51 protein-coding genes (1 of these 51 running past the window's edge) are annotated in these 56996 nt (G+C 70.1%); 25 read left to right on the forward strand and 26 right to left on the reverse strand.

Features of this window, described 5'->3' with window-relative positions:
• Positions 1 to 51: 51 nt before the first annotated feature.
• The 6 genes from ABZ463_RS33105 to ABZ463_RS33130 all read right to left on the reverse strand — a co-directional run bounded on the left by ABZ463_RS33105 (position 52) and on the right by ABZ463_RS33130 (position 4985).
• Complete coding sequence (locus tag ABZ463_RS33105; RefSeq protein ID WP_362782142.1) at positions 52 to 723, reverse strand: hypothetical protein; 672 nt, start codon at positions 721 to 723, stop codon at positions 52 to 54.
• Between the two features lie 4 nt (positions 724 to 727).
• Entirely contained in the window at positions 728 to 2659 is a 1932-nt protein-coding gene (locus ABZ463_RS33110; protein WP_362782145.1) for a M48 family metalloprotease, read from the reverse strand.
• Positions 2660 to 2662: 3 nt separating this feature from the next.
• On the reverse strand, positions 2663 to 3148 hold the full coding sequence (locus ABZ463_RS33115; RefSeq protein ID WP_362782147.1) for a hypothetical protein: 486 nt from the start codon (positions 3146 to 3148) through the stop codon (positions 2663 to 2665).
• Positions 3149 to 3328: 180 nt separating this feature from the next.
• Complete coding sequence (locus ABZ463_RS33120; protein WP_352012850.1) at positions 3329 to 4297, reverse strand: NAD(P)-dependent alcohol dehydrogenase; 969 nt, start codon at positions 4295 to 4297, stop codon at positions 3329 to 3331.
• Positions 4298 to 4338: 41 nt separating this feature from the next.
• Complete coding sequence (locus ABZ463_RS33125) at positions 4339 to 4563, reverse strand: helix-turn-helix transcriptional regulator (RefSeq protein WP_352012849.1); 225 nt, start codon at positions 4561 to 4563, stop codon at positions 4339 to 4341.
• Positions 4557 to 4985, reverse strand: a complete 429-nt coding sequence (locus ABZ463_RS33130) for a hypothetical protein (protein WP_362782151.1) — start codon at positions 4983 to 4985, stop codon at positions 4557 to 4559. Before ABZ463_RS33130 ends, ABZ463_RS33125 begins: the two co-directional genes overlap by 7 nt.
• Before the next feature lie 91 nt (positions 4986 to 5076).
• Between ABZ463_RS33130 and ABZ463_RS33135 the strand changes: the two genes are divergently transcribed.
• The 11 genes from ABZ463_RS33135 to helR all read left to right on the forward strand — a co-directional run bounded on the left by ABZ463_RS33135 (position 5077) and on the right by helR (position 15741).
• The gene (locus ABZ463_RS33135; protein WP_362782154.1) at positions 5077 to 5349 is read left to right on the forward strand and encodes a DUF2283 domain-containing protein; all 273 of its coding nucleotides are present in this window, start codon (positions 5077 to 5079) and stop codon (positions 5347 to 5349) included.
• A 98-nt stretch (positions 5350 to 5447) separates the two neighbouring features.
• A complete protein-coding gene (locus ABZ463_RS33140; RefSeq protein WP_352012847.1) occupies positions 5448 to 6038 on the forward strand; it encodes an RNA polymerase sigma factor in 591 nt (196 codons plus the stop codon).
• Positions 6031 to 7146 (forward strand): CU044_5270 family protein, encoded by a 1116-nt coding sequence (locus ABZ463_RS33145; RefSeq protein WP_362782158.1) that lies wholly within the window; start codon positions 6031 to 6033, stop codon positions 7144 to 7146. The genes ABZ463_RS33140 and ABZ463_RS33145 overlap by 8 nt, the downstream gene beginning before the upstream one ends.
• Before the next feature lie 191 nt (positions 7147 to 7337).
• Positions 7338 to 8597: a histidine kinase gene (locus tag ABZ463_RS33150; protein ID WP_362782161.1), complete on the forward strand. Its 1260-nt coding sequence runs from the start codon at positions 7338 to 7340 to the stop codon at positions 8595 to 8597.
• Positions 8582 to 9226 (forward strand): response regulator transcription factor, encoded by a 645-nt coding sequence (locus ABZ463_RS33155; protein WP_352012844.1) that lies wholly within the window; start codon positions 8582 to 8584, stop codon positions 9224 to 9226. Before ABZ463_RS33150 ends, ABZ463_RS33155 begins: the two co-directional genes overlap by 16 nt.
• Before the next feature lie 20 nt (positions 9227 to 9246).
• Positions 9247 to 9429 (forward strand): hypothetical protein, encoded by a 183-nt coding sequence (locus tag ABZ463_RS33160; protein WP_362782164.1) that lies wholly within the window; start codon positions 9247 to 9249, stop codon positions 9427 to 9429.
• Between the two features lie 34 nt (positions 9430 to 9463).
• A complete protein-coding gene (locus ABZ463_RS33165) occupies positions 9464 to 10420 on the forward strand; it encodes an inositol-3-phosphate synthase (RefSeq protein WP_362782167.1) in 957 nt (318 codons plus the stop codon).
• 58 nt (positions 10421 to 10478) lie between these two features.
• On the forward strand, positions 10479 to 10994 hold the full coding sequence (locus ABZ463_RS33170; RefSeq protein ID WP_362782169.1) for a SigE family RNA polymerase sigma factor: 516 nt from the start codon (positions 10479 to 10481) through the stop codon (positions 10992 to 10994).
• Positions 10991 to 12085: a hypothetical protein gene (locus ABZ463_RS33175; protein ID WP_362782172.1), complete on the forward strand. Its 1095-nt coding sequence runs from the start codon at positions 10991 to 10993 to the stop codon at positions 12083 to 12085. Before ABZ463_RS33170 ends, ABZ463_RS33175 begins: the two co-directional genes overlap by 4 nt.
• A gap of 255 nt (positions 12086 to 12340) precedes the next feature.
• Complete coding sequence (locus ABZ463_RS33180; RefSeq protein ID WP_362782175.1) at positions 12341 to 13561, forward strand: glycosyltransferase; 1221 nt, start codon at positions 12341 to 12343, stop codon at positions 13559 to 13561.
• Positions 13558 to 15741, forward strand: a complete 2184-nt coding sequence (gene helR / locus ABZ463_RS33185; RefSeq protein ID WP_362782178.1) for an RNA polymerase recycling motor ATPase HelR — start codon at positions 13558 to 13560, stop codon at positions 15739 to 15741. The genes ABZ463_RS33180 and helR overlap by 4 nt, the downstream gene beginning before the upstream one ends.
• Positions 15742 to 15744: 3 nt before the next feature.
• Here helR and ABZ463_RS33190 read toward each other — a convergent pair whose 3' ends face one another.
• The gene (locus tag ABZ463_RS33190; RefSeq protein WP_362782181.1) at positions 15745 to 17370 is read right to left on the reverse strand and encodes a DUF2079 domain-containing protein; all 1626 of its coding nucleotides are present in this window, start codon (positions 17368 to 17370) and stop codon (positions 15745 to 15747) included.
• Between the two features lie 363 nt (positions 17371 to 17733).
• On the opposite strand from ABZ463_RS33190, the gene ABZ463_RS33195 reads away from it, so the two are divergent.
• From ABZ463_RS33195 to ABZ463_RS33205, 3 genes are all read left to right on the forward strand, one after another.
• Complete coding sequence (locus ABZ463_RS33195; RefSeq protein WP_362782183.1) at positions 17734 to 18141, forward strand: hypothetical protein; 408 nt, start codon at positions 17734 to 17736, stop codon at positions 18139 to 18141.
• Between the two features lie 62 nt (positions 18142 to 18203).
• On the forward strand, positions 18204 to 18374 hold the full coding sequence (locus ABZ463_RS33200) for a hypothetical protein (RefSeq protein ID WP_362782186.1): 171 nt from the start codon (positions 18204 to 18206) through the stop codon (positions 18372 to 18374).
• A gap of 123 nt (positions 18375 to 18497) precedes the next feature.
• Entirely contained in the window at positions 18498 to 18941 is a 444-nt protein-coding gene (locus tag ABZ463_RS33205; protein WP_352012836.1) for a GNAT family N-acetyltransferase, read from the forward strand.
• Between the two features lie 49 nt (positions 18942 to 18990).
• Here the strand turns inward: ABZ463_RS33205 and ABZ463_RS33210 are convergent, their stop codons facing one another.
• The 4 genes from ABZ463_RS33210 to ABZ463_RS33225 form a co-directional block, all read right to left on the reverse strand.
• A complete protein-coding gene (locus ABZ463_RS33210; RefSeq protein WP_352012835.1) occupies positions 18991 to 19410 on the reverse strand; it encodes a DUF4267 domain-containing protein in 420 nt (139 codons plus the stop codon).
• Positions 19410 to 19919, reverse strand: coding sequence for a cupin domain-containing protein (locus ABZ463_RS33215; RefSeq protein WP_362782190.1), 510 nt, complete (start codon positions 19917 to 19919; stop codon positions 19410 to 19412). The genes ABZ463_RS33210 and ABZ463_RS33215 overlap by 1 nt, the downstream gene beginning before the upstream one ends.
• Entirely contained in the window at positions 19910 to 20509 is a 600-nt protein-coding gene (locus tag ABZ463_RS33220; RefSeq protein WP_362782194.1) for a TetR/AcrR family transcriptional regulator, read from the reverse strand. The genes ABZ463_RS33215 and ABZ463_RS33220 overlap by 10 nt, the downstream gene beginning before the upstream one ends.
• Positions 20510 to 20608: 99 nt before the next feature.
• Positions 20609 to 21433 (reverse strand): NAD(P)H-binding protein, encoded by an 825-nt coding sequence (locus tag ABZ463_RS33225; protein ID WP_362782197.1) that lies wholly within the window; start codon positions 21431 to 21433, stop codon positions 20609 to 20611.
• A gap of 754 nt (positions 21434 to 22187) precedes the next feature.
• Here ABZ463_RS33225 and ABZ463_RS33230 point away from each other — a divergent pair.
• Entirely contained in the window at positions 22188 to 22583 is a 396-nt protein-coding gene (locus ABZ463_RS33230) for a helix-turn-helix domain-containing protein (protein ID WP_362782199.1), read from the forward strand.
• Here the strand turns inward: ABZ463_RS33230 and ABZ463_RS33235 are convergent.
• The 3 genes from ABZ463_RS33235 to ABZ463_RS33245 form a co-directional block, all read right to left on the reverse strand.
• Entirely contained in the window at positions 22568 to 23548 is a 981-nt protein-coding gene (locus ABZ463_RS33235) for a hypothetical protein (protein ID WP_352012829.1), read from the reverse strand. The two genes, ABZ463_RS33230 and ABZ463_RS33235, sit on opposite strands and share 16 nt — an antisense overlap.
• A gap of 112 nt (positions 23549 to 23660) precedes the next feature.
• Entirely contained in the window at positions 23661 to 23978 is a 318-nt protein-coding gene (locus ABZ463_RS33240) for a hypothetical protein (protein ID WP_362782201.1), read from the reverse strand.
• A 397-nt stretch (positions 23979 to 24375) separates the two neighbouring features.
• Positions 24376 to 25125: an HXXEE domain-containing protein gene (locus ABZ463_RS33245; RefSeq protein WP_362782204.1), complete on the reverse strand. Its 750-nt coding sequence runs from the start codon at positions 25123 to 25125 to the stop codon at positions 24376 to 24378.
• A gap of 136 nt (positions 25126 to 25261) precedes the next feature.
• Between ABZ463_RS33245 and ABZ463_RS33250 the strand changes: the two genes are divergently transcribed.
• The 3 genes from ABZ463_RS33250 (at position 25262) to ABZ463_RS33260 (ending at position 29012) form a co-directional block, all read left to right on the forward strand.
• Complete coding sequence (locus tag ABZ463_RS33250; RefSeq protein ID WP_352012825.1) at positions 25262 to 25888, forward strand: TetR family transcriptional regulator; 627 nt, start codon at positions 25262 to 25264, stop codon at positions 25886 to 25888.
• Between the two features lie 402 nt (positions 25889 to 26290).
• Positions 26291 to 27727 carry an MFS transporter gene (locus ABZ463_RS33255; protein ID WP_362782207.1) on the forward strand — a complete coding sequence of 479 codons (1437 nt, stop codon included), beginning with the start codon at positions 26291 to 26293 and terminating at the stop codon, positions 27725 to 27727.
• Positions 27728 to 28076: 349 nt separating this feature from the next.
• The gene (locus ABZ463_RS33260; protein WP_362782210.1) at positions 28077 to 29012 is read left to right on the forward strand and encodes an aminoglycoside phosphotransferase family protein; all 936 of its coding nucleotides are present in this window, start codon (positions 28077 to 28079) and stop codon (positions 29010 to 29012) included.
• 245 nt (positions 29013 to 29257) lie between these two features.
• Here the strand turns inward: ABZ463_RS33260 and ABZ463_RS33265 are convergent, their stop codons facing one another.
• The 3 genes from ABZ463_RS33265 to ABZ463_RS33275 all read right to left on the reverse strand — a co-directional run bounded on the left by ABZ463_RS33265 (position 29258) and on the right by ABZ463_RS33275 (position 31900).
• The gene (locus ABZ463_RS33265) at positions 29258 to 30769 is read right to left on the reverse strand and encodes a DUF2079 domain-containing protein (protein WP_362782213.1); all 1512 of its coding nucleotides are present in this window, start codon (positions 30767 to 30769) and stop codon (positions 29258 to 29260) included.
• Between the two features lie 65 nt (positions 30770 to 30834).
• Positions 30835 to 31086: a hypothetical protein gene (locus ABZ463_RS33270; RefSeq protein WP_362782215.1), complete on the reverse strand. Its 252-nt coding sequence runs from the start codon at positions 31084 to 31086 to the stop codon at positions 30835 to 30837.
• A gap of 652 nt (positions 31087 to 31738) precedes the next feature.
• Positions 31739 to 31900: a hypothetical protein gene (locus ABZ463_RS33275; protein ID WP_362782217.1), complete on the reverse strand. Its 162-nt coding sequence runs from the start codon at positions 31898 to 31900 to the stop codon at positions 31739 to 31741.
• A 208-nt stretch (positions 31901 to 32108) separates the two neighbouring features.
• Between ABZ463_RS33275 and ABZ463_RS33280 the strand changes: the two genes are divergently transcribed.
• The 3 genes from ABZ463_RS33280 (at position 32109) to ABZ463_RS33290 (ending at position 34988) form a co-directional block, all read left to right on the forward strand.
• Positions 32109 to 32432, forward strand: a complete 324-nt coding sequence (locus ABZ463_RS33280) for a helix-turn-helix transcriptional regulator (protein WP_352012820.1) — start codon at positions 32109 to 32111, stop codon at positions 32430 to 32432.
• Complete coding sequence (locus ABZ463_RS33285; protein WP_362782220.1) at positions 32429 to 33061, forward strand: hypothetical protein; 633 nt, start codon at positions 32429 to 32431, stop codon at positions 33059 to 33061. Before ABZ463_RS33280 ends, ABZ463_RS33285 begins: the two co-directional genes overlap by 4 nt.
• Positions 33062 to 33134: 73 nt before the next feature.
• Positions 33135 to 34988: an asparagine synthase-related protein gene (locus ABZ463_RS33290; protein ID WP_362782223.1), complete on the forward strand. Its 1854-nt coding sequence runs from the start codon at positions 33135 to 33137 to the stop codon at positions 34986 to 34988.
• A 58-nt stretch (positions 34989 to 35046) separates the two neighbouring features.
• Here ABZ463_RS33290 and ABZ463_RS33295 read toward each other — a convergent pair whose 3' ends face one another.
• Complete coding sequence (locus tag ABZ463_RS33295) at positions 35047 to 38169, reverse strand: BTAD domain-containing putative transcriptional regulator (RefSeq protein ID WP_362782225.1); 3123 nt, start codon at positions 38167 to 38169, stop codon at positions 35047 to 35049.
• Between the two features lie 256 nt (positions 38170 to 38425).
• On the opposite strand from ABZ463_RS33295, the gene ABZ463_RS33300 reads away from it, so the two are divergent.
• On the forward strand, positions 38426 to 38776 hold the full coding sequence (locus ABZ463_RS33300; protein WP_362782227.1) for a hypothetical protein: 351 nt from the start codon (positions 38426 to 38428) through the stop codon (positions 38774 to 38776).
• Positions 38777 to 38989: 213 nt separating this feature from the next.
• On the opposite strand, the gene ABZ463_RS33305 is transcribed toward ABZ463_RS33300, so the two are convergent.
• The gene (locus tag ABZ463_RS33305) at positions 38990 to 41524 is read right to left on the reverse strand and encodes a GDSL-type esterase/lipase family protein (RefSeq protein WP_362782230.1); all 2535 of its coding nucleotides are present in this window, start codon (positions 41522 to 41524) and stop codon (positions 38990 to 38992) included.
• 683 nt (positions 41525 to 42207) lie between these two features.
• Here ABZ463_RS33305 and ABZ463_RS33310 point away from each other — a divergent pair.
• Together ABZ463_RS33310 and ABZ463_RS33315 are read left to right on the forward strand one after the other, a co-directional pair.
• Entirely contained in the window at positions 42208 to 43224 is a 1017-nt protein-coding gene (locus tag ABZ463_RS33310) for an ATP-binding cassette domain-containing protein (protein WP_362782232.1), read from the forward strand.
• The gene (locus tag ABZ463_RS33315) at positions 43221 to 44060 is read left to right on the forward strand and encodes an ABC transporter permease (protein ID WP_362782235.1); all 840 of its coding nucleotides are present in this window, start codon (positions 43221 to 43223) and stop codon (positions 44058 to 44060) included. The genes ABZ463_RS33310 and ABZ463_RS33315 overlap by 4 nt, the downstream gene beginning before the upstream one ends.
• On the opposite strand, the gene ABZ463_RS33320 is transcribed toward ABZ463_RS33315, so the two are convergent.
• From ABZ463_RS33320 to ABZ463_RS33345, 6 genes are all read right to left on the reverse strand, one after another.
• Complete coding sequence (locus tag ABZ463_RS33320; RefSeq protein WP_362782238.1) at positions 43989 to 47195, reverse strand: BTAD domain-containing putative transcriptional regulator; 3207 nt, start codon at positions 47193 to 47195, stop codon at positions 43989 to 43991. The two genes, ABZ463_RS33315 and ABZ463_RS33320, sit on opposite strands and share 72 nt — an antisense overlap.
• A gap of 149 nt (positions 47196 to 47344) precedes the next feature.
• On the reverse strand, positions 47345 to 48076 hold the full coding sequence (gene narI / locus ABZ463_RS33325; RefSeq protein WP_362782241.1) for a respiratory nitrate reductase subunit gamma: 732 nt from the start codon (positions 48074 to 48076) through the stop codon (positions 47345 to 47347).
• Positions 48073 to 49107, reverse strand: a complete 1035-nt coding sequence (narJ, locus tag ABZ463_RS33330; RefSeq protein ID WP_362782245.1) for a nitrate reductase molybdenum cofactor assembly chaperone — start codon at positions 49105 to 49107, stop codon at positions 48073 to 48075. Before narJ ends, narI begins: the two co-directional genes overlap by 4 nt.
• Positions 49104 to 50846 carry a nitrate reductase subunit beta gene (gene narH / locus ABZ463_RS33335; RefSeq protein WP_362782248.1) on the reverse strand — a complete coding sequence of 581 codons (1743 nt, stop codon included), beginning with the start codon at positions 50844 to 50846 and terminating at the stop codon, positions 49104 to 49106. The genes narJ and narH overlap by 4 nt, the downstream gene beginning before the upstream one ends.
• Positions 50846 to 54538 carry a nitrate reductase subunit alpha gene (locus tag ABZ463_RS33340; RefSeq protein WP_362782251.1) on the reverse strand — a complete coding sequence of 1231 codons (3693 nt, stop codon included), beginning with the start codon at positions 54536 to 54538 and terminating at the stop codon, positions 50846 to 50848. The genes narH and ABZ463_RS33340 overlap by 1 nt, the downstream gene beginning before the upstream one ends.
• A gap of 92 nt (positions 54539 to 54630) precedes the next feature.
• The gene (locus tag ABZ463_RS33345) at positions 54631 to 55866 is read right to left on the reverse strand and encodes an MFS transporter (protein ID WP_362782254.1); all 1236 of its coding nucleotides are present in this window, start codon (positions 55864 to 55866) and stop codon (positions 54631 to 54633) included.
• Positions 55867 to 56334: 468 nt separating this feature from the next.
• On the opposite strand from ABZ463_RS33345, the gene ABZ463_RS33350 reads away from it, so the two are divergent.
• Positions 56335 to 56613, forward strand: a complete 279-nt coding sequence (locus tag ABZ463_RS33350; RefSeq protein WP_352012802.1) for a WGxxGxxG family protein — start codon at positions 56335 to 56337, stop codon at positions 56611 to 56613.
• A 176-nt stretch (positions 56614 to 56789) separates the two neighbouring features.
• Here ABZ463_RS33350 and ABZ463_RS33355 read toward each other — a convergent pair whose 3' ends face one another.
• Positions 56790 to 56996, reverse strand: the final stretch of a protein-coding gene (locus tag ABZ463_RS33355) for a TetR/AcrR family transcriptional regulator C-terminal domain-containing protein (protein WP_362782257.1). Its footprint extends 339 nt past the window's final position; 207 of the gene's 546 nt are visible here — the last part of the coding sequence; its start codon lies beyond the right edge, outside the window; the stop codon is at positions 56790 to 56792.

Consider the following 56996-nt stretch of genomic DNA (forward strand, 5'->3'; position numbering starts at 1 on the left):
CTGCCCGCCGCCGCCGCCCCCCCCCCCGGGCCGCCCCCCGCGGAACACGTCTCAGACCTTGGCCGCGCGGAGTCTCGCGACCGCTCTGGCGGCGACCGCCTGGGCGGCCGCGGCCTTCGGCGGCCGGAAGGCGAGCTGGCTGAGGACCATGAGGGTGGCGCGCACCCTGGCCAGAACCAGCACCTCCCCGTAGGCCCACTCGCCGTTGACGTTCACGGTGATCCACATGGCCCGGCTCCGGTCGCCGAGGGCGGCCATCCTGATCGGGGTGACCCGCACGACGGAGACGGCCGGGCGCTCACCCCGGTAGGCGAGGCTGAACGACGAGCAGCGGGGCAGTACCCTCAGGACGCGGTCGAGGTCGTGGTCGGCGACGACGGCCGTCGGGTAGCGCCGCAGGTTCTCCACGATCCACGGGCCGAAGGCCCCCTTGGCGGCGAACCCGGCGAAGGCGTAGTCGACGCCACGGTATCGGGGCCTGCCGAACTCCAGTTCGTCGAGTACGGCGGCGCACTCCGGACTGGTGCTGGTGCTGTAGGGCCTGTACTCGGGCTTCCAGGGGGCGTAACCGGCGGGCAGGTCGGCGAGGGTGAGCAGCCCGCGGCCGAGCGCGGGCACGGCCCTGCCCGTGGTGCCGTCGGCCCGTCCGGCCGACGGCACGAGCAGGACGAGCAGCAGAGGAACGGCCAGGAGAGTACGGCCAAGCGTCCCGGCACGGGACATGGCGTCACCACCCTTCGGTGGGAAACGGGGAGACGGGTTCCGGCACTGGTGCGTCGCGGTAGCGCCTGAGGTGGTCGCAGCGTCTGACGAACGCGGTCCACGCCAGTCCCTCCAGGTCCTGGGACCGGGTGCGGGCGCCGCGCAGGAACAGTTCGCCGACCTGGCGCAGAAGGCCGTCGTCCGAGTCACGCAGCGTCTCCCCCAGCCGCGCCCTGGCGGCGTGGTCGGCGGGAGCGCCGAATCCGGACACACCGACGGTGAACAGCCCCAGGCAGATCACGCCCGCCTGGGGTGAGTCGGGGAGCGCCGCCGCGCGCGTCGTCACGGGCGGAGGGGGCGCGGGAGAGAGGATCAGCAGGCTTGGCGGGAGCACGAGGACGAGGACGAGGAGGGGCGCAGCCGTACGGAGGGGCAGACGCGGGGCGAGCAGCGCGACCAGCGCGACCAGCGCGAGGACCAGCGGGAACAGCGCCGCCTGGGGGGTGATCATCAGGCGGGCGAGGTCGGCGGCGCCCCACTGCTCGGAGGCGGCCAGGCGGGCGGCGAGGGACCAGGTGCCCAGCACGACGGCGAGCATCAGGGCCGCCAGGGGCGCCGTGTACCGCCAGGCACGCGTCCCCGCCCTGGGCGCCCACGCGCGGGCGGCCAGGGCGAGCCAGCCGGTCACCGCCGTGGTCAGCGCCAGGAGCGTCACCGTCATCCAGATCGCGGTGCCCGGCTGAATCTCGGTCGGCTCGGCGACGGCCGTGAAGTCGGGCGCCGTGGGGATCCAGCGGCTCCACCGCACACCCGACCTGGGCGCCAGGACCAGCCCGGCCACCAGCCCCACGCCCAGCCCAAGGCCGCAGGCCAGCACCTGGAGCCGGGTGAGGACCCGGGCCGCCCCCGCCCGCCAGACGGCCAGGCCGACGATCCCGGAGACGGGCACCGCGGCGACGAGACCGGCCACCCAGTAGGCGACGAGCGGCGGCACGGGCAGCAGCGTCCGCAGGCTCACACCGAGTTCGGTGACGACGACGCCCGCCGCGATCCCGGTGGCGACGGCCTCGACGGCGGAGGGCCGCAGCAGCAGGTCCGGGTCGAGCAGCACCCTCAGCCGCCGTTCGTGGGGCGGGTGCAGGCGCAGCAGGCCGCGGCGTTCCTGCTTCCCGCCGGTCAGCAGGGCGAGCATGCCGCCGGGCCGCAGGTCGCCGCCCCACAGGTCGGCGTCGTGCTCGCGTGCCCTGACCACGGCGGCCCAGGTGCCCGTGACCAGCAGCGCGAGCACGAGGTCGCGCCAGGTGACGGCGAGCGCCGGGGTGGGGCCGGTGACCAGCAGCGCCGAGAGCCCGACCGGCGCGATCGTCACCAGCGCCAGGCTCGCGACGGCGAAGACGGCCAGGTAGGTACGGTCGACGTCCCGGTTGCGCAGGTGGCCGAGCTCGTGGGCGAGCGTCGCGGTGACCCGCTCGGTGTCCGTCACGGCGCACAGGGGGGTGTCGGAGGAGAGCATGACGCGGTGCCGGTTCCTGCGGCCGTAGACGAACATCCACAGCGGCCCGCTCTGTTCGCTGAGCATCAGCGTCGGCGCCCGGTCGAGTCCCGCCCGCTCGACGGTCTCCCGTATGGCCTGGGGCCAGGGGTCGAGCGGACGGGCGCCGTGCCGGTGGGTGATCACGACGGGCGCCGCCAGGTAGGCCGACACGGTCAGGACCGCGACCAGCACGGGACCGGCCAGCGGGACCAGCGCCTGGAACACCAGGATCCGGGTCGAGCAGTCGAGGAACTCCTCGATCCCGGGCAGTGCGCCGCAGGCCCGGTTACGTTCGCTCCAGCCGTCCTGGAGGAGCACCAGGAACCAGTAACCGCCGAAGAGCGCTCCCGCCGCGACAGTGAGGAACAGCAGCCGCAGGCGTTCGGCGCTCGTCGAGGGCAGGGTGGGGCCGTTCCCCCGCACGGGTCACCCCCCGGACGCGTCGGGTGGGGCGTCGAGCCCGAGTTCGCGGTGGAGCGCGCCGACGACCGCGTCGGCCAGGAGCCGTGCCCGGGGCTCGGCCAGGCCCGCCGCGAGGGCGTTGGACAGGACGGCCTCCCCGATCCTGCGGCGTTGCCGATCGTCGAAGGGCGGTAGCGGCTCCTCGATGAGCCGTTTCCTGCCGCGCCGGGTCACCCGGCCGAAGAGGCCGCGTATCCCGGTGCGGGTCTGGTCGGAGATCTCGTCCTTGGCGGCGTCCAGGAGGGCACCGCCGACGAAGGAGAGGACCACGGGTGTCCAGGCGGTGATCTCCACCAGGATTCCGGAGCCCATGAGCCGCTCCCGGGACCGGCCGTCCGCGGGGTTCCTGACGTGGACCGCCCAGAGCCGGGGCAGGAAGGGGAGTTCCTCGGGGCCGAGGTCGGCGATGACCGCCTCGACGATTTCGTAGGGTGTGCGCCGTCGCGACACTGACGCTCCCGATGCCAAGGGAGAATGAGGCGTATCAGAAGGTACTCCTCCCGCCGGAGAGTCGCCCCACCCGCCATGGCCTTTCTGCCGGATAAGCCATACCAAAACTGAATATTAACCTTTAAGGAAGATATATCCCTTAAGGGCGATATTTCGTTGTATAGCGGGTTGAACGCCTGGTCAGGGGACGGTGACCACCACCTTGCCCCGCGCGTTCCCCTCCTGGACATAACGGATGGCCTCGGCCACCCGCTCCAGCGGATACGTACGGTCGACGACGGGGGTGACCTTTCCCGCCTCGATGAGTTCTTTCATGAGAAGAAGGTCGGCGCGGTCGTCGGTGTGCACCCGCACCCGCAGGCTCTGCCCGACGAACGGCGACAGCGCGAAGGCCCTGAACCAGCGGTCGGTCCCCCAGAACCAGGGGCCGCCGGTCCCTCCGACGATCACGAGGGTCCCGCGCGGCTTCAGCGCGCGACGGCACTCGGCCAGGGACGGGCTCCCCTGCACGTCGAGGATGAGGTCGTAGCGCTCCCCCCGGTCGGCGAACCTCTCCCTGGTGTGGTCGACGACGTCCTCGGCCCCCAGGGAACGCACGAGGTCGGCCTTGGCCGGGCCGCAGACGCCGGTGACGGTGGCGCCGTACGAGCGGGCGATCTGCACGGCGAACGTGCCGACGCCGCCGGAGGCGCCGTTGACCAGGACCCGCTGCCCCGGGCCGATCCGCCCGTCGCGCAGCCCCTGCAGGGCGGTGAACGACGAGATGGGTACGGCGGCGGCCTGTTCCAGGGAGAGATTGACCGGTTTCGGCAGGAGTTGCCCCTCGGGGACGGCGACGTACTCGGCGAAGGAGCCGGCACACCAGCCGAAGACCTCGTCACCCGGCTCGAACTCCGTGACGTTCGCGCCGACCTCCTCGACCCGTCCGGCGACCTCAAGCCCGGCGACGGGGTTCCTCGGCCTGCGCAGCCCGGTCACGAACCGGGCGACGTACGGCATGCCCCGCATGAGGTGCCAGTCGTCTCCCCCGATGGGGGCCGCGTGGACCCTGACCAGCACCTCCCCGTCCCGGGGAACCGGCCTGGGGATCTCCTTGAGCCGTAACACCTCGTCGGGCGGGCCGTACCGCTCGTGGGTGATCGCACGCATGACCGTCTCTCCTCACTGACTGGGGGTCGCGAGGAGCGGGGTCACTCCTCGGTTTCGGGGTACTGGAAGACGTCGTCGAGCGGGACGCCGAAGACCCGGGCGATGCGGAAGGCCATCTCCAGGGACGGCGAGTAGCGGCCCTGCTCGATGGCGATGACGGTCTGACGGGTCACACCGACGCGTTCGGCGAGCTCCGCCTGTGTCATCTCACCCTGGGCGAATCTGAGGGACCGGATCGTGTTCGTGATCCTGGTCGGCTTCACCACGTCTGGAAACCCCTGCGGTAGGCGATGATCTTGGCCGCCGATCCGAGGACCGACGACAGGACGAACGCCAGATAGATCACGTTGGCGATCCAGAAGTGGTCCAGCCTGGCCATGGCCATGCCGAGCGCCGCCACGCCACCCGCGACGACGAACGACCGGCCGACGTACTCGCCGAACCGGTAGATCTCCCGGTCGCGCTGGTCCTTCCTGTCGGCGTCCCCGGGTGAGGCTATCGCGAGCGCCACATCGAGCACGATCGTCGCCACGATCGCCGAGCCGACGGTCCACAGCAGCACCGGAACGTACGGCACGGCGGCCAGGGCGCCCGCTCCCACCCGTCCGAGGACGACCAACACGTAGGTCACGTAGGACACGACCGTGACCACCAGCATGACCCAGGCGCGCTTCTCTTCCGCCGACATGCCTTCAATGTAAAGCAAACAAAACATCATGTCTACTTTTCTTTACATCGCCGATCGTGGCCAGGATGTACGGAGGCGGGGCACTCTGTCAGTGACAGCACGATCGAACATCCGGGGGCCGACCTTGCGCGTGGAACACGACGGGGAGAACGACGTCGCCTACGTCCACCTGGCCGAGGAGATCGCCCCGGGCGCGGCGAGAACCCGGATCGTGGTCGAGGACCCGGCGCTGCGGGGTGAGGTGATCCTCGACCTCGACGAACACGGCCGCCTGCTGGGCGTCGAGGTCGCCGGCGCCTCCGCCGCGCTGTTCCCCGAGACCCTGGCCGAGTCCGAGCAGGAGGGCACGCCGTACGAGGGGTGACGCGGCGGTCGCCGTGAAGAAGATGTGCCCGTTTCAGTAAGTAGGGGTGTGAACCCACGAAGAACACCTCTGACGGCCATCGACGCCACCGGTAGAAGATGATCACAACCCCATCGCGAGAGGCCGAGGACGCCCATGCGATCGAGGAGTCCCTCCACGTCCCCGAACGGTTCGCCGTCCTCTACGACCGTTATTTTCCGGACATCCACCGCTACGTCGCGGGCAGGCTGGGCACCCAGACCGCCGACGACCTGACGGCGGAGGTCTTCCTCGCGGCCTTCCGCGGCCGCGAGGGCTTCGACCCCGCCCGGGGAACGGTCCGCGGCTGGCTGTACGGCATCGCCACCAACCTCCTCGCCCGCCACCGTGGCCAGGAGGCACACCACCTGAGCGTCCTGCGCCGGATGTCGGCCGACGACGGGATCGACGCCGGACACGAGGAACTGGTGGCCGGACGGCTCACCGCCGCGGGCGTGCGGGGGCCGCTCGCGGAGGCCCTGGAGGCGATGCCGGAGGCCGACCGTGACGCGCTGTTGCTCCTCGCGCTGGCCGAGCTCAGCTACGAGGAGATCGCGCACGCCCTCGGCGTCCCCACGGGAACCGTCGGATCGCGGCTCAACCGCGTCCGCAGAAAACTGCGAGCCGCCCTCGGCGGCGTCAACCCCTTGATCGGAGCATCGGATGGATGACCTCGCCCAGATCCGCGCGCTGATGTCGGTGCGACCGCCCACGCCGGAGGTGGTCGCCGAAGGCAGGGCACGACTCACCGCCGCCTTCCAGGAGCCCCTCCGGGAAACCGTTTCCCGGGAACCCGTTCTCCCCGAGCCCACCGTCGGCCGGATCCGCAGGGCCATCCGGGCGGCCAGGTGGACCGCCCTCGGCGCGGGCCTGCTCGGCGTCGCGGCCACCACGGCCGTCGTGCTCTCGCAGGGGGCCCCGGATCCCGCGCCCACGCGCTCCGTGGCGGTGCTGTCCGCCAAGGACGTCTTCCTGGCCGCCGCGAACTCGACCGTCAGGATGCCCACGACCGGGAAGTACTGGGTGCGCAAGGCCGTCAACGGCCGCCGGCTCGACTCTCCCGACAAGCGCTACCGCCTTGCGAAGACCACCGCGGTCGAGTCCTGGGTCCCGCGGGCACCGGGTGGACGCGCGTGGACGATCACGCAGGAGCAGGGAACCGCCCCGGCGACGCCCGAGGACGAGAAGGCCTGGCGGGCCGCGGGCTCCCCGCGGAGCTGGACCTACCCCGATCGGAAGGTCACGCTCCACGCCGAACCTGGTGAACGCCAGGCCGTGTGGAACGACGCCGGTAAGTCGATGACCCTGTTCGACACCCCCATGACCCCGCAGGCGTTGAAGGCGCTGCCGACGACCCCCGAGGGGATACGGACCTACCTGGAGAAGGTCGTCGCCGACGGGTACGGCGCCGAGCCGGTCAACATGAACGCCAACGTCTTCCAGTACGGCACCCAGCTCGTCATGGACTTCCCCGTCTCCGCCGAGGTGCGGGCCGCGGTCTACCGTATGTGCGCCGTGTTGCCCGGTGTGAAGTCCCTCGGCACGGTCACCGATCCGCTCGGCCGTACCGGTCAGGCGGTCGGTTTCCAGGAGGGGGCCGCCGCGCGGACCCGGTTCGTGCTGGACACCACCACGGGACAACCACTCGCGTCCGAGTCGGCCAACTCCTACCGTGGCGAGCTGATCGAGTCCTACGCGGCGGTCAGCTCCCTCACCTGGACCGACGAGGAGCCCGACCTCCCCGCCAAGCAGAGCCCTCAGGACCGCCCGGCCGACTGACCCGCGTACGGCCCGCTCCGCCCGGCCGCGCCCCATCCGGCGTGGCCGGGCGGAGCTTTCCCATCTACCTTGCAAAGCGGACAGGGGGCCTAATATCGGTCTGGACGCACGGACGAGTGGGGCTGGACCCACTGTGATCGCTCGCCCCGCACGGTGCACAGTTGAGGCACCGAACAAAAGCGAGGAAAGACATGAAACGCCTGGCATCGTGGCTGACACGCGCGGGGACGGGCTTCGTACGGTCATGTGTCGTGGTGGCCGTCAGCCTGCTGGTCCCGGCCGTGTGGGCGGTCGCCGTGGCACTGTGGATCCGGGTGTGGCACGGAGACCCTTGGTCGGGGATCGTCCCGCTCCTGTGGGCCTGCGTCGGCACCCTCGCCCTGGTCCGCCCGGTCTGCCGGATGGTCCGCTCCCTCGTCGCGAGGTGGACGGGAACCGTCATCCCCGCCGGGTACCGGCAGCCGGGACCGGTGACGCAGCTGTCCACCGGATACTGGTGGAACGGCCACTCCTACGAGCGCAGCGATCGCGACGCCCTCATGGACCAGAAGTGGCGGCTCCGCTGGAAGGACCCGGCGAACTGGCGTGACCTGCGGTTCGTGGCCATCATGCCGTTCACCGCGGGAGTGTCCGCGGTCATCCCACCGGCCGGGATCGCGGGAGCGATCGTCGGACTCTCCCAGCCGTCACCCGTCATGCGCCTCCTCGGCGTGTTCAGCGGCGCCGTGGCCGTCTTCCGCTCCCCGGACGCCTGGCGGGTCGTCGAGCCGGTGGCCGTCCGCTTCCTGCGCCCGTCGTCCGCGATGGCGCTGGCGGAACGGGTCGACGAACTGACCGCCCAGCGCGCGGACACCACGGTCGCGCAGGCCGCCGAGATCCGCCGGATCGAGCGGGACCTGCACGACGGGGCGCAGGCACGCCTGGTCGCGCTCGGGATGTCGCTGGCGACCGTGGAGAAACTGATGAGGACCGACCCCGACCAGGCCGCCGAACTGCTGCGGGGAGCACGGGCGGGCGCCGCCACCTCCCTGGCCGAGCTGCGCGACCTGGTCAGGGGCATCAACCCGCCGGTGCTGAGCGAGCGGGGCCTCGTCGACGCCGTCCGCGCCCTCGCCCTGGACAGCCCCCTCGAAACGACCGTCAGCGCCGACGCCCGGCTGAGCCTGGACCTGCCGATCGAGTCCGCCCTCTACTTCGGGATCGCCGAACTGCTGACCAACGCGGCCAAGCACGCCCACGCGAGCCTGGCGCGCGTCTCCATCGTCCGGGACGAGACCGGCGTCGTCGTCGACGTCGAGGACGACGGCCGGGGCGGGGCCGACATGCGGACCGGCAGCGGACTCGACGGGCTGCGCCGCCGCCTCGCCGTCTTCGACGGCACCCTGGCGGTCACCAGCCCGGCAGGCGGTCCGACCCACGTGAGGATGATGGTGCCATGCGCGTCGTTGTAGCCGAAGACCTCTATCTCCTGCGTGACGGGATGATCCGCCTCCTCCAGGCGTACGGGCACGAGGTCGTGGCGACGGCCACCACCGGCCCCGAGACGCTCGACGCGCTGCTGAAGTGGCGGCCGGACGTCTCCGTGGTCGACGTCCGGATGCCGCCGACCCAGTCGGACGAGGGCCTGAAGGCCGCGCTCGCCGCCCGCCGCGAGGTGCCCGGCCTGCCGGTCCTCATCCTCTCCCAGCACGTCGAACAGCTCTACGCCCGGGAACTCCTGGCCGACGGCGCCGGAGGGGTCGGCTACCTCCTCAAGGAGAGCGTGTTCGACGCCGACCAGTTCGTCGACGCCATGGAACGCGTCGCCGGAGGCGGGACCGCCATGGACCCGGCCGTCATCGCCAGGCTGCTCTCCAGCGGCTCCACGAACAGGCGGCTCGAAGGCCTCACCGAACGCGAGCACTCCGTACTCGCCCTGATGGCCGAAGGACTGTCCAACCAGGCCATCCGCCGGCGGCTCTTCCTCAGCGAGAGCGCCATCAGCAAGTACACGACCTCGATGTTCGACAAACTCGGCATCACCGACGACCACCACAACCGCCGGGTCCTGGCCGTCCTCACCTATCTCAACAAAGCCTGATATTTCCGTCGCCGGGCGCCGTGGGCGCGCCACCGCAGGGCCTGGTCTTCGAGGACCCGTTCCTGGCCGCCCGGCAGCCCGACCGCCCCGCGCTCGTCGGCGGCAAGGAGTCCCTCGACGCCGCGGGCCGTACGCCATGGCTGGAACCGAGGAACATGGCCGAACTGATCGACCGCCTGAAGGACAAGGGCTTCTCCGGATAGCCCTTCGGAGGGCGCGCCGCCGTACCTTGAAAGCATGATCGAACGGGCTAGGGTCGCGGTTGTCGGTGTCGGTAACAACGTGTCCGCGTTTCTGCAGGGGATGGCGCTGTACCGGGCCACGGGGGAGTTGGTCGGGGTCCGGCGGCCGGTGCTCGGGGGGATGGGCGTCGGTGACATCGACTTCGTGGCGGCGTTCGCCATGTCCCCGGGGAAGGTCGGGAAGGACCTCGCCGAGGCGATCTTCGCACCGCCCAACAACTTCCCCCGGATCGTCGACGACCTGCCGCCGTCGGGTGTCACGGTACGGCGTGGCCTCACGGCCGACGACGCAGGTGCCGACGCCGCCGAGGTGGAGCGGGTGGCCGGGGAGCTCGCCGGGGCCGAGGTGGTGCTCTACGCGGCCCCCAGCGGAAGGCAGCGAACGGCGGAGGCCTACGCCGAAGCCGCGCTGCGGGCGGGTGCGGCGTTCGTCAACATCACCTCGGACACGGTGGCCCGTGATCCGCGGTGGCTTGACCGGTTCACCGAGGCCGGGCTTCCCCTGCTGGGGGACGACCTGACCAGCCAGTTCGGCACGTCCATCGTGCACCACGCCCTGTTGCGGCTGCTGGAGGAGCGCGGGCTCACCCTGGTCAGCTCCTACCAGGTCAACCTGGGCGGCACCGAGGACTTCCGCAACCTGGCGGAGAACGACAACACCAAGATGGAGTCCAAGCTCAACGCCCTGGGCACGGCCGGGCGGGTTGAGCTGGCCCCGCTCGGATACCTGCCGCACCTGGAGTCGCACAAGGTGGCGCACATCAACATCGAGGCGCAGGCGTGGGGCGGGGCCCCGGTCAGCCTGGACCTGAAGCTGAAGGTGCACGACCCCAGCGGCGGCGCCGGGGTGATCGTCGACCTGGTCCGCATCGCGGCACACGCGCTCCGGCGGCGGCGCGGCGGCTGTCCGCCCGAGACGGCGTCACTGCTCAAGTCCCCGCCCTCCCTCTAGGCCGTGCTTTCCGCCTTCCGCTTCCAACCTCGCGATCCTCGCCGGAGTTGTTAGGTGTATGGACCGCTATGAGGGGTTCCGGGAGTTCCTGCAGGCCCGCCAGCAGTCGTTGACGCGGACCGCGTACCTTCTCACCGGAGACGCCCACCTCGCCGAGGACCTGCTGCAGACGGTCCTCATCAGAGTCGCCTCACGCTGGACCCGGCTCGCCAGGGACGCCAACGTCGAGGCGTACACCCGCAAGGCGCTGGTCAACCAGCACCTGTCGTGGCGAAGACGCAAACACGTCGAACTGCCGAGTGTCACGATGCCCGAGCGGGGCCGCTCACACGACGAGGCCACCGTACGGCGTCTGGCCCTGCGGCAGGCGCTGGGCAGGCTGACCCCACGTCAGCGGACCGTGCTCGTCCTGCGTTTCTTCGAGGACCGCACCGAACACGAGACCGCCCAGCTCATGGGGTGTTCACTCGGCACGGTCAAGAGCCAGACCCATCACGCCCTGTCGCGTCTGCGCACGCTGGCGCCCGAACTGGCCGATCTGCTCACCGACGTACCGACGGAGACGCACCGATGAACCTGCTCCGTGACGAACTCCACGCGATGGCCGACGAGGCCCCCCACATCGACCTGACAGAACGGGCCATAAGAGGCGCCAGGCGCAGACGCGTCGCCGGCGCGGCGCTGGCCGTCGCCGCCGCCGTGGCCGTGATGACCGGTGGTACGGCCGTCCTGCTCGGCGGCGGCACGGGCACCGGAAGGTCCGTCACGATGGCCCCCGCCACCAGGGACGTCACCGCGCTGCCGGAGAGGGGGGTGGGGCCGCTGACCCACGCCTACCTCAGCCGGTGCCCGATGCCGAGGAAGCCGGACGACGAGTGCGTCTCCGGTCAGTGGCGGGTCGCCACCGAATCCGGGACGACCTACGCGCTCGCCGACACCATGGGCCCCGACCGCACGGGCAGAGCGCTGAGAAGCCCGGTGGCGATCACGAAGGACGGGCGCCGGATCGCCTACTACAGCGAGAGGAAGCAGACCTTCGAGGTGCGCGACCTCGCGAGCGGCCGGACCTGGAAGGCCCCCCTCAAGGTCAGAGAGGGCGACTTCGACGGTGAGAGCTTCCTGCGGCTGTCCCCCGACGGCATGCAGCTGATCTACACGAACTGGAGTGGCATGCCCAAGCCCTACAGCGTCCTGGTCGACATGGAGAAGGGCAGGACGACCACGCTGAACGCCACGTGGTACCCAGTGAGCGTCGGTGACGGCGGCAGCCCGATCACGCTGGTGAAGCCGTCCCGAGTCTGGATCGTGGGCAACAGGCCGGTCGCCGTCAAGAACTTCCCCTACGAAGTCAGCGCCCTCGGCCCGGACGGGCGCACTCTCGTCAGGCTGGGCCGGTACGTGGATGGACGCCCCACGGCGATCAGCACATTCGACGCCCTCGGTGGCGCCGAGGGACCGGCGCTACGTGTCACGGGCCTCTCGGACGGGATGAGCCTGGCCCGTCTGGGTGGCTGGGTGAGCGACACGGAGGTGGCCCTGCTCGCCGTCCCCGACCGCTCGGAGATGGAATCGGTGCTCTACGCGGTGAACGTCCACACCGGCAGGGCCAGAGAACTCCGGAGGTTCGCCGATTTCCCCGCCGTCCTGCCGGGAGCGGCCAGGTAGCCCGTCCGGCGCCCGGCGACGAGAGCGGCGCCGGAACAGGGGAACATCGAAGAGCGAGGCAGGACCGAGAGCCGGCGCGGGGCGGAGCAGGAGAAGAGGCGACGCCGGGACCGGAGAGGGGGCGAGAACGAAAAAAGGGGCCTTCGCCCCTTTCCACTCTCAACGTATAGCGCATGGGGGGACTTGCCACAAGGCCCCGGGTATGCCGCAGAATCGTCGGCCGAGGCCAGGATCTGCGAAAACGGGGGACGCGGAATGCGTGTGGTGTTGTCGACGTACGGCTCGCGAGGGGACGTCGAACCACTGGTGGCGCTGGCGGTGCGGCTGCGGGAACACGGCGTGGAGGTGCGGGTGTGCGCGCCGCCGGACGAGGACTTCGCCCGGCGGCTGGCCGGGGTCGGTGTCCCGCTGGTTCCGGTCGGGCCGTCGGCCCGTGCGCTGACGACGGCGGCTCCGCCGTCCGCGGGAGACCTGCCCCGGCGTGCGGCCGAGGTGATCGCCGGCCAGTTCGAGGCGCTCGTCCCGGCGGCCGAGGGGTGCGACGCGCTGGTGGCGACCGGCATGATGCCCGCCGCCGCGGGCGCGCTCTCGGTGGCCGAGCGGCTGGGCGTCCCCTCGGTCTCCGTGACCTTCCAGCAGCTCACCCTGCCGTCGCCGTACCACGCGCCGCTGGCCTATCCTGGCAGGCCGTTCCCGCCCGAGGTGACCGACAGGCGGACGCTGTGGGACCTGGACGCCCGCAATATCAACGAACTGTTCGGTGAGGCGCTCAACGTCAACCGGACGGCGGCCGGGCTGCCGCCGGTCGACGACGTCCGTGGCTACGTCGTCGGCGAGCGGCCGTGGCTGGCGACGGACCCGGTCCTGGACCCGTGGCGGGAGACGCCGGAACTCGACGTCGTGCAGACCGGCGCGTGGACGCTGCCCGACGAACGGCCGCTCCCGGCCGAGCTGACGGCCTTCCTCGACGCCGGGGAGCCCCCGGTCTACGTGGGCTTCGGCAGCATGCCCATGCGGTCCGTGAAAGCCGAGGCGGTCGTCGAGGCGGTCCGGGCACGGGGCCGTCGTGTGGTCCTCGCCCGTGGCTGGGCCGACCTGGCCCCGATCGGCGGCCGGGACGACTGTTTCGTCGTCGGCGAGGTCAACCACCAGGCGCTGTTCGCCCGGGTGGCCGCCGTCGTGCACCACGGCGGCGCGGGCACCACGACGACGGCCACCCGGGCGGGCGCGCCCCAGGTGGTCGTGCCCCAGGCCGCCGACCAGCCGTACTGGGCGGGCAGGGTGGCCGAACTGGGCGTCGGCGTGGCGCACGACGGCCCGGCCCCGACGGCCGAGTCCCTGTCGGCCGCGCTCGGGGCCATACTGAGCCCCGAGACCCGGGCGCGGGCGACCGCCGTGGCCGACACGGTCCGCGCCGACGGTACGGCGGTGGCCGCGCGGCTGCTGCTCGACATGATCGGCGGGAAGAGGCCGTGAACCGCTCAGAACCGCCGAACAAGATCGGAACCGATGTGAAGACCGTCAGCGCGTTCGACCTTCCCGAGGGCCTCGCCGCCAAGGCCGTACCGGCGCTGATCGCCCGTGACGAGCGGCACTTCGCGGCCATCGCGGAGAGCCTCGAACAGTCGATCGCCGAACTGTCCGACCGGCTCGACGCCGAACTCAAGGCTCCCGGCGGCGCGGGACGGCAGGCGATGGACCGGGACATGCAGGTCCACCGGCTGACCGCCCGCCTGCGCACCCTGCGCCGCTTCGGCCTGGACCTGTGCCTCGGGCACATGGTCGGTACGGACGACCCCGAACCCGTCTACATCGGGCGGCTCGGTCTCACCGACAGTGAGGGCCGCAGACTGCTGCTCGACTGGCGTTCCCCGGCGGCGGAGCCGTTCTTCGGCGCCACCCACGCCAACCCGATGGGGCTGGCCAGCCGCAGGAGATACCGCTGGACCCGGGGCCGGATCAACGACTACTGGGACGAGGTGTTCACCCAGGACGGGTTCGAGGGGCACGCCGCGCTCGACGACCAGTCCGCCTTCATCGCCAGCCTGGGGACCAACCGGTCGGCCAGGATGCGGGACGTGCTGGGCACCATCCAGGCCGACCAGGACGCCATCATCCGCGCCGGGTCCCGTGGTGCCCTCGTCGTGGACGGCGGCCCCGGCACCGGCAAGACCGTCGTCGCCCTGCACCGTTCGGCCTACCTCCTCTACTCCGACCCGCGTCTCGGGCACAACCGGGGCGGCGTGCTGTTCGTCGGCCCCCACCAGCCGTACCTCGCCTACGTCGCCGACGTCCTGCCCAGCCTCGGCGAGGAGGGCGTACGGCTGTGCACCCTGCGTGACCTCGTCCCCGAGGGGGGCTCCGCGGCGGTAGAGGCCGATCCCGAGGTGGCCCGGCTGAAGTCGTCCGCCGACCTGGTGGGGGCGATCGACAAGGCCGTCAGGTTCTACGAGAACCCGCCGACCGAGGGGATGACGGTCACGACGCACTGGTCGGACATCTGGCTGGGCGCCGACGACTGGGCCGAGGCGTTCGCCGTACCGGACCCCGGCACCCCGCACAACGAGGCGCGCGGCCAGATCTGGGAGGGGCTGCTCACGATCCTGGTGGACAAGCACGGCGACGAGGAGGCCCCCGCCCATCTGCTGCGCAGGTCGTTGACGGGCAACCGGGAGCTGGTCACGGCCTTCAACCGCGCGTGGCCGCTGCTTGAGGCGACCGACCTCGTCGGAGACCTCTGGACGGTGCCGGCCTACCTGCGGCTGTGCGCCCCCTGGCTCGACCGCGACGAGATCCGCAGGCTCCAGCGGGAGAACGCCCAGGCCTGGACGGTCTCCGACCTGCCGCTGCTCGACGCGGCACGTCAGCGGCTCGGCGACCCCGAGGCGGCCCGGCGCAGGCGTCGGCAGAACGCCGCCCTCGCCGCCCAGCGTGAGCGCATGTCACGGGTCGTGGACAACCTGATCGAGGCCGACCCCGACGGTGAGGGGCTGGTGACGATGCTGCGCGGGGAGGACATGCGCAACTCCCTGGACGACGAGACCGTACTGCCCGGCGCCGAGAAGGACCCGCTGGCCGGGCCGTTCGCGCACATCGTCGTGGACGAGGCCCAGGAGCTGACCGACGCCGAATGGCAGATGCTGCTCTCCCGCTGCCCGTCCCGCAGTTTCACCGTCGTCGGAGACCGCGCCCAGGCCAGGCACGGGTTCACCGAGTCGTGGCAGGAACGCCTCGAACGCGTCGGTCTCGACCAGATCGCCCTGGCCTCCCTCAGCGTCAACTACCGGACACCTGAGGAGGTCATGGCCGAGGCCGAACCGGTCATCCGGGCCGCGCTTCCCGACGCCAACGTGCCGGTCTCCATCCGCAGTGTCGGCGTCCCCGTCCTGCACGGCCCCGTCTCCGACCTGGACACGATCCTCGGCACCTGGCTCGCCGAGCACGCCGAGGGGGTCGCCTGCGTCATCGGCCACCCCGCCTTCCGGGAAACCCCCCGCGTCCGCTCCCTCACCCCGGAACTGGCCAAGGGCCTGGAGTTCGACCTGGTCGTCCTCGTCGATCCCGACAGGTACGGCGAAGGCATAGCGGGAGCCGTGGACCGCTACGTCGCCATGACCCGGGCCACCCAACGCCTGGTCATCCTCACGACCCCCTGAGCATCAGCTCCGGACCCGGGAGAGCACCACATAGCCGTCCGACGAGAAGACGACCCGGTAGTCGTTCCTGAGCAGGAGGTCGACCCGTGCGGTCTGCTCGTCGAGTGACGGGAACGGGAAGGCGTGCTTTCCGACGTCCGCGACCACCCAGGGGGCCCAGCGTACGGTTCTGTCCCACAACAACGTCCTGGTCCGGCTTGAGAGGGCGGGGGCGACATTGTTCGCGGCTTCGACCAGGGCGTTATCGGGAACGACGGCAACGGCTGCGGCAGCCGCCTCCGTCCGGGTCGTCGAGGCGTGGAAACCCACGCTGAAGAACCTTCCGAACGCGAAGAAGGGAATCATCACGACACTGACCAGAAGGACCAGTGAAGGCCATCCTCGAACGACGCGGAGAAGCCGTCCTGGGTTCTTCGCGTCCGGCTCCGGTGACGTCCGGGATCGTATGCGGGCCGCCATTCTTCGATATCCGTCGACTCCCCCGATGAACACCACCATCACGATGAAGGCGTTGTAGTGGTATTTCGGCTCCCACCAGTTCGGGAAAGAGCTTGAGAGCATTCGCTCCATCAGCAACGGAACGGCGGCGACGGTGACGGGCGACATGACCGAGGCGAAAAGGAGCGGGGCGAGGAGCAGAACCACGGTCTGGATCTTGACGGGAGGCGTGGCGAGCAGGGAGACGGCGTCGAACGGATGCGTCAAAGCACGCAGCGCGGCCTCTCTGAAATCACGGCCCAGCCCCGAGTAGGCCCAGTAGTAGTCCGCCCGGCCGCCGAAGTGCGGGATGAGGACCTGGGTGCACAGACAGGCCGCCACCGCGCCGACCAGCACGAAGAGCGCTCCGAGGACGCGGTCCCCCTTCCTGGTGATGAAGAACAGTCCCACACCGGCCACGAGAAGCCCCATGTCCTCCTTGACCTGCAGGATCAGGAAGGCGGCCAGCAGGACGTGCCATCTCCTGCCCGCCTGGTGGCGCTCAAGGAGAACGGCCGTCAGCAGCGGGACGAAGGCGACCTCGTGGAAGTCGAAGGCGACGGCCTCCGCGACGGGCCAGGAGATCGCATAGGCGACGGCGACGCAGTACGCCATGCGCTCGGCACCGTACTTGGAGACCACAGGACCGGCGCCGAACGCCCTGAAGGCGTATCTCCAGAGAAACGGTATCGCCGACGCCAGAAGTATCGCCTGCAGGACGAGCAGGGTCTCCGGACCGTCGTGCACCCAGTAGAACGGGGAAAGCAGGGCCAGGATGGGCGACCAGTGGTCCCCCAATATCGAGAACTGGTCGCCGAAGCCGTTGTGGACACCTTTCACCATGGCCACCGGCGGCCCCAGGTGCGAATACGAACGCACCGCCTGATCGAAGATCACCAAATCGTAGGCGCTCGCCCGGAACCTGGCGAACGATATGAGGGAGTACGCGGAGTAGAACACGGCGGAAAGAACGGTGAGGACAAGAAGAGGTGCCCTGCTCAGCCTCTTCTCCGGGGCCCGGAACGCCGCCGGCGACTTCCTTCTGCTCAGAGTTCCGGCCATGCGTCCTCTCCGTACGGAGACCTCGGGAAAACAAGAAAGCTGCCGATCTCCCCCTGTGACGGGATTCGACCGGCAGCTTCTTCGGTACATGATCAGCTTACCTACCTTTTGGCAGGATTGCCGACTTTTTGATGATTTATCGGCCGAAGTCCGGCAGGATCAACGCCCTCGGCGACCTCGGACCTGGTGCGTGTTTTCTCCCTGAAACCGAGATGTCTTGAATCTTTCCGGCATTCGGTACAACTGATCCGACCGATCGGCACTCACCGAGAAGGACCGGTGACCCAAGGCGTCGGCTGTGGAAACCCTCGGCACGGACACCGACACGGGCGGCCGAACGACGGCCCGCTCGGGAGTGGGTCTAGCCCCACCCTTCCGTACGGCCACCCTCATACTGGGCCGGTCGGGATCTCCGTAGCGTCGTCACCACAGCGACACGGAGGAGAAGGACCCATGAACGAGATGACGAGCACCGGCGACGCCCGCGCCCAGGAGGCCTTCGCGGCGGCGAGGAAGTACGTCCTGCTCTTCGGTGCCATCAGCGCCGTCGTCCTGGGAACGGTCGCCGTGATGGCCCTCATCGGCGGCGAGGCGACCTCGTTCATGTGGGTCCGGGCGGTCGTCATGCTCGCGATCGCCCCGATGCTCCACCGGATGGTCGTCCGGGCCGAGGAGGGGTCCGCCAAGGCCTTCGACCGGGTGCGCACCCTGTCCGTCGTCATGCCGATCGCGATCATCGGCGTCGACCTGATCCCCGGCCTCTGCCCCGCGTGGTACGCCGTGCTCCAGGGCCTGTCGGGGCTCGCCCTCGTCGCCGTCGCCGTCATCACCCGCGGCCCCGCCTTCCCCAGGAAGAAGTGACCGCTCCGCCTGGGGAGCCTCCCGGCCACCCAACTGTCGGCAATAGACGGATATGGCCGGATATGGACAGCGGGTCTCGATGCCGATTCGGCGCCGGTGACGGAGGCGGCGGAACGCTCACCACCGGCCCGGGGCCCGGCCTGAGCGCGAACCTCTCCAAGGACGTCTGGAAGATCCAGGTCTGCGAGCTGAAGCCCGGATGGGGCTATGCCTGCTCGGACTGGAAGACCTGATCCGGCCAGGAGGTTCCGGGCCGGGGCGCCCGTCCTACACGTGCGCACGAGGGGCGGCCGGTACAGACCGCTCGCCCCTTCCCCTATGCCGACAAGCGAGTACGGAAGCGTTAGTCTGCGGCCGTGATCGTCTTCCGTGAGGCCGTGCCCGATGACTTCGCCGGTGTCATGCGTCTCTATCGGCAGTTGCAGCCGAAGGACCCGGTCCTGAGTGACGGGTCCGACGTAGTGACCTTCACGCGGATCCTGGACTCGCCCGGCCTGCATCTGTTCGTACTCGAAGCCGAGGGGGCCGTGGTCGCCACGGCGTATCTGAACGTGATCCCGAATCTCACCCGCTCCGCGTCGCCGTACGCCGTCATCGAGAACGTCGTGGTCGAGGAGAGCCTGCGGGGCACGGGGCTGGGCAAACAGGTCATGGCCGGTACGCTTCGGGCCGCCTGGGACGCGGGCTGTTACAAGGTGATGCTGCTGACGGGGTCGAGCAGGCCCGCCACCCACGCGTTCTACCGGGCGTGCGGTTTCTCCTCCGACGCCAAGACGGCCTACCTCGCCCGCCCCTCGTGAGGCCGTGGCCTCACGAGGGGCGTTCACCCGGCCCGGCCGGTAGCGAGGATCACGAGACCAGCGGGGTCGTGAAGGACGTGGCGGGCTTGGGGCGGGGGCCGCTCAGCAGGAGACCTCCGGTGAGGGCGACCATGGCCGCGGTCGCGCCGTGCACGCCGAAGGCGATCGCGGGCGTTCCACCGGAGAGCAGCACGAGGAGCATGTCACCGACCGGAGTGAGCGCGATGGCCAGCATGGCCCACCCCAGGACTCGGCGGTTGCCGGTCAGGGTGATCGCGAGGATCACCAGGCCGGAGACCACGTCCCGGATCCCCTTGACCGCGAGGAAGCCGGCTCCTTCGCCCTGCGGCCAGCTCGGCAGGCCGAAGTCGGGCGCCATGGACTGGGGTGCGACAAGGTAGCTCACCCCGATGTAGCCGATGAACAGGGCGCCGACGACGGCGAGGACGGTACCGATCTTCGTGAGCATCAGAGCCCTCCTCCACCGTTGGTGGACGCCTGGCGGTCACGGGTCCAGACCGGGCTGTCGAGGAAGTGGTTGTCGTACAGCTCCTGGGAGGCCAGCAGTTCCTCAAGCGTGGCCTCTCCCCTGCGCAGCCGGTCGAGCAGCCGGAAGTACTCGAAGCGCTGGATGCCCGGGGCGACGACGATGAGGAGGTCGGCGGTGTGGCCGGGAGCGGCGGCGAAGGCGTGCGGCGTCATCGGGGGCACGGCCGCCACGTCACCCGCCCCCAGCGTCACGATCTCCTCGCCCGCCAGGATGCGGGCCTTGCCGTCCAGGATGTAGAACAGCTCGGTCGAGGTGGTGTGGTGGTGGGGCACGGCGCCGTCCGCGCCCTCGGTGAGAGTCATCCTGAGGGTGCTCAGCGCGCCGCCGGTGTCGCTGGAGTCGAGCAGCAGCCGTCCGGTGGCGGTGGCCGAGACGATGGTCTCGGCGTCGACCTCTCGGACGACGGCGGTTTCCGCGATCAGCGACATGTCATGTTCCCTTCGAGCGCGCAGGAGACGAGCCGTTCCGCGTAGGACCGGTCGATCGGTGCGCCGGTGATCATTACTCGGTAGTAGAGGGCTCCCGCGAGCTGGTCGAACAGCGCCTCGGCGTCGAGGTCGGCGCGCAGTTCGCCGCGTAGCCGGGCGCGCTCGATCAGGGCGAGCGCGATGGCGTTGCGTCTGGCGTACTGCTCGCGGCCCAACCGGCCGATGTCCTCGTGCCTGGCCGTGGCGCCCACGAGTTCGCCGACGGCTCCCGCGGACGGGCCCCTGTTGCCACCCGCGGCACGCATCCGGTTGAGCCCGGCGGCGATCTTCTCCAGGTAGTCGACGAGGTCGGTCCGGATGTCCCCGGTGTCGGTGATCTCGTCGTCGGCCTGCAGCCGGGCCACCACCGCGACGGCCAGGTGGTCCTTGGTCGGCCAGCGGCGGTACAGCGTGGTCTTGGCCACGCCCGCCTGCTCGGCCACCTCGTCGACGGACAGCCCGGCGTAACCGCGCTCGAAGATCAGCGCGGCGGCGATCCGGAGCACCCGTTCGTCCACCTGCGTGTCACGCGGTCGTCCGCGCGGCGCCATCGCGACCCCCTCATTTACGAAACCCTTGTTGCGAAATAAAAGCTACTCCTCCACCCCCCAATTACGCAACTCCGGTTTCGTAAACGACGCGGGGGCCGGTCAGCGGAACACGGCGGCGTTGCGCGTCGCCCAGTCGGCGAACGGCGTGGCCGGACGGCCGAGGACGCGCTCCACGTCGGGGCTGACCGCCTGCTCGGCCTCGGTTGGCTCGCCGAGGATGGACAGCGTGCCCTCCACCACCGGGGCGGGCATGAACGCCGACATCTGCGCGTGCGCCTGCTCGCGGGTCTGCTCGGCGAACGTCACCGGCTCGCCGATCGCCCGCCCGATCGCCTCGGCCCGCTGCCTCGGCGTGGTCGGCGCCGGGCCGGTGAGCACATAGGTCGCGCCGTCGTGCCCGTCACCGGTCAGTACGGCGGCGGCCACCGCCGCGACGTCGTCGGGGTCGACGAACGGCAGCCCGACCTCGGCGAACGGGGCGGCGGCGGTCCGGTGCGCGCGGATCGGCTCGGCCCAGGCGAACGCGTTGGAGGCCATTCCGCCCGAACGCAGCACCGTGAACTCCAGCCCGGAGGCGGCCGCGGCCTGCTCGAAACCGGCGGCGTGCGCGTAGGCGCCGCCGGGCCGGGTGCCCACCCCCTGGGAGGACAGCAGCACCACCCTGGCCACCCCTGCGGCCTTCGCCCTCGCCAGCACCCCGGCCGGGTCCTCCCCGGCGACCAGCAGGAACAGCGCCTTGGCACCGGCAAGCGCGCCGGAAAGACTGTCGGCATCTCCCAGGTCCGCGGCCACGGCGCGAACCCCGGCCGGGACGTCGGCCGCCTCGATCCGGCGGGCCACCGCCGTCACCTGCTGCCCGGCCTCAATGAGCTCCCGCACCAGCGCACGGCCGACGTTCCCGGTGGCACCCGTAACAACGATCATGACTCTCCCCGTTCCAGGATGACGAATCGCTTCGCCGCTTTGTTAGTTAGTTGACCAACTGAAAACAAAGCTAGCGGACCGCCTCTTGCTTGTCCAATCTGAGTTGGGCAACTGACTCACAACGGATCGCGTGGGACCGCCGGGCTCGGAGGCGTGACCGTTCCCAGGGCCGCCGACCGGCGACGGGCGGCTCCGCCAGGAGGGCGAGACCGGATCGGCGAACAATCGAGGGAAACGCCAGGTGCCTCAGGAAGGACGCTGATGGTCGAGATCCCCGTGGAGAAGCTCAAAGGCGTCTTCGACCTGCTCATGGAACGGATCAACGCCGGCGGGCAGGTGGTGGAGATCGACGCGGAGGAGTTCTGTCTGTATCCCGGGACCAGGCCTACGACGAGCCGCGAGACCTCGCAATCGGCGCGCTGTCCGATTCGTGGGGCTACCTGGACGACATGCTCTCCGATCCCGACCGCGTCGTGGGATACGGGTTCGTCTGGCTCTCCGAGGTCCTCCGCGCCATCGGCGACGAGGCATCCTCCTGAAGGCCGTCCAGCGGCCGATGCCGTCCGGTTCGGCCAGGTCACCCGGGTCCAGGAGCCACCGGGTGTACTCATCGTGACGCCTCTCGTCGTGCGCCCAAGGCGGCGCCCGCATCGGCATCGGCATCGGCATCGGCATCGGCATCGGAGAGAAACTTCCCATGGGGAAGTAGGTACTTTGGAGCGTGTAACCCGTCCGCCGGTGAGAGGTGCGACCAGTGACGACGAAGGCGACCCAGGCCAAGGTGGAGTACGACGCGTTCCTGGCGGAGTGCCCCAGCCGGCAACTGCTCGCCCGGATCTCGGACAAGTGGGTCGTCCTGATCCTGTGCGCGCTGGGCGGTGACGACGGCCCCGGTAGGGTGATGCGTTACTCCGAGATCGCCCGGCTTCTGGCCGGGGTCAGCCAGAAGATGCTGACCCAGACGCTGCGGTCACTGGAGCGCGACGGCCTGCTCACCCGCACCGTGACGCCGACCGTCCCCGTCACCGTCTCCTACGAGCTGACCGACCTCGGTTGCTCGCTCCACCACATGACGCGCGGGCTCAGAAGCTGGGCGCAGACACACATGGCCGAGGTTCTCGCGAACCGCGACGACTACGACGCCCGCTGAGCTCCGGCCCGGGACCGGTACACCTGGAGCACGGCGCCCACCATGACGACCCCGGCGGCGACCGCCAGGACGTTCCCGGCGAACGCGACGGGAAGGTGTTCCCGGGGCGCGAAGCCGTCGGGACCGAAGGCGGAGATGCCCAGCTTCCAGCCGCTCCACGCGGTCAGGAAGCCCGATCCGGCGAAGGCCACCGCCATCGGGAACCACACGGGCAGCCGCCTGGCCACCCGGGCGGTCAGCACACAGACGCCTCCCGCCGCGGCGAACGCCCACACACCGGAGGTGGCGGCGAGCAACCGGCCGTTCAGACCGAGGTCGGCGCGGAGCCCCACGGTGCCGCCGACCGCCCAGAACGACCACATCACCCCCAAGCCCGCCGCGACGGCAAGTGCCGCCCGTACGGCGTTCGCCCGCCAGGTGGGACGGACCCGGGGGAGGTCGCCGACCCGGCCCAGGAACGCCCAGGGCCACCGTTCCCGCAGATAGATCGGCAGTCCGACGGCCAGGCCCAGCCCCATCCCGGCGAAACCGACGGCCAGGAACGCCATCTCCCATCCGGCCGCCGCAGGCTCGGCGACGCTCACGGCACGTGCTCCCTCCTCGGTGTTCCCGTCACCGAGCAGAGCGCTCACCACCATGTAGGGCAGCATCGGCACCAGGAAACCCGCGGCCGTCCAGGCGGGGAGCAGCAGCAACGGCGCCGGGATCCGCATTCCCCAGGGCCGGGCCAGTGACAGCCCGAGCGCCACCCCGGCCGCCGCCATCACCACGGTCAACGCGTTGAGCAGCGCCCAGTCGGCCACCTGCGTCTCGGCCTCCCACGAACCGCCGCCGAGCAGCAGCCTCGCCACCCAGATCACCTTGACCAGCAGATACAACGACATCGTCCCGGCCGCGCAGTATCCGGCGCCCTGCCGTACGGCACGCCACCTCGGCCCCACGGACGCCGCCTCTGGAATCGACATGTACTGGAGTATGACGAGACGGGACACTGACCTTTAGGTCGCTCTCAGCCTCCTCTCAGAGGGTCTCAGCCCCCTCTCAGAAACGGCCCGGGACCCTTGGTTCCCGGAAATGTCAGAAACGACGCCAGTCGTAACCGACGGCGGCGTATCCGGTCGGACAGTCGGCGGTCAGGCCGGTGGTGTCGCCGAAGTCCTTCGCGAAAAGGCTCCAGTACCAGAGACCGTTCGCGCACTTGACGCCGATCTGGTATTTCTCCGGTCCGGTGCCGCCGCACCAGCCGGTGGCATGGCCGGTTCCGGACTGCTGGTAGTAGGAAATGGCACAGGTACCGTTCCAGTCGGCATTGGCGGCGGGGGCGGTGAGCAGGGCGGCACCGAAGGCCGCCGAGACGATCCCGCCCAGGAGAGCTGCGCGTATGCGTGTCCGCATAGTAACCTCCCTAATACGTCTACGGATGTTTCCGTGGGCGGGTGTGTTTTCCAGGCCTCCCGCCCGCGGCAGTCCTGCCATGCGCCAGAATTCCGGCCAAGGCCTTTGTTTCCGCCTTATCCAGTTTCAGGCCCGACTCTGCGCCTGATTGCATCCGGCCACTTGAAGAACCGAAACCATGAATATATTCGGCATTATGGCCGGAGAGCTCCTGGTCGCTTATCAACCAAAGAAGTATCACGCGCGATTATCGCCACACCAGACGGCAAAACTGCCATTCTCGATGGCAGAGGAGACCGCTCAGGCCGAAGACGTCGGCGACGACCCCGGTGACCTCGACGTACGGCTCGACCTCGCGGACGGTCAGGGCGAGGATTGCGGAAAGGTCTCGCGTCGTTCAGCGGGCGGCTTGGGTGCCGGTCTTCGCCGTCGCGGCGTGTGCCGGGGGCAGGGACCTTTGGAGGAGGGCGCCGACCAGCAGGACGAGGCCTGCGTTGAGGAGCTGCAGCAGGTCGAGGACGGGTCCGGAGATGACGTCGTTCAGGAACAGGTTGATCGTGAGCAGCAGGGCGCCGTGGGCGGCCACACCGATGCCGACGATGCCGAGCAGGCGCCACTTGCCGAGCGGCGGGTCCTGGTGCTTGAGGAAGACGCCGATCATCCAGGCCGAGGCGGGCAGGAACATCACGACCGCGGTGAGCAGCCCCGGGTTGTACGTACCGGTGGCGAGGGCGGGGACGATGTGGACGAAGCAGTTGACGATGACGATGCTGTAGAACGCGAACCCCATCATCACGTACTTGCCGGCGAGCAGGGCGCAGATCACCGCCACGACCCAGACCAATCCGATGTTGACGAACAGATAGAACTCTGTCGGGATCGGGCATTCCGGATAGGCGCCCCGGTTGAGCGTGGTGCACAGGAAGTCGGGGAAGGCGTGGTGGGCGCCGTCGGCGGCGATGCCGTACTCCTCGATGTTGTGGAACAGGTACACGACGACGGCGACCCAGCCCAGCCAGGTCGGGTCCTTCCACCGGGGCAGGGCGCGGCCGCCGCGCAGCGCATCGGTCGTCAGGAGGGCGGCCGTCAGGACGATCGCGGCTCCGAGGCCGATCCAGGCGAATTCAAGATCGAATGTGGAGAACATGCGCGGGGTGCCTTCCAGGGGTTCTCGGTGCGGATCCGCTGCCGGACGCGGGTCGCCCATCGGGATCCGGACCACCACACTGTATTTCAACACTTGTTGATGTCAACAGCTGTTGATATCGGATAGAGTGCCTGACATGGGCGAGAAGGACTCCGAGCGTCCCGGGCGGCCGCCCGGCGGCGACGGCCGTAACCGGGACCGCATCCTGGCCGCGGCCAGGCACGAGTTCGCGGCCAAGGGGTTCCGGGGGGCGACCATGCGGTCGATCGCCGCGGCGGCGGGGGTCGACGTCGCGCTGCTGGCCCACTACTTCGGCAACAAGGACGGCCTGTTCGCCGCCACCCTCCAGCTGCCCGGCCAGGCGGTCCAGCAGGTCCGGGGGGCCTTCGACGGGCCCGTCGGAGAGCTCGGCGAGCGCCTGACCCTCGCCTACCTGTCGCTGTGGGAGGACCCCGGCCTGGCCGGGTCCCTGAGCGCCACGGTGACGTCGGCCTTCGCCCACGAAGGCGCCCGCGAGCAGCTGCGCGCGCAGCTCACCGCCGCCCTGCCCGAAGACGTCCTCTCCCTGCTGCCCGGCGACGACCCGGACCTGCGCCTGGCCCTGGCGCTCAACCACCTGTTCGGCATCGCGCTGGGCCGCCACCTGCTCCGGCTCCCGGCCCTGGCCGACCGCGACCTGCCCGTCCTCCTCGCCGCCGTCGCCCCCACCGTCCAGCACTACCTCGCCGGCCCCCTGGGCCGCCCCGAGCCCGCCACCACCTGAGCCGAGCAGCCACCGCCCAAGGCCCCGTCCCGCCGTGAACACCCCAGAACATCAAAGGAACATCACACGCGACCGTCGCCGCACCGGACGGCAGACGGGATCACCCAGGCAAGCCCTCCAGGGCTCGGGTCGTTCGGAGCGGAAGGTCCACAAAACAGGTCCTAGGTCCAAGGTCCCGGATCGCGCCGACCGGGCGTCCGATGCCGTGGAACACGGCGAGCGGCATAGTCGTGCCAGACAGCGCAGCGCACGTGAAGAGGGGAGGGGCGATGACCGGACCGGACGGGCCAAGTCCGGGCGCCGCCCACCCCAGCGCCCTCAGAGGGTGTGCCAACAAGTGTCCGCCGGTCCCGGTGCAGCCATGACAGGCCACCGAACCGCACACGGACGAAAGGCACACCCATGTCCACGACCCAGTCCCCGCCCCGCAGCCGACGGCCGGGGCGGAGCCTCGCGCTGCTCGCGCTCGGGCATCTGATCATCAGTCTCGACTTCACCATCATCTATGTGGCTCTGCCCGACATCGCGACCGACGTCGGCTTCACACCGCACACCCTGCAATGGGTGATCACCGCGTACGCCGTCCTCTACGGAGGCTTCCTGCTGTTCGGCGGCCGGCTGTCCGACCTGATCGGGCGTCGGCGGATGTTCGTGCTCGGCATGGCGCTGTACGGCGTGGCCTCCGTACTGGGCGGCCTGGCCACGACCCCGGCGGTACTGCTCACCGCGCGCGCCTTGCAGGGCCTCGCCGGCGCGGTGCTGTTCCCCGCGGTGCTGGCCCTGGTCAACACCACCTTCGCCGAGGGCAGGGAACGCAACCGCGCCCTGACGGTCTGGGCCATGGCGGGCGCAGGCGGGCTCACCGTGGGCGCGCTGGTCGGCGGGGTGCTCACCCAGGCGCTGGGCTGGCAGGCCGTGTTCTACGTCAACGTCCCGCTGGCCACCGTGGGGGCCGTCGCCGCCTTCGCCCTGCTGCCCTCCGACGGCCGTGTCACCAGAGGAGGCGTCGACGTTCCGGGAACCCTGACCGGTACCGCGGGCGTCACGCTGTTGATCTTCGCGGTGGCACACGGCTCCGAGGTCGGCTGGGGACGGACCGAGGTGATCGCCGCGGCCGCTCTCGCGGTGGTCCTGCTGGTCGTGTTCCTGCGCGTCCAGGCCCGCGGCCGGACACCGCTGATGCCGCTGCGGCTGTTCCACAACCGCGCGTTCAGCGGAGGGGTCGTGGTCATCCTCGTCTTCGGGTTGACGATGCAGGCCGTGCCGTACTTCCTGACGCTGTACTTCCAGAACGTCCTTGGCTTCAGCGCCCTGGAGACCGGGCTGGCATTCCTCGGCCCGACGCTGTCGATCACCGCGGGCAACTTCCTCAGCGAGCGGCTGATCCACCGGTTCGGCACCCGGAACACGCTGGTCGTCGGCATCGTCCTCAACGCCGTGGGCGCCGTGCTCCTGGCCCCCGGCATGCACGTGGGCGGATCCTTCCTCACCGTCCTGGCCGGGGTCGTCGTCATCGGCCTGGGCATGGGCGTCACCTACGAGGCCATGTGGATCGCCGCGGGCACCGGCGTCCCGGCGGACGAACAGGGCCTGGCCTCCGGGGTCGCCTCAACCGCGCTGCAGGTGGGAACCGCCGTGGGCCTGGCGGTGCTTGTGGCCGTCGCCAACCGTGACATCGAAGGGCAGGCCCTGGCCGCCACCTCCGCCGAGGGAATGCGCGTCGCCGTCCACGTCCTGGGCGCCGTCATGCTGACAGCCGTCCTGGCCGCCCTCAGACTCCCCGGCTCGCGTGCCGGGGGCACCGTTGTCTTGAGTGACTCTCGGCGGTCAGACATGTAGGGCATGTGAGGGTCCGGGGAACACGCCTGACCGGTATCCAAGGGTTGTCAGGCATGTTGATCACGTCAGGAGCGAGGTCGATCGTCATCTAGGGTCGTCGAGCGAACCTGCTGGCCGGCCGCCTGAAAGCCTGTCGGGCAGCAGGTTCGTCCTGGTCCGCCGCTGTCGCGTCGCCTTGGGACCGGGTGACCTCAGCGGGCGCAACGGGCGCATCGCAGGGCATCGATCAGACCAGGAGGTCCAGGGTTCCGGGCGTTTCGATCACCCCGGCCTTGTGTGAGCCCCCGCCGCCGTCAGCGGTCGAAAGGGGGGAAACGGCGCCCAGCCGTCTGTGCCAGCATGCTTCGTCATGGTGGAACACGAGACGAGCAACGAGACCTTGGCCGCCATCGCCGGCCTGCACGGGATCAGCGCCGAGCAGGTGCGGCCCCTCCCGCAGGGGGTGGCCAACCATGTCTTCCTTCTCGGAGACGACCTGGTCCTGCGCGTCCCACGGGCCGAGCGGTTCCTCCCGGACCTGGTCAAGGAGTCCGCGGTCATTCCCCTCGCCCTGCACGTCGGCGTGCGCACTCCGGAAGTCGTCGCCTTCGATGACACCTGTTCGGTGGTGGACGTGCCCTACATGGTGCTCACCCGAACGCGGGGAGTAGACCTCGCACGCCTCGAACCACCCGCCGCCGACACCGAACATCTCTTCCGGAACGTGGGGCGAGAGCTGGGCAAACTGCACCGGCTCTCCCCGGCCACCGCGCCGGCCCTTACCGGCGTCCCCGTGGACAACGACGTCACAGACCCCTGGGCGCTCACCGACCGCCTCCTCAAGGACGGCTGGATCGACGCCGGGACCGCCCGCTGGCTCACCGGATGGTTCGACCGGCTCTCTCCCCATCTCCCCACCAGCCCGCCCATGGTCCTGGTTCACGGCGACATCGCTCCGCAGAACCTGCTCGTCTCCCCGAAGACGACCCAGCTCAACGGCATCGTGGACTGGGGTGATGCCGCATGGGCCGACCCCGCTGTCGACTTCGCCAAGATGCCCCTCGCCGGTGTCCCGGCCATGCTCGACGGCTACCGACAGCAAACCGGCCAGGAAACCTCAACGAGCGCGCCGACCTGGGAAGCCCGCGTGCTGTGGTTCCACCTCACCTGGGCACTTGGACGCCTGAAAGATCCCGTCCCGCGCCCGGACGAACGCCACTGGACCGCCCCTCCGGCCAGCCGGCTTCTCGGCCTCCTCCGCTTCTTCGCCTCAGCTCCACCGGCCCCTTGGGCCGATCTGTCCTGATGCCTCGCCCGGACCTCCCCGACGATCCGGACGGCCTTCTGCCGTCCGTCACCGTGGGCGCCGACCGCCCTTTCCCGCTCTTCGGCGGCGGCCCCGGACCGGTTCTGGGCCACCCGGTACGGCTCTCGCCCTCGTCGGCTCCACCCGCATCTCGTTCACCGACCTGAAGACACTGCTCCCCCAGGCCGCGCCCGTCCTCGGGCTGACGCCCGGCCAGGTGGCGCAGGCGATCGGCACCCGTGGCGTCAGCGGCACGCCGCCGGAGCGCACAGGACCACGTATCCCTTTTCGGAGAAGACCTTCCGGTAACCACGTTTCTGCAGAGCCGCCACATCCGAAGCCTGGTCGGCGACCGAGGCGAAATGGGGTTGCCTCTCGTCGAGATCGGCGACGACCCACGGCGCTCTCTGGGGCCGTTCGGCGGTTTTCGCGGCCCAGGCCACGACGTGTGTTCTCGCGGAGATCTGTGGCCCCAGACTGTTCGCGGTCTCGACCAGTACCCCGTCCGGGACAGTGGCCAGCGCCGCGACGGCGGCGGGTACGCGGTCGGGCGTTCGGTACCACGCGGGTGAGAACAGATTCCCCAACGCGAAGAACGGCACTGTCCCGACCATCATGAGCGCCATTCCCGCCGGGAGGTACAGCGTGGCAGGGCGCGACACCTCCTTACGCGCACGACGCCGAACACGTGCCAGGCCGTCGACCGCCGCACAGACGAGTGCCATGACGACGGCGGAGTTGTAGTGGTAATGGGTACTCCACCAGCCGGACGCGCCAGGGTCGGTGGCCAGCATCCTGGCCAGCAACACCGCTCCCGGAGCGAGCATGTACGGCGAGGCCAGGCACAGAAAGAACAACGGCCCCAGGAGGAGCAGCACGGTCCACGCCTTGACGCCGGGGCTGAAAAGAGTGGTCACCACATCGTGCGGCCGGGTGATGACACCGACGATCGCATCCGACTGATCGGCCCCCCAGAACGAGTAGTACCAGTAGCGATCGGCCTGACCACCGAAAAACGGAATCACCACATGCGTGGCGAGATACATGTAGAGGGCACCACAGACGAACAGCGTGGCCCCGAACAAACGCCTTCCACGCGTCAACGCCAGCCCGACGCCAAGTCCGGCCACGAAAATTCCCATGTCTTCTTTGACCGCAAGGACAAGGGCCAGGAACGGGATCGTCTGAGCGAGCTTTCCGGCGCTTATCCTCTCGAAAACCAGGGCGGTCAGGAGAGGGACGAAAGCGTACTCGTGGAAGTGGAACGAAACCGCCTCCGCGATGGGCCACGAGATCAGGTAGGCGACGGACACGAAATAGGCGGCGGGCACTCCCAGAGTCCGGCGCACGAACGTCCAGAGGGGCACCACGGCCAGGGAGAAAAGTATCGCCTGCGCGACGATCAGTGTCTCCGGACCGTCATATATCCAGTACAAGGGCGCCAGCAGCACCAGTATCGGAGATAAATGATCCCCCAGCAGGGAGAACGGAACACCCGGGGTTTCCCAGTTTCCCTTGACGTACGACAGAGGTTCCGAAAAATTCGCATAGCCACGGACGCCCTGATCGAATATCACCAGATCATAGACGCCCACGCGGAACGTGTGGAACTTGACAAGCCCCAGCGTACCGTACACGACGGTCCCCACGACCACCATCAAACCCACGAAAACCCGGTGGCGAAAAAACGGGGAACCGCCGGAGAGGCCCAAGGACGGCTCTGTCCGCACGCTTTCATCTTCGGCTCTTGATCGCATGCGCTCCATACTGAACGAAAACGCCGCGGTTGGCCGACGTATCGGCCAACCGCGACAAGTGAATGTCAGTACCGGCGCCAGCCGTGGTTGAGGGAGGCGTACCCACTCGGGCAGTAGGCACTCAGGCCGGTCCGGTCACCGAAGGCCTTCGCTCCGGCGCTCCAGTACCAGACGTTGTTCCCACACTTGACGCCGATCTGGTATTTCTGCGGCCCGGTGCCGTCACACCAGCCGGTACCGGAGCCCTGACAGTGGGCAATGGCGCAGCCACCGTTGTAATCAGCGTTGGCGGCGAGCAGGGCGGCGCCAAAAGCCACCGAGGCGGTCCCGCCCGGGAGAGCTGCGCGATTAGCCTCTCTACTGCATCTACGGATGCCCCGTGGCGGGTGTGGTTCCCAGGCCTCCCGCCCGCGGCAACCCTGCTGTGCACTTGAATCTTGACAATGCCTTTTTTCACTTCAGGGCGGCCCAAGTTCACGATCGCAAACCGGAACCCGACGCATCGAAAACCCGTGTGGCCACAACATACGGTCCGCGACCTTTTCAGATTACTGTCGAGAAACCCCGAACCGGCTTTCCCCGCCAATTCACCTATTCGCCGACGGCGTGCCGCATGCGATTACCGTTGTGCCGGGACGTCAGGGCGGCCATTCAGATGGGCCGTCATTCGGCCTCCGTTCCCGACGGCGGCGGCCTGCGCCCCGGACCGCCGGGCGCCCCACGAACCGGCCAGAGCGGCGACCCCGGAGCCGTACCGCCGATCGCTCCCGTGTCGCTCGACCGACACCGTTGTCCACAGGCGAACAGGTGAATGTGGACGTACGGCAGGGCCGCAGGAGCCCAGGAAGCCCAGGAAGCTCTTGGACAGGAGGGCACCGGTGAACGCGCCGTGGGATGTCTCAGGCCTGCGGTGTTTCGTCGATCGCTGTGCCGTAGCTCACCGGGTACCGGTCCACGGGGATCACGATGTCAGCCGATGGGCGTCCCCTTGACCAGGGCGAAGGGTTCCCAGCCTGTGGAGAGCATCACCGGTTCGTCGTCGGCGGTGAACACGCCGGAACGGGTGGAACCGCCTGGTAGCACCGCAGTGGCGGAGACGGCCGGTACGCCTTCTCCTACCGCGTCGAACATCCCAGCCCGCAGGCGGACGCGTGGCTCTACGGCTACCGCACCGAGTGCGTGTCCCCCAGTCCAACTACGTCCGGGGACGACGTGAGGTGACGGGAACGGTCTTCTGCCGATCTCTCGCTGACAAATCCTTCGCGGTCCGTTCCCGGCCCCGGACGTCCTCCACGCATGGGACACAGCGGACGTATCGTCATCAATATGGGGGTGCCCGATGATCGATCCGCCACCGAAGATCCGATTGACCACCACCACACGACTTGTCCTTGATCTGTTCCTGGCCACCGATCCCGACGACCCGCTGTGGGGATACCGCGTCACCGAGGAGACCGGGCTCGGCCCCGGCACGGTCTATCCCTTTCTCGAACGGCTGGAGAAGGCCGGGTGGATCACCGGCTCCTGGGAGGCGGATGTCCCCGAGGGCCGGCCCCGGCGCCGTCTCTACACCCTGTCCGGCACCGGCCGCCAGGAGTACGCCGCCCTTCGGCGGGGCCGTACCTCGCTGTGGTCCTGGAGTCCGAGGAGGGCCGGACGGTGATCGACGACCCGGTCGGCACGGCGGGCTGGTTCGACTCCGACGACTCGGCGTCCGCCGAGATCAGCGACCACGAACGTCTCATGATCATCGGCATCGCCGTCGCCGCCACCCTTCTTCTCCTCGCCTTCAGCGTCTACGTCTGGCTGGACAGCGGCGACCTGTCAGGCAGTCTGTCCTTCGCCGGGATGGCCCTGTTCGTCGGTGGCTCCATCGTCTCGGTCAACGTCCTCGACAGTCCGGCCTTCCGGAACAGGACACGCGGCCTCCTCGCGCTACGCCTCGCCCTGCGCGTCGGTGGCCGCGCCCGGCGGTGGCAGGCCGAAGACTGGCAGGCCGCCGTCGAGGCCTCCCCGAACCCCGTCCGGTACGGCCTCGGCCTGGTCCGCGCCGCCCTGCTGATGAGGCTGTACGACCTCGGCACCCTGCTGCTGAGGGCCGCGTGCTGGGTGCTCGCCTCCAACCACCGCACCTGGTGGCCCCTGGGTTCGGTGCTGGCCTTCGCCGCGGTCAACGTCCACCTCACCCAGGGCTGGGGTTCGGCCTTCTACACGCTGCCCACCATCGTCGCCTTCCACCTGGGCGTCGAGCACCTTCGCCGCCGCTGGAACATCCCCAGGAAGCGCGACTGACCCGTCCTGCGTGAAGGCGAACCCGGGCATCGGCGGAACAGGGATGTGGATCACCGATGTCCGGGAGGTCGCCTTGCGTGTCCATCTGATGATCGTCGCCAGACGTACGGGCGTCCCGCTGCCGCCCGTGGTCCTCGACGCGGCACGCCAGGGGATCGCCCGTGCCTTCCCGGTGCCCGCCTCGACCCTGGCCTCGGAGGAGTGGCACTCGGCCACCGGTGACACGGCGCTGCTGTCCTGGTCGAACGAGCCCGAGGGGCACGGGTCGCCGATCATGTGTTCCGGTGGCGGCCGGGTCGCGGCCCTCACCGGGCACCTGGCCGAACCGTCCGAGGTGGACCGGCTGCTCGCCGTACCCCGGCTCGGCGAGGCCGTCACCCGCACCGGTGGTGTCTTCTCGATCTTCCGGGTCGCCGGGACGGAGGTGAGCGCCGCCACCGGGCTCACCCGGGCCTGTCCCGTCTTCCACGCCGAGACCCCGGACGTCCACGTCATCGGCAGCCGCGCGCTGCTCGTGCACCTCGTCGCCAGGGCCGCCGAGACGTCGTCGAGCCGCCCCGCGATCGTCTGGGACCTGGCCGCCCTTGAGTCGATGGTGCGGGCGGGCTACTTCCTGTCCGACGAGACGCCGTTCCACGGGGTCGGCGCGCTGCCCCCGGCCGCCGAGATCAGGGTCGAGGGCGGGCGCCGTACCGTCACCGAGACCCCGCTCCCCGAGGCCCGCGAGGCCCCCGCCTCCCGACGCGCGGCACGCGCCCAGGTCGACGAACTCGCCGACGCGCTGCTCACCGCCGTACGGCCGCTGCGCCACACCACCGAGCCGGTACGGCTGTCGCTCACCGGCGGCCGTGACAGCCGTCTCCTCGCCGCGCTACTGCACAGGGCCGGCATCCCGTTCGTGACGGCCACCTCCGGACATGACGACAGCCCCGACGTGGTGCTCGCCGAACGTGTCGCGCGGGCCCTCGGCGTACGGCACAGCGTCGCCCGGCCGAAACGGTCCGACGACGGCACGGAGCTGGTCGTCCCCCATCCCCACGTTCGCGGCCACAACGTCCTGTTCGCCTGCGAGGGCATGATCTCGGTCTACGAGAACATCCCGGCCGGCGTACGGTTCGACCCCACGCCACGGATGTCCGGGCACGGCGGGGAGGTCCTGCGGGGCGGGTTCCTGCACAACCAGACCGGTCTGGACGCCAAGGCCGTCAGGCGGCGGATCGACGGCCTCTTCAGCAGGAACGCCGACCTGCTGACCGACCAGGGCAGACAGCACGCCCAGGCCCTGGCCTCCCCCTGGCGGGACCTGGACGGCCCCGGCGCCCTGGACCGGCTGTATCTGGCGCACCGTGTGGGCCGCTGGCACGCCGCCTCGCGGGCGTCGTTGCTGCGCGGCCAGAACCCGGTCCCGCCGTTCCTCGACAACCTGGTCGTCAGGACCGCGCTCGGGATCGACCCGCTGTGGCGACGCTCGGAGGCGCTCATCCACGGGGTGATCAACGCCTTCGCGCCCTCGCTGCGGGACGTGCCCGTCGAGGGGCGTCCGTGGCGGTTCACCGAGGAGAGCCGCCCGAGCCTGTGGGACCGGCTCCGCTCACGCGGCCTGTCCCTGCGTTCCGGGCCTTCCGCCGGTTCCTCTGCCGGTCTCTTGAAAGCCTCCGCGGCTCCCGCGGGAAAGCCCTGGAACTGGCGGACCGAGCCCTCGGCCGAGCTGACCGGCCTGTTGCGCGCGGCCGTGATCGACGACCGCGGGGAACTGCGGGCGGACGGGCTGGCACACGTCGTGGACGCGGCCCAGGTGGCACGGCTGCCGGACTCCCGGATGGACGTCCTGTGGCACCTCTACACCGTCTCCACGATGCTCACCGACGCCTTCGCCACCCCCGACCCCCCTGACCTGCCTTCCCTGCGCATCCCCGTTCCGCGTTGATCGTTCCCCGTACGGTCCCGGCATCGGCCGTGTTCACCATGGACCTGTGGCGCCGGAGTCATCCTGGGTGACGGCCCTCTTCGATGAGCCGATGACCCGCGCGAGTATGGTGCCCGTCCTCCTCGCGGCGTGCCGGCCGTGGCTTCCCTTCGAGGTCGGCCAGGAGTGACAGCGCCAGGTCCTCCAGCAGGAGATAGCCCGTCGAGGACGCCTGGTCCAGAGCTTGACGGGCGTACCGGAGCGCGCGGTCGTGCGTGCCCAGGTCGGCGTGCGCGCGGGCGAGGCCGAGCAACGGCCTGACCTGCAGGTGCACCATGCCCGCCGTGACGGCGTACGTGAGTGCTCGCTGGTGGGCGTCGAGAGCCTCGCCGTGCTGTCCGGTCATCGCCTGGACGGTGCCGAGGACGTGCGTGGCGCGGCACATGGCGTAAACGTGGCGCGCGCCTTCCGCGCGCTCACCGGCCGAGACCACGGCCTCAAGGGCGAGGTCGAGACGGCCGCGGTCACGGTGGATCTCCGCCAGTGTGGTCAGGCTCTTGGCCTCGGGCACGTGCAGGCCGCTCTCGCGGTCGTGGCCGAGCGCCTCGGTGGCGAGGGCCAGCGCCTCGTCCAGGTCGCCGCTGAGACGCCGGACGGTCGCGAGCTCGTTGAGGGAGTGGCTCAGCTCGCTGCCGCGCAGGTGACGGTGGAGGGCGAGGGCGTCGCGCAGGTGCCGTTCCGCCTCCTCCAGGTCGCCGCATTCCAGGTGCACGGTACCCAGGTTGCCCATGGCGCGGGCCTCGCCGTAGGTGTCGCCGATCTCGCGGTTGAGCTCGACGGACCTGACGAGGTGGTCGATGGCCTGGCGGAGCCTGCCCAGGTCATGGCAGGCGGTGGCGGCGTTGTTGTGCGCGGCGGCGGCGCCCGCAGACCAGCCCGCGTGCTCGCTGTACCGAATGGCCAGCTCACAGGCGGCGTGGGCGGCGGAGTAGTCGGCGCGGCACAGAGCGGCCGTGCCCGCGCAGAGGTGCGCCGCCGCCAGGCCGAGCGGGTCGTCCTCGACGGTCGCCGCGTGTGTCGCGGCGTCGGCGACCGCCACGATGTCGGCCAGGCTGGTGGCGGTGTGGTGGACGAGGTGGCCACGCAGGGCGTCGGCGATCAGCCAGGCGTGTCGTCTGGGGCCGGTGACCGGAGTCCTGCGGGCGGCGGAGGAGGGGTCGACGGAGCCGGCGGCGTGCAGGGCGAAGGCGACGAGGTTGGCCTGCTCGGCGCTGAACCAGGCCATCGCCTCGGCGCGGGGCCCGAGCCCGGACGGGACGGGGAGCGGCAGGCGGGTGATCGAGGGATAGGCGCTCTCCGCCGCCGCGACGGCCTCGGCCAGGTACCGGTCGCCGAGGCGTTCGAGGGCCCGGACGCCGGTCGCGGGGTCGTCGTCGCGGAGTGTGAGCTCTCCCGCGTACTGCCGGAGCAGGTCGTGACAGGTGTACCGGTACGGCCGGTACTCCTCGATCAGGTGGGCGGCGGCGAGGTGGTCCAGGAGCTGTTCGGCCTCGGCGACCTCGATGTCGGCCAGGGAGGCGACGGCCGACGCGGTGACGTCTGGCCCCTGGACCAGCCCCAGCAGCCTGAACAGGCGCCGCTCCGCCTCCGGCAGGCCCGTGTACGACAGTTCGAAGGCCGCCCGGACCGCCACGTCGCCGTCGATCCGCAGCAGGTCCAGCCCTCGCGCGGACAACGCGGCGGCGTACTCGCCCAGCGACCTTCGCGGACGCGTCGCCAGCGTCGCGGCGGCCACACGCAGGGCCAGCGGGAGTCCTCCGCACAGCCGTACGATCCGCTCGGCCGCCTCCGGCTCCGCCGACAACCGTTGTTCCCCGACCATGGAGGCCAGCAGCCGGACGCTGTTGTCCCGGTCGAGCACGCCGAGTGACAGGTTCCAGGCGCCGTGGGAGACGGTCAGCCCGGCGAGCGCGTTGCGGCTGGTGACGACGACCAGGCAACCGGGAGCGCCGGGTAACAGGGGCCGTACCTGTTCGGCCGTCCGCGCGTCGTCGAGCAGCACCAGCATCCGGCGGCCCGACAGGCGCGAGCGGTACAGACCGGCCGCGGCCTCCTCCTGCTCGGGGATCCGCTCCGGGGGTATCCCGAGCGAACCGAGCATCCGCACGAGGGCCTCCAGCGGCGACATGGGCGGGCGGGCCGCGTGCCCGCGCAGGTTCACGTAGAGCCGGCCGTCGGGGAACTCCTCGGCCACGAGATGGCCGAACCGTACGGCCAGGGCGGTCTTGCCCGCGCCGGCCGCGCCGGTGACGGTCGCGATGGAGGGGGCGTCCACGGCGAGGGCATTCCGGCGCAGCAGAGCCAGGTCGTGTTCACGCCCCACGAAGCCGGTCACGTCGGCGGGTAGCTCGGCGGGCACCTGCCTCGCCTCCTCGCGTCCGTGGAACGGCTCGGGGTCGGGGGCGTCGGCGAGGATGGTCGCCTCCAACCGGCGCAGCTCGGGCCCGGGGTCGAGGCCGAGTTCGTCCGCGAGCAGGGTTCGCCCCTCGCGGTACACCTCCAGCGCGTCGGACCGCCGCCCGGAGCCGTGCAGCGCCGTCATGAGCAGTGCCCGCAGATGTTCCCTCAGCGGATGCTCGGCGAGCAGTTCGGACAGCTCACCGACCAGGTCGCGATGCCGGCCGAGGGCCAGGCCCAGTTCGGCCCGCTCCTCAAGGACGCTCAGGCGCAGTTCCTCCCACCGTCCGGCGAAGGCCGCCAGTTCCTCCAGTTCCAGGTCGGCGAGCACCGGGCCCCGCCACAGTGTCAGGGCCTGCCCCAGCAGGTCGGCGGCCTCGGCCTGTCGTCCGGCCCGAGCCGCCTGCCTGCCCCGATCGATGCACCGCTCCGCCTGGTGCGTGTCCACCAGGCCACCGGCCAGCCGGTAGCCGGACCCCTCCGTCCTGATGATCTCCGGTCCGGCGCCCATCCCGCGTAGTTCCCTGCGCAGGGCCGCCACCGCGATCATGACCTGGTTGCGTACGGTCGCCGGCGGGTGCCGCCCCCAGGCGGTGGCCAACCGGTCGATGCTGAGCACCTGGCCGTGGCCGACGACCAGCATGGCCAGTACGGCCCGGGCCCGCGGACCGCCCAGCCGCACCGGCCTGCCGTCGACCGTCGCTTCGAGCCGCCCCAGGATGTTGAACCGTACGTCAGGCCCCATGTGATCACGATAGCGAGGGCGGGCGTCCCGTCCGTCCGGAGAGAAACCGTGGTCGTTTCACGCGGCGGCGAGGGCCGTTACCCAGCACGAAAAGGGATCGTTCTCCGGAGGTCACGACCGGCGTCGCCGTCATATCGGGTCGATAGCGAAACAAAAGCGGGCGTTCGTAGGGTCGGAACGAATCTCAGGCCGAAACGGTGGGCTGTGCGAAACGGTCGGCCGCGAACCTGAACTCCCTACAGAGAAAGCCGAGAAATTGAACACCACGACAAAGTTCGCGTTCGCCGTGGCGGTCGGCACGCTCGCCCTGTCCGTCTTCGCCACCCCTTCCAACGCCAGTTCCGCCGGTGCCGGCCTGCAGACGTCCTCTGTGAACAAGGCCGCCTGCGCGGTTCAGCACCACTTCTACGACGTCGGGTACGCCAGGAGGGTGGACCTCTCCAACGAGTGTTCCTCCACCCGCTACGTCTGCATCGACAAGGTCTGGAACCAGGACTCCGGGCCGCACGCCGTCCCCGGACGGTCGACGAAGACCGTCTCCTACGCCACCTGGCCCGAGCCGACCGGCCGGAGCGTCTACACCGCGAGCTCTTCCAGCAGGTGCTGAACGCGATATACGCCACTCACAAGAGCTGAAGAGAACGGCCGGCTGGACGGGGGCGTTCCGGCTGACCTCCTCCGAGGAAATCTTTGATCGGCCGTTCCCAGGCCCACCGTACGGCTTCTCGCACTCCTGTTCCGGGCCCGTTCCACAGCGGTGACCGCGGGTCTGGGGTGCCCGATGGTGTGACCGGCGCATCGGGCACCCCAGAGTCTTCATTCAGGGGTGGAAGGTGTCGAAGTAGTCGGCGGGGATTTTGTTGAGCCAGGCGTGGGTGACACCGGTCCAGCCGATGCGCAGGAAGTCGGCCTTGCCGTCCCCGTCGATGTCGGCGAACTGGATGTCCTTGGGCGGCAGGTCACCGTCCCCGGCGATCCTGCCGATGTCGCGGTAGGTGCCGCCCGCGCCCTTGGCTCCCTCGTTGATCCAGGCGCGGGCGCCGCCCTTGAGGGTGATCAGGATGCGGTCGGCCCGCCTGTCACCGTTGATGTCGGCGTAGCGGATCTCCCGGGGGTTGGCCAGGGCGCCACTGATCTGCTGGGGAGCGGTCCAGTCCAGCCACTTGCGGCCGTCCTTGTTCTGGAAGTCCCTGTTGTACGCGGCGGTCGTCGTGCCGTCCGGTTTGATCAGCAGGTAGTCGTCCCGGCCGCCCCCGGTGACGTCGGCGAACCGGATCTTCGTGGCCGGGTCGATGTTCAGGATCTCACCCTGCGACCCCTCGTCGAAGACACTGGCCATGCCGCCGTACTTGTTCATGCACATGCGCTGCCCGGAGGGGTTGTCGGCCTTCCAGGTGGAGACCTCCACCTTGCCGGTCAGCCAGACCACCATGCAGTCGGGGAACCCGTCACCGTCCACGTCACCGAAACGCAGCATGTTGCCCACCGCCCCGGCGCCGGGTTCGTAGGAGTTCTGGCCTTCGACGAAAGGCATCCAGTTCTTGCCGGAGGGCCCGCTGTTCCACCAGAACCGGAAGTTCTGCTTCTCGTCGACCGCGACGAACTCGGCCTTGCGGTCCTTGTTGATGTCGACCATCCAGAACCGGCTGGAGGAGGGGTACTGCTGGTCCTGGATGACCCCGCGGTCCTCCCAGTTCGGGCCGAGCTTGGAGCTGTTGTCACCGGTGCCGGTACCGTCGTCCCTCGGGCCGCCACAGGCGTCGGACACCTGGCCGGGATCCTGCTCGGCCGGCGGCCGGAGCCAACCTCTGTCACTCGCCTGACCGGCCGCCTTCACGAACGCCGTGCCGATCTTCTCGTAGCCCTGGTCAGTGGGGTGAATGCCATCGGTGCCGATGTCGGAGAGCTCCAATCCGGTGGTGTCGGTGTACACCACACGCAGGCCGCGTTTCACCAGCAGATCGACCATGGCGGGGATCTGGGCGGTGAACGCCTCACCCCGCGCGTTGGCGCCGGGAAATTTCGGGGAGTTCAAGGGCTGCATCCCCGCCACCAGGACGACGGCCCTCGGAGAGTCACCGGCGATCTGCTCGACCAGTCTTTGGAGCCGCCCGATCGCACCGTCCATCTGGATGTCGTAGAGGACATCGTTGCCGCCGGCGATGAGCGTGATGACGTTGGGCTTGAACACCTTGACCGCGCACTGGGCCTTCCCGGCGATCAGGTCGATCGTGTACCCACGCCAGCCCTCGACCTCCCGGTCCTCCATCGTCCCCACCCGGACCGAGCCCACCCAGTCCACCCAGGGGGTGACGTCGTCACTGACCTCGGTACCGGCGGGCTGTGCCCTGCGCTCCGCGAGATCGTTGAACCCCTGATCGGCGGTGTCGCGGTAACCGTTCCCGTCCGAACTGCCTTCCCCGTAAGTGCTGGACGACCCGAGTGCCATCGGACGCAGGCTCGCGGATCCGATGCCGTTGCGGAGCCTGTGGAGATTCGCGAGAAGGGCTGGAGCGAGGCCCTCAAGATATTGGGCCACGAACTCAAGCGGGCTCCGGAACGCGGTGAACTTCGCCGCCAGGTTCTTCACGCCCTGCGCGATCTTCTGGAGCAGGGGGTTGGCCCCCGTCTCCATCACCGCGAGCGCCTTGCCCAGCACGGCGCCGGTGATGGCTCCGTGGATGCCCACCGCCAACGCCTCCGTCCAGACCGCCGGGTCGGTGAACGGCCTGTTGTCGAAATAGGCGTTCAACAACTCCCCGATCATGCCCCCCACGAATCCGCCGAGGGCTCCGCAGAACGGCGCGGCCGCCGGGGCGCCGACATTGAAGGCTCCCAGGCACAACGCCGAGGTCAGGATCATCGCGCCCGTCCCCACAGTGGCGGAGAGGAACTTCTGCCACCAGTTCGCGTTCGGGCCGACCTGGTCGGCCGGTATCACGATGGCCACCCCGGTGTCGATCACCTGGATGGAGCCTTCGAACCCGACGCCTTCCCATGCGTCCGGGTAAACGCCCACCTCGTACGACTTCAGGAGCGTGATCATGTGATCGCTCAGCGACTGACCCGTCGCCTGTGCTCTGTGGATCTTGTCCACCTCGGCCTGGAGGGGACCACGGTCGACCTGCGAGACCTCGAAGCTCATCACCACGTCGTCGGCGTCCTCCGCCAACGCGGCGAGGCGCGCAGGGGCCTCACCCGCGCACATCAGGCGTATCGCCGAGGCCTGGCCGACGCTGGCGGGCCCGATGCCCCCCAGCCGGGCGGCGGCGCGGTCGGCGCCCTCGCACGAGGACGGCCGGAGCGGTGCACCCGCTTGCGCGGGCGTGACGGCGCCGGCCAGGACCAGCGTCACGGAGACCACAACCGCGGCGATCCGGCTCCACCAGCCTCGGCGGCGGCCGGCTCCCACATTCGAGGCCGACGGTGGACCCGGCAAACGCAGCCGTGCGACCGGCGCGGTATATAACGACTTTCTCAAGAAGCTCTCCTAAAAGGCGTTCCGGTCGCGCCCGACTCGGCGAACCGGCGTGTCATGACAGAGCGGTCACGGTCGCGAACGCGGGCGCGTCGGCTCTCCCGGCCAGACCAGCGGACCTGTACGGGCTTGGGTGCGGCACGGCTGCCTCCCGGCGGGAGGCACTCCTGGACGGAATCGGACACCGCACCGGCAAGCATGTCGCGACAGCCGTACCCGGATCGATCCCGCCTGCTGCCCATGTGAGGTACGGCTCGCGCTACCGCGGTCCCCTGTTCCCGCAGGTCCGGACGTGCCTCGGCTGCGCGCGGGCACGCGGTACGGATCGAAGGGGGACGTTCGCCGGAGAAACGGCGACCCCTGGCACGGACTCTGCTTCTCTCCTTTCCGAACGAAAGGCCGAAGCCAGTCTGTTGATTCTCCGGCGGAATGTCGTTGACGGTTTCCGCAGAATGTGTTGACGGTTTCTGCAAACGCCTGAACGCCTCGGGTTTCACCCAGGAGGCGCCGCGAAACCGGGGCGAAGGTGCGGTGAAACCCGGGTCGTCGAACCTGTGTCCATGAGCATCACCCAAGAGACAAGACAGACGAGGTCCGGTGCCGAGACGGCGGTGAGCGCCGTCCGGGCCGAAGGACTGGTCAAGACGTTCGGCACGTACCGCGCCGTCGACGGGATCGACCTGGACGTACGGCCCGGCGAGGTCTTCGGGGTCCTCGGCCCCAACGGCGCGGGCAAGACCACGACGATGCGGATGCTGGCGACGCTGCTGAAGATCGACGCCGGACGCGCCGAGATCTTCGGCGTCGACGTGGCCGACAACCCGCACGTGATCAGGCAGCTGGTCGGGGTCACCGGCCAGTACGCGTCGGTCGACGAGAACCTGACCGCCCGGGAGAACCTGTGGCTGTTCGGGCGGCTGCAGGGCATCGGCTCCGCGGAGGCGAAGCGGATCTCCACCGACCTGCTGGGGCGGTTCGGGCTTGAGGAGGCCGCCAACAAGCCGATCGCGCAGTTCTCCGGGGGCATGCGGCGGCGGCTCGACCTGGCCGCCAGCCTGATCACCAGGCCGCCGTTGATCTTCCTGGACGAGCCGACCACCGGACTCGACCCCCGTACGCGCGGACAGATGTGGGACACCATCCGCGACCTGGTCGCCGACGGCTGCACCGTCCTGCTGACCACCCAGTACCTCGACGAGGCCGACCAGCTCGCCGACCGGATCGCCGTCATCGACCACGGCAGGAAGGTGGCCGAGGGCACCCCGGACGAGCTGAAGACCACGGTCGGCGACTCCGCCCTGCAGGTCGTGCTCGCCGTACCCGGTGAGATGCGGCAGGCCTCGGACATCGTGCGCCGTGTGGTCGGCGTCGAGCCCGTGCTCAGCCCGGAGCAGGGACGGCTCACCGCCCCGCTCGGCCAGGCGGACCTGGCCGCCGACGTGCTGATCGCGCTACGCACCGCGGGGGTGTCCGTAGCGTCGGTGAGCGTGGACAAGCCCAGCCTGGACGAGGTGTTCCTGGCCCTCACCGGTCACGAGGCCGACGAGAAGAACGACAACGACGGAGAGAACCGATGAGCACCCTGACCGCACCGGCCACTCGCCAGCCTGTACGGGCCGCCGACCGGGTGGCGTCCGCGCGGCGGCGCGTCTCGGTCGGCGAGACGCTCGGCCAGACCATGATGATGGCCTGGCGGGCGGTGAAGAAGATGTTCCGCAACCCCGAGCAGTTCATCGACGTGACGATGCAGCCCATCCTGTTCACGGCGATGTTCGCCTACATCTTCGGCGGCGCCATCGCCGGGAACGTGGGCAACTACCTGCCGCTCATGATTCCCGGCATCCTCGCCCAGACCGTGCTGACCACCTGTATGGCGACCGGCACCCAGCTCCGTGAGGACATGGAGAAGGGCGTCTTCGACCGGTTCAAGTCGCTGCCGATCGCCCGCATCGCGCCCCTGGCCGGACCGATGGTCGCCGACCTGGTGCGTTACACGATCGCCTCGGGGCTGACCTTCGGCATGGGCATCCTCATGGGCTACCGGCCGGGCGGCGGCGTGTTCGGGACGCTCGGCGCGATCGCGCTGTCGATCGTCACGGGCTGGTCGCTGGCGTGGGCCTTCACCTGGGTCGGCACCATCGCGCGCAGCGCCCAGGCGGTGCAGGGAATCTCGATGATGATCATGTTCCCGCTGACGTTCCTGTCCAACGCGTTCGTTCCGGTGGACACGCTGCCGGGCTGGCTGGCCGCCTTCGTCCGGGTCAACCCCGTCTCGCACCTGGTCACGGCGGCCCGCGACCTGGCCAACAACGGTGTCGTGAGCGGGGAGGTGGCCTGGACGCTACTGGCCTGCCTGATCTGCATCCTGATCTTCGCGCCGCTGGCGGTGCGTTCCTACAAGCGGCACATCTGAGCCGTGGCCGCGCAGCGCCTTCCTGGCCTCGTCGAGCAACTCGGGGCCGCGCCGGTCGCCGTACTCCGCCCGTATCGCGGAGATCAGGCCGGGCGCGGCCCTCTCCGCGTGCGGCTCGATCCGGTCGAAGGCCATGCTGGACATCATCTGGCTGTAGGAGAAGCGCTCGGCGAGCACCAGCAGCCTGATCGCCTCCTGCGCGGGCAGCGCCTCCCACAGCAGGCCCCACGCGCCGAGCGCGAACAGCATCGTCCCGACCACCGGGTAGTCGATGTAGAGGCTGCGCGCGCTCAGCATCTCCCCGTTCAGCAGGAAGGACCGGTCGGCGAACAGTTCCTCGCCGTGACGCAGGTCGGACGGGCCGGCGTGGTAGGCGTGGGCCGTCAGCGCGAAGGCGGTGATGACGATCACCCACGGTTCGCTGCCGCTCGGAAGACCTGCGGTCAGCCGCATGTCACGGGCCCGCTGTACGGCCAGGCGGTACTGGGCCAGGGCGTGCGCCGTGTCGCCGCGGGCGAGGGACAGTTCGGCCGCGCACATCGGGATGAACACCATCTCGCCCTGCACCGCCTCGCTCTCGCTGATCCGCGTCAGCTCGGCGAACTCGGCCTCGGCCGTCTCCAGATCGCCCGTCTGGATGGCGTTGTGGATGATGACGGCGCGCAGTTGCACCTCGTCGTCGGTGGCACCGATCCTGATCATGGCGGGAAGGGCGGCACGGGCGTGGCGGACCGCCTGCTCGTGGTCCCCCTGTTGCAGGGTCAGCTGGGCGAGTGTGGCCCGCAGGACGGCCTTCTGCCACGGCCCGTCGTCCTCCCGCACCACGGCCAGCGCCCGCTCCGCCGCCGCGCACGCGGCCTCCGCCGCTCCGATGTTCTCCAGCGCGTGGGCCAGCGCCTGCCCCGCCATCAGGGCGAGATCGTGGTCGGAACTCAGGCTCAGCTCGGTCAGTCGCCGGATGACCTGGTCCCCGACGGGGGAGTCGCCGGCCAGCACCACCCGCGTCATCGCGGCCAGGCGGGGATCGGGACTTTCCCGTTTGGGCAGGTGGGCGAGCAGGTCACGCAGCGTGCGGTCGGTCATCCCCATCATGTTCATGAGCATGATGAGCAGGGCCGCCCTGGTCGCCTCCTCAAGCTCCGGAGGCGGGACCCAGCCGTCGAGCGCCTGGACCAGCGCCTCACGCAGCACGACGATCCTGGGGTGGTCGCCACGGATCGACCACAGCGCGCCCACTGCGGACATCAGCTGCATCACCGTGCCGGCATCGCCCTCGCCGAGTGCCCGGCGCAGCTGGTCGGCCAGGTTGCCCTCCTCGGCGCGCAGCGCGTCCACGGCCTCGAACTGGCGGACACTGAACAGGTAGTCGATATGGCGTATGCCGTACTCGACGGCCCAGGACCGTTGCGCCGCCCGCGCCCGCTCCTCCTCACCGGCCTCGGCCAGGCGCATCAGGCCGAACTCCCTGACCGTCTCCAGCATGCGGTAGCGCAGGCCGTACGCGGTCTCCCTGACGCTCAGCAGGGACTGCTCGACCAGCGCGTCCACGGCGTACAGCGCGTCCGCGCCCAGCATGTACTCGGCCGTCTCCAACGTGAAGCCGTCACCGAACAGCGACAGCCGGCTCAGCGCGCGCCGCTCCCGCTCGCCCAGCAGGTTCCAGGACCAGTCGATGACCGCGAGCAACGTCTGGTGCCGGTCGGGGGCGCTGCGGTTACCGCCACGCAGCAGGGCGAACCGGTCGTTCAGCCGCCGTCTGATCTCCTCGACCGACATCATCCGCGTCTTGGCCGCGGCCAGCTCGATGGCCAGCGGCAGACCGTCGAGCCGGGTGACGATCTCGCGCACGACCTCCTCGTCGAGCCGCACACCGGGACGGGCCGCCGTGGCCCGCTGGCCGAACAGCTCGACCGCGTCACCCGTGGCCAGCTCGCCGAGCTGGTGGACCCGTTCGGCGGGGATCGCCAGCGGGGCGCGTGAGGTGGTGAGAATCCGCAGGTCACGGGTGGTGGCGATGAGGAAGGCCACCAGGTCGGCCACGGCCTCGACGACGTGCTCGCAGTTGTCCAGGATGAGCAGGGAGGGCACCTGGTCCAGATGGGCGGCGATGCGGGTCCGCACGTCGGCGCGCTGCTGCGGGGTCAGCGCCCGCCGTCCGACGACCGAGTCACGCACCCCGAGCGCGGACCCCACCTCGTCCACCACGCCCTCGGGAGAGGACACGGCGACCAGTTCGACGAAGTGCGCCACCGGCTGCACGGCGTTCCTGCCCGCCACGTGGGCCAGCCGCGTCTTGCCCAGACCGCCGGGGCCGACGATGGAGACGACCCTGCCGCTCTGCAGCAGGGCGTGGACCGTACGGATGTCGTCCTCACGGCCGAGCAGCGAGGAACCGTCGTAGCGAAGCCCCTCGCGCACCGGCCGGTCGGCGGCCAGCAGCCCGGCGTGCACCCGCGTCAGCTCAGGCCCGGGATCGGTGCCGAGCCGGTCGGCGAGGTCGGCCCGGTAGCGTTCGTAGCGTTCCAGCGCCGCGGCGACACCGCGCACCGCCGCCTCACTGCGCAGCAGGCAGGCCAGCAGTTCCTCGTCGTGCGGAAGGGCGGCCACGCGCTCCTCAAGCAGGGGAAGCGCGCCCGCGTGGTCGCCGTCCCTGCCCCGAGCGAGGGCCAGCACCCGGCAGGCCTCGGCCAGGTGTCCGGCGGCGACGGCGCGCAGGTCGGCCAGCGCTCCGGTCGACGGCTCACGACCGTTCCCCGCCAGGCTGATCGCCTGCTCGGCGCACCGGCGGGCCAGGGCCGTGTCCCCCTCGCCCAGCGCCCTGACCGCCCGTCCCACGAGGTCGGCGAGCAGGTGGGCGTCGACCTGGTCCGCCGGCAGGCCCAGCCGGTAGCCGCGCGCCGTACGCACCACGACGTCGGGGCCGGTCGCGGACCGGGTACGGGAGACCACGACCTGTAGCGCCTTGACGGGGTTGGCGGGCGGGTCCTCCCACCACAGCTCACGGACCAGGTGATCGTCGCTGACCCCGGCCTTCCCGTGCAGCACGAGCACGGCCAGCAGGGCATGCGCGCGATCGCCCGCCAGTGGCCTACCCTCCCAGCGGACACCGTCGAGCAGGGTCAGCACCGGAGCCACGCACCCCAGCTTACGGCGTATCGGCCTTCCAGTAGCAATGCATATATTTCCCCCTAAAAAGGCCGCTGACCTGCGATATTTACGAAATTCGACCGCCGGCCCCGTCGCGTACGGCACGGCAGGGTCCGCTCATGATCTCAAAACATCGATCACGCTGAGATTCCCCGCTTACGTACGGCGGCCGGGCTGGGTTGGGCGGGTGGGACGGGGCCCTGGCGGGTGCGGTAGACGACGTAGGGGCGCCACAGGTAGGCCAGGGGGGCCGACCAGACGTGGACGAGCCGGGTGAACGGCCACAGCGCCAGGAGCAGGAAGCCGCCGACGGCGTGCAGCTGGTAGACCAGCGGGGCGCCGGTCATCAGGTCACTGCGCGGGGAGAACAGGAACACGCCGCGGAACCAGACCGCGACCGTCTCCCGGTAGTCGTATCCCGGGCCGAACAGGTTCACGACGACCGTGGCGGCCATCCCGAGCCCGATCATGACCGCCAGGGCCGCGTAGAGCACCCTGTCCATGGGGGTCGTCTTCCGCCTGACCCGGCGGTTGACCACGCGACGGGCGACGAGCAGGACGAACCCGGCGACGAGCATGACGCCGGTCACCGTACCGGCCCAGACCGCGACCAGGTGGTAGAGGTGCTCGGGGACACCCAGCCACGCGGTCACCGAGGCCGGGACCAGCAGCCCCATCGCGTGCCCGCCGATGGCCCCGAACGCGCCCAGGTGGAACAGCGGCGACCCCAGGCGCAGGATCCGGTTCTCCAGCAGCTGGCTGGTGTGCGTGGTCCAGCCGAACTGGTCGTGGCGCCACCGCCATATGTGGCCGCCGACGAACACCACGAGGCAGAGGTACGGCAGGGCGATCCAGATGACGGTGTTCATCGCAGGTCCTCCGAGGAGGGGGTGGGGTACGGTGCCAGGCCGATACCGCCGAGCTCGTCACCGTGGAGGTCGAGGTCCGGGCTCGGGAAGCCCGGGCTGAGGAGGTCCGGCCCCAGAGAGCCCAGACCGGGAGAACCCGGACCACAGAGGTTCAGGCCGGAGGAGTCCAGGCCGGGAGAGCCCGGTCCGCAGGGGTTCGAGCCGGGGGTGTCCAGGCCGACGGACTCGACGGGTGGGCCGTCCAGGGCCAGCTCCGCGATGGCCGCCCGGTCGGCGTCGGTCAGCTCGGGCAGGACGGCGGTGATCGCGTCGAGCAGCAGGCCGTACGGCGTGCCGAGGTCGGCCAGGGCGGCGCGGAGCAGTTCGACGCCGCGCCGGTGCTGGCGCAGCGGCGCCTCCCCCTCGCCGGGACCGACCACGGCGGCGAACTCAAGGACGACCGGCAGCAGGTCGGGCAGCTCACCGGCGGCCAGCCGCAGGCCGTGGGCACGGTAACGCCGCTTGAGGACGAGCAGCGCCATGCCCCGCTTACGGGTGTCACCGTGCAGGTAGTACGTCAGGTAGAGGCCGGACTTACGGCGCAGGTCGAAGGTCCGCACGTAGTGCCGCTGCGCGTCGATCGGCGCCGTGCCGGTCAGCCAGGCGAGGAACTCCTCGACCTGCCCGCGCAGCCACGGGTGCCCGATTCCGGCGGCGGCACCGCGCAGCTCGTCGGCGGCGCCGAGCAGTTCCGCGTCCGGATAGGTGAGCAGCACCGAGGCGAGCTGGAACAGCCGGATCCGGTCGACCGGGGCCACGGAGGTCCCATCGGCCACCACCGGGATCGCGTCCGTGGCGGCCGAAGCCCCATCGGTCACCGTCCCCGAGGCCGTGCCCATGGCGGCCGGGGCCGTGTCGATCACGGGCATGGGGGCCGCGTCGGTGACGGCCGTCAAAGTCACGTCGATCACGGGCACCGGGATCCTGGTGGTCGCGGTCACCGGGGTCACCGGGGTCACCGTGAAGGTCGTGTTGGTCGGGGGTGTGGTCATGACCGGTCCCGCAGGGGGTCGATGGTCAGGCCCGTCCGGCCGTCGGGGCGTCGTGTCGTGAGTCCCTGTCTTCCGACGTGCACGTCGTCGGCACCGCCCTCGACGAGGTGGAAGCGCTCGGTCACGGCCCTGACCCGCTCGACATCACCCGCACCAGGACCGCCCGCGCCAGAGCCGTCCGTTCCGGAACCGCCCGCGCCAGGACCGCCCGCCCCGGAACCACCCGCACCGAACCCGGCCGCGCCGGAACCGCCCATGCCCGGGCCTCCTTCGCAGTCCAGGGAACAACCGCCTGACGCGGCGGCCTGGGCCTCAAGGGCGGCGGCGTCCCTGCTGTAGGCGGTCGGGATGACGTACCGCTCGTCGTACTTGGCGATGGCGAGCAGCCGGTACATCGACTCGACCTGTTCGGCCGTCATCCCGATGCCGTCGAGCAGTTCCTCGGCGACCGTGCCGTCCAGGGTCCTGGCCCGCATGTACGAACGCATCGCGGCCAGCTTCATCAGGACCCCGGCGGCGGCGTCGGCGTCGCCCGCGGTGAACAGCTCGGCGAGATACTCGACCGGGATGCGCAGGTCCCTGATGGTGTGGAAGACGTCGTCGGCGTCGGTGTCGTCACGGCCCGCCGCGCCGGTCGCGTCGAGCACCGGGGAGAGCGGCGGGACGTACCAGACCATCGGCAGCGTCCGGTACTCCGGGTGCAACGGCAACGCGATCCGGTACTCGCCGATCAGCCGCCACACCGGCGACAGCCTCGCGGCCTCGACCCACTCCTCGGGCATCCCCGCGTCGCGGGCCGCCCGCCGTACCGCCGGGTCGTGGGGGTCGAGGAAGACCTCGCGCTGGGCGTCGAGCAGGTCGTGTTCGTCCGGCACCGACGCGGCGGCGAGGACGGCGTCCTCGTCGTAGAGGACGATGCCGAGGTAGCGGAGCCGTCCCACGCACGTCTCCGAGCAGATGGTCGGCTGGCCCGCCTCGATCCTCGGGAAGCAGAAGGTGCACTTCTCGGCCTTGCCGGTGGCGTGGTTGACGTACACCTTCTTGTACGGGCACGCCGAGACGCACATCCGCCAGCCCCGGCACCTGTCCTGGTCGACCAGGACGATGCCGTCCTCCTCCCGCTTGTACATCGCGCCCGACGGGCAGGCCGAAACGCAGGCCGGGTTGAGGCAGTGCTCGCAGATCCGGGGCAGGTGGAACATGAAGGTCTTCTCGAACTCGAACCTGACCTTCGCCGCGGCCTCGGCGGGCATCCGGGTGATGTTCGGGTCCCGGTCCGCCCGTTCGTGCGCCCCGCCGAGGCCGTCCTCCCAGTTCGCCCCCCACTCCACGGCCATCGGCTCACCCGTCAGCGCGGAGTACGGCCTCTTGACCGGGGTGTCCTTCAGCCCGGCGGGCGCGCCGACCAGGATGTCCTTGTCGAACGTCGCGGGCTCGTAGTAGTCGTCGATCGACGGCAGGTCCGGGTTGGCGAAGATGCGGCTCAGCCGCTTCATCCGGCCGCCGGAGCGCAGGACCAGCCTGCCCTTGCGGTCGAGCCGCCACCCGCCGTGCCAGCGGTCCTGGTCCTCGTAGTGCTTGGGGTAGCCGATGCCGGGCTTGGTCTCGACGTTGTTGAACCAGACGTACTCGGTGCCCTCGCGGTTGGTCCAGGTCTGCTTGCACGTCACCGAGCAGGTGTGACAGCCGATGCACTTGTCGAGGTTCATCACCATCGCGACCTGCGCACGGATTCTCATCAGTACTCCACCTCCTGCGAACGACGGCGGATCACCGTGATCTCGTCGCGCTGGCTGCCGATCGGGCCGTAGTAGTTGAAGGCGTAGGTGAGCTGGGCGTGCCCGCCCGCGAGGTGGGTCGGCTTGACCAGCAGCCGGGTCATCGAGTTGTGGTAGCCGCCGCGGCGGCCGTTCCTCTCGGCCTTGGGCACGTTCACCGTCCGCTCCGGCGAGTGGTACTGGAAGACCGTGCCCTCGGGCATCCGGTGGCTGACCACGGCGCGGGCGACGACGACGCCGTTGCGGTTGTGCGCCTCGATCCACTCGTTGTCCCTGACGCCGATCTTCGCGGCGTCCTCGACGCTCATCCAGATGACCGGCCCGCCCCGGGACAGCGCGAGCATCAGCTCGTTGTCGTGGTACATCGAGTGGATCGACCATTTGGCGTGCGGGGTGAGGAACCGTACCGTCACGCCGCCGTCGACGACCTCGCCGGGCCTGCCGAAGTGACGCGCCATGTTCAGCGGCGGCCGGAAGGCGGGCAGCTGTTCGCCCAGTTCGGCGACCCAGTCGTGCTCGACGAAGAAGTGCTGCCTGCCGGTGAGGGTGTGCCACGGCTTGGACCGTTCGACGTTGAGGGTGAACGGCGAGTAGCGGCGGCCGCCCTTCTCCGAGCCGGACCACTCCGGGCTGGTGAACACCGGCTGCGGCGCGGCCTGGGTGTCCGGGTAGGTGATGTGGTCGTCCTCGTGGCCTTCGATCAGGTCGGCGAACGGCTGCCCGGTACGCGCCTCCAGGGCGGCGAACCCGGCGGCGGCCACCCGCCCGTTGGTGGTGCCCGACAGCGCCAGGATCGCCTCGCACATCCGGTCGGCGGTCGCCAGCGACGGGCGTCCGGCGAACGGGCCGTCGGCGACGACGCCGTTGCGCTCGGCGAGGTAGGCGATCTCCGGGGTGACGTCCACGGTGATCGCCTTGGTGGTCGTGCCGAGGGTGTCGAGCAGCGGGCCGACCGCCCGCATCTTGGCGCCGATCAGCGTGTAGTCGCGTTCGATCTCCACGAGCTTCGGCATGGTCACGCCGGGGACGGGCTCGCACTCCCCGGCCTTCCAGTCCCTGGCCCGGCCGCCGGGGGTGGCGAGTTCGTCGGGGGTGTCGTGCTGCAACGGCACCGCCAGGACGTCACGCCGTACGCCGAGGTGGACGGCGGCGAGTTCACTGACCCGGTCGGCGAGGGCGAGGAAGGTGTCGTAGTCGGTGTGCGCGTCCGAGGGCGGTTCGACGGCCGGGCTGAACGCGTGCACGAACGGGTGCATGTCCGTGGTCGAGATGTCGTGCTTCTCGTACCAGGTGGCGGCGGGCAGGACCAGGTCGGCGTGCAGCCCGGTGTTGGTCATCCGGAAGTCGATCGCGGTGAGCAGGTCCAGCTTCCCGGTCGGCGCCTCCGCACGCCAGGCCACGTCGCGGGGCCGTTCGCCGGGTTCGCACTCCTCCGCCCGGGCGAGGGAGTCGACGCCGAGCAGGTGCCGCATGAAGTACTCGTTGCCCTTGCCCGAGGAGCCGAGCAGGTTGGCCCGCCACAGGGTGAGGCAGCGGGGGAAGTTCGCCGGGTCGTCCGGGTCGTCGGCGACCGCCCCGAGCCGCCCGGCCTTCAGCTCTTCCACGATGTGCTCCTGGACCGTACGGCCCGCCGCCGCGGCCTCGTCGGTGAGGTCGAGGGGGTTGCGGTCGAAGGCCGGGTGTCCGGGGCTCCACCCCATCCGCTGGGCAGCGGCGACGGTGTCCGCGAACGTCATCCCGGCGAACCTGCCGGTGCCCAGCGGCGAGGCCAGCTCGTCGGCGGGCACCCGCTCGTAGCGCCACTGGTCGGTGTGCAGATACCAGTACGGCGTGGCGGCCTGGTGCCGCATCGGGCGCTGCCAGTCGAAGGCGAAGGACATGTGCTGCTGGCCGGTCAGCGGCCTGGCCTTCTCCTGGCCGACGTAGTGCGCCCAGCCGCCGCCGTTGACGCCCTGGCAGCCGGTCAGCAGGACGAGCGAGATGAACGCCCGGTAGGTCATGTCGGAGTGGAACCACTGGTTGGCCCCGGCGCCCAGGACGATCAGGGAACGGCCCCTGCTGCGTTCGGCGTTGCGTGCGAACTCCCGGGCGATCCGGGCGGCGAGGGCCGCGGGAACCCCGGTGACGCGTTCCTGCCAGGCCGGGGTGTTGGGCTCCTCGGCGTCGTCGTAGCCGTTCGGCCAGCTCCCCGGCAGGTCACCGCGGCGCACGCCGTACTGGGCCATGAGCAGGTCGAACACGGTCGTCACGAGGTGGCCGCCGATCCGGGTGACCGGCACTCCCCTGCGCATCACGGCGCCGCCCTCGGTGTCCCCGACGTCGAACCTGGCCAGCTCGACCTCGACGGCCTCTTCGGTCGTGCCGAGCAGGCCCAGCGCCGGTACGGCCTCGCCGAGGTCGAGGTTCCACCGGCCCGCGTCCCGCTCGCCGTACCGGAACCCGAGTGAGCCGTTCGGCACGACCGGCTCGCCCGTGCGCTCGTCGAGGAACACCGTCCGGTGCGCCGCGCCCTGGTCCTCGTCGCCGAGGTCCTTGGCGGTCAGGAAACGGTCGGAGGTCCAGGCGCCGTTGTCCCTTCTCCTGAGCGTGACGAGGAAGGGCAGGTCGGTGTAGCGGCGGACGTAGTCGGTGAAGTACGGCACCTGGCGGTCGCGGAAGAACTCGGTGAGGACGACGTGGCCCATGGCCATCGCCAGGGCGCCGTCGGTGCCGGGGTGCGGCGCGAGCCAGTCGTCGGCGAACTTGACGTTGTCGGCGTAGTCGGGGCTGACGGCCACGACCTTGGTGCCCCGGTAGCGGGCCTCGGCCAGGAAGTGCGCGTCCGGGGTCCTGGTCACCGGGATGTTGGAGCCCCACATCATCAGGTAGGTGGAGTTCCACCAGTCTCCGGCCTCGGGCACGTCGGTCTGGTCGCCCCAGATCTGCGGGGAGGCGACGGGCAGGTCGGCGTACCAGTCGTAGAAGCTCAACAGCGTGCCGCCGAGCAGCGCGTGGTACCGGGTGCCCGCGGCGAAGGACGCCATCGACATCGCCGGGATCGGCGAGAAGCCCACGACGCGGTCCGGGCCGTACTTCTTCGTGGTGTGGACGTGGGCGGCGGCCATCATGGTGATCGCCTCCTCCCACGAGGCCCGCACGAAGCCGCCCCGGCCCCGCCGGCTCTTGTAGGCCTGCGCCTTCACGGGGTTCTCGACGATGTCGGCCCAGGCGAGCACCGGGTCGCCGAGGCGCTCCAGCGACTCGCGGAACATCTCGGCCAGCGCCCCGCGCACGTACGGGTGCCGTACCCGGGACGGCGAGTACTCGTACCAGGAGAAGGACGCCCCGCGCGGGCAGCCACGGGGTTCGTAGTCCGGCGCGTCGGGGCCCGTCGTCGGATAGTCCGTCGCCTGGTGCTCCCAGGTGATGAGGTCGTCCTTCACGAACACGTTCCACGAGCACGAGCCGGTGCAGTTGACGCCGTGCGTCGAACGGACCACCCGGTCGTAGCGCCACCGGTCCCGGTAGAACGTCTCCCAGGAGCCGCGGTCGATCTGGTGCAGGGTCCGTCCCCCGTCGCCGACCGTCTCCTTCGTCAGGAAGCGACGTGCGGCCAGCAGCGGCGCCACGCCGGGCACCGAGTCCGTCGCGGGGGTCTGGGGGTGTGGTGACACGGTGCTGCACTCCTTCGATCGCGGGACGCGTACTCAGGCTCCCGTGGCACCGGGTCGCACGTCAGGTGCCGAGGGTCCCGATCAGCCGGGTCCTAAGTCCCGGACGCCTCCGACCCTTCGACCAGGCGCGGACGCATGGCGCGGCGGGCCGTCCTGGCGACGGCGGTGGTGTCCAGCAGCAGGGCGGCCAGCGCGACCAGGGCCAGCAGCCCCAGGCCGAGGGCGTAGCTGCCGTACCAGCCGTAGATGACGCCCATCAGCAGCGGCGGCACGAACCCGCCCAGGCCGCCCGCGGCGCCCACGATCCCGGTGACCGAGCCGACCTTGTTCGCCGGGGCGAGCAGCGCCACCAGGGCGAACGTCGCGCCGCTGCCCGCGCCGAGCGCCGCGGCCATGGACAGGAACGCGACCGTCCCGAGGGGTGCCAGGCCGGGGGTGAACGCCTGGACCGTGGCACCGGCCACGACGACGACCAGTGTCCAGGCGAGCACCCTGGTCGGCGCGAACCGGTCCGACAGCCACCCGCCGACCGGGCGCATCAGCACCGCGAGCAGCACGAACCCGGCCATCCGGTTGGCGGCGTCGGCCTGGTCCAGCGCGTAGGCGGTCTTGAGGTAGGCCGGCAGATAGACCGAGAACGCCACATACCCCCCGAAGGCCACCGCGTAGAGCGCCGAGGCCTGCCAGGTCACCCGCAGCCGGAGCGTGGCCCCCAGCCGCCGCGCCATCGACTCGACCGGCACCGTACGGCCCGGCGCGTCCCGCAGCAGCAGCGCCGCGACCGCCGCGTACCCGCAGAGCACGACGGCGGTGACCGTGAACGGGGTCGCGCTTCCGCCGACGTCGACCAGCTTGACCGTGGTCAGCGCGCTGATCGCGGTGCCGCCCATGCCCGCGCCGAACACGCCGACGGCCAGGCCGCGCCGCGCGGGCGGGAACCAGGCGTTGACGAACGGCACACCGATCGCGAAGGTCGTGCCGCCGACGCCGAGGAAGAAGCCCCCGACCAGCAGCCCGGCCAGGGACGTCTGCCCGGCCAGCCCCAGGTAGAGCACCGGGACGACGGTCGCCAGCGACACCAGCGGGAACATGACGCGACCGCCGTACCGGTCGGTCAGCGCGCCGACCGGGACGCGGCCGAGCGAGCCGACGACCACCGGCACCGCCACCACCAGCGCCTGCTGGAAGGGGCTCAGGTGCAGGGCCTCCTTGAACCTCGGCGCCAGCGGGCTGAGCAGCGCCCACGCCCAGAAGTTGATCGCGAAACCGGCCGTGGCCAGGGTCAGCATCAGCGCCGGACGCCTGTCCGGCGCGTCTCCCGCACTCATGGTTTCCTCCACTGTGTGTCGCCGTGCCGCCCAGGGCACGGTGGTCGACACACAGCGTTTCCGGCCGGTACGTCCCCGGGACAGGGACCTTGGACCTCTCCCCGCGGGCCCTGTGTCCCCTGCCTCCGTACGGATCGCGCGTCACCTGCCGCCTCGGCCACCCGGGTTCCCCTCCGGCTCCCGCTCGGTGTGGATGTCCAGGGGCGGCCCCCCTAGAAGATCCGTTTACGATGACACGCCCAGCCCGCTCACCATTTCACGATAAATAAGCGAAAAACCAATGCTTGGATAATAAATCCACTAAATGTCTATAAGGCGGTATATGAGAGCCGGGATGTTTGACACCTGATTTGGGCGGTATGGGCGCCTCTGACGAGGGAAAACGGACATCGCGTCGCCAGAATCTCCTACGAAGGGGACCGACGGGCGACTTCCGGACTCTCACCAGAAGCAAGACGGGAGAACTCCATGCGTAAAACGCTTACCGGACTGGGCCTAGCCTTCTTCCTGACGCTTGGGCCCGCCGCCACAGCGGCGACCGACTCACTGGCCGCACCGGTCACCCAAAGCCAGCCCACTCCCGCACCACAGAACAACAACAGCAACAGGGACAGCGGCGACAAAACCGGTCTCTGGGGCCTGCTGGGGCTGGTCGGCCTCCTGGGTCTCAGCGGCCTGCGCAAGCACCGCGAGTACACGGGAACAGGAGCCGGCGCGCACGTCGGCGATCGGCCGACGCGTCCATAGCCGTCGAGAGAGCCGTCGAGAGGCGGGAGGCCCACGGCTCCATGGCCGGGGCCTCCGGCGCTCCGCGATTCGCACGTTTGCCCATCTGCCTGTTTTGTCCACCGCAGTACGACAGCGGCCGAGCCGAGCCGCCGTACGCGGATCAGGCCACCTGACCGGCACCGGCCGCGGGCCCGTCATTTCTCCAGAAGGCTCACCCGGATGCCGTTGATGAGAATGTCCAGCTCACTGAGAAAGGTCTCGTCGCGCCGGTCACGGGGCCATATCTTGGCCTGCCGGGCCTGTTCCTCAAGCGTGAAACCGTTCGTGAAGCTCGTCAGCAGGTCCGCGCCGAGCTCCGCGTCCCGCTCCGGGACGCCCGCCGTACGCAGCGAGTCGACCAG

Source organism: Streptosporangium sp. NPDC020145 (assembly GCF_040631275.1).
Taxonomy (GTDB): domain Bacteria; phylum Actinomycetota; class Actinomycetes; order Streptosporangiales; family Streptosporangiaceae; genus Streptosporangium.

What these genes read in the sequence shown, in the direction of transcription:
- ABZ463_RS33180 (WP_362782175.1), top strand. Translation starts at nt 12,341, where the DNA reads ATGCGTGTGGTGTTGTCGACGTACGGCTCGCGAGGGGACGTCGAACCA.
- ABZ463_RS33145 (WP_362782158.1), top strand. Translation starts at nt 6,031, where the DNA reads ATGGATGACCTCGCCCAGATCCGCGCGCTGATGTCGGTGCGACCGCCC.
- ABZ463_RS33310 (WP_362782232.1), top strand. Translation starts at nt 42,208, where the DNA reads ATGAGCATCACCCAAGAGACAAGACAGACGAGGTCCGGTGCCGAGACG.
- ABZ463_RS33195 (WP_362782183.1), top strand. Translation starts at nt 17,734, where the DNA reads ATGAACGAGATGACGAGCACCGGCGACGCCCGCGCCCAGGAGGCCTTC.
- ABZ463_RS33225 (WP_362782197.1), bottom strand. Translation starts at nt 21,433, where the DNA reads ATGATCGTTGTTACGGGTGCCACCGGGAACGTCGGCCGTGCGCTGGTG.
- ABZ463_RS33295 (WP_362782225.1), bottom strand. Translation starts at nt 38,169, where the DNA reads ATGGGGCCTGACGTACGGTTCAACATCCTGGGGCGGCTCGAAGCGACG.
- ABZ463_RS33250 (WP_352012825.1), top strand. Translation starts at nt 25,262, where the DNA reads ATGGGCGAGAAGGACTCCGAGCGTCCCGGGCGGCCGCCCGGCGGCGAC.
- ABZ463_RS33165 (WP_362782167.1), top strand. Translation starts at nt 9,464, where the DNA reads ATGATCGAACGGGCTAGGGTCGCGGTTGTCGGTGTCGGTAACAACGTG.
- ABZ463_RS33190 (WP_362782181.1), bottom strand. Translation starts at nt 17,370, where the DNA reads ATGTACCGAAGAAGCTGCCGGTCGAATCCCGTCACAGGGGGAGATCGG.
- ABZ463_RS33245 (WP_362782204.1), bottom strand. Translation starts at nt 25,125, where the DNA reads ATGTTCTCCACATTCGATCTTGAATTCGCCTGGATCGGCCTCGGAGCC.
- ABZ463_RS33260 (WP_362782210.1), top strand. Translation starts at nt 28,077, where the DNA reads ATGGTGGAACACGAGACGAGCAACGAGACCTTGGCCGCCATCGCCGGC.
- ABZ463_RS33175 (WP_362782172.1), top strand. Translation starts at nt 10,991, where the DNA reads ATGAACCTGCTCCGTGACGAACTCCACGCGATGGCCGACGAGGCCCCC.
- ABZ463_RS33350 (WP_352012802.1), top strand. Translation starts at nt 56,335, where the DNA reads ATGCGTAAAACGCTTACCGGACTGGGCCTAGCCTTCTTCCTGACGCTT.
- ABZ463_RS33210 (WP_352012835.1), bottom strand. Translation starts at nt 19,410, where the DNA reads ATGCTCACGAAGATCGGTACCGTCCTCGCCGTCGTCGGCGCCCTGTTC.
- ABZ463_RS33315 (WP_362782235.1), top strand. Translation starts at nt 43,221, where the DNA reads ATGAGCACCCTGACCGCACCGGCCACTCGCCAGCCTGTACGGGCCGCC.
- ABZ463_RS33255 (WP_362782207.1), top strand. Translation starts at nt 26,291, where the DNA reads ATGTCCACGACCCAGTCCCCGCCCCGCAGCCGACGGCCGGGGCGGAGC.
- ABZ463_RS33130 (WP_362782151.1), bottom strand. Translation starts at nt 4,985, where the DNA reads ATGTCGGCGGAAGAGAAGCGCGCCTGGGTCATGCTGGTGGTCACGGTC.
- ABZ463_RS33275 (WP_362782217.1), bottom strand. Translation starts at nt 31,900, where the DNA reads ATGTTCGACGCGGTAGGAGAAGGCGTACCGGCCGTCTCCGCCACTGCG.
- ABZ463_RS33150 (WP_362782161.1), top strand. Translation starts at nt 7,338, where the DNA reads ATGAAACGCCTGGCATCGTGGCTGACACGCGCGGGGACGGGCTTCGTA.
- narH (WP_362782248.1), bottom strand. Translation starts at nt 50,846, where the DNA reads ATGAGAATCCGTGCGCAGGTCGCGATGGTGATGAACCTCGACAAGTGC.
- ABZ463_RS33345 (WP_362782254.1), bottom strand. Translation starts at nt 55,866, where the DNA reads ATGAGTGCGGGAGACGCGCCGGACAGGCGTCCGGCGCTGATGCTGACC.
- ABZ463_RS33155 (WP_352012844.1), top strand. Translation starts at nt 8,582, where the DNA reads ATGCGCGTCGTTGTAGCCGAAGACCTCTATCTCCTGCGTGACGGGATG.
- ABZ463_RS33220 (WP_362782194.1), bottom strand. Translation starts at nt 20,509, where the DNA reads ATGGCGCCGCGCGGACGACCGCGTGACACGCAGGTGGACGAACGGGTG.
- ABZ463_RS33170 (WP_362782169.1), top strand. Translation starts at nt 10,479, where the DNA reads ATGGACCGCTATGAGGGGTTCCGGGAGTTCCTGCAGGCCCGCCAGCAG.
- narJ (WP_362782245.1), bottom strand. Translation starts at nt 49,107, where the DNA reads ATGACCACACCCCCGACCAACACGACCTTCACGGTGACCCCGGTGACC.
- ABZ463_RS33265 (WP_362782213.1), bottom strand. Translation starts at nt 30,769, where the DNA reads ATGCGATCAAGAGCCGAAGATGAAAGCGTGCGGACAGAGCCGTCCTTG.
- ABZ463_RS33215 (WP_362782190.1), bottom strand. Translation starts at nt 19,919, where the DNA reads ATGTCGCTGATCGCGGAAACCGCCGTCGTCCGAGAGGTCGACGCCGAG.
- ABZ463_RS33240 (WP_362782201.1), bottom strand. Translation starts at nt 23,978, where the DNA reads ATGCGGACACGCATACGCGCAGCTCTCCTGGGCGGGATCGTCTCGGCG.
- ABZ463_RS33140 (WP_352012847.1), top strand. Translation starts at nt 5,448, where the DNA reads ATGATCACAACCCCATCGCGAGAGGCCGAGGACGCCCATGCGATCGAG.
- ABZ463_RS33200 (WP_362782186.1), top strand. Translation starts at nt 18,204, where the DNA reads ATGGACAGCGGGTCTCGATGCCGATTCGGCGCCGGTGACGGAGGCGGC.
- narI (WP_362782241.1), bottom strand. Translation starts at nt 48,076, where the DNA reads ATGAACACCGTCATCTGGATCGCCCTGCCGTACCTCTGCCTCGTGGTG.
- ABZ463_RS33280 (WP_352012820.1), top strand. Translation starts at nt 32,109, where the DNA reads ATGATCGATCCGCCACCGAAGATCCGATTGACCACCACCACACGACTT.
- ABZ463_RS33235 (WP_352012829.1), bottom strand. Translation starts at nt 23,548, where the DNA reads ATGTCGATTCCAGAGGCGGCGTCCGTGGGGCCGAGGTGGCGTGCCGTA.
- ABZ463_RS33105 (WP_362782142.1), bottom strand. Translation starts at nt 723, where the DNA reads ATGTCCCGTGCCGGGACGCTTGGCCGTACTCTCCTGGCCGTTCCTCTG.
- ABZ463_RS33120 (WP_352012850.1), bottom strand. Translation starts at nt 4,297, where the DNA reads ATGCGTGCGATCACCCACGAGCGGTACGGCCCGCCCGACGAGGTGTTA.